General features: G+C 75.7%; 55 protein-coding genes and 2 pseudogenes (2 of these 57 only partly in view). 32 read left to right on the top strand and 25 right to left on the bottom strand.

Translation table 11 applies throughout. The features are described from left to right. From ACI79G_RS15780 to ACI79G_RS15770, 3 genes are all read left to right on the top strand, one after another. Positions 1 to 820 carry the 3' portion of an AIPR family protein gene (locus ACI79G_RS15780; protein ID WP_456882063.1) on the top strand. 848 nt of this gene lie to the left of the window's left edge, so only the last 820 of its 1,668 coding nucleotides appear in the window; its start codon lies beyond the left edge, outside the window; its stop codon occupies positions 818 to 820. A 367-nt stretch (positions 821 to 1,187) separates the two neighbouring features. Beyond that, the gene (locus tag ACI79G_RS15775) at positions 1,188 to 1,487 is read left to right on the top strand and encodes a hypothetical protein (protein WP_456882062.1); all 300 of its coding nucleotides are present in this window, start codon (positions 1,188 to 1,190) and stop codon (positions 1,485 to 1,487) included. Between the two features lie 231 nt (positions 1,488 to 1,718). Then, a complete protein-coding gene (locus ACI79G_RS15770) occupies positions 1,719 to 1,880 on the top strand; it encodes a hypothetical protein (RefSeq protein WP_456882061.1) in 162 nt (53 codons plus the stop codon). A gap of 17 nt (positions 1,881 to 1,897) precedes the next feature. On the opposite strand, the gene ACI79G_RS15765 is transcribed toward ACI79G_RS15770, so the two are convergent. Then, positions 1,898 to 3,295, bottom strand: coding sequence for a recombinase family protein (locus ACI79G_RS15765; RefSeq protein WP_456882060.1), 1,398 nt, complete (start codon positions 3,293 to 3,295; stop codon positions 1,898 to 1,900). A 27-nt stretch (positions 3,296 to 3,322) separates the two neighbouring features. Between ACI79G_RS15765 and ACI79G_RS15760 the strand changes: the two are divergent. Then, positions 3,323 to 3,481 (top strand): annotated as a pseudogene (locus tag ACI79G_RS15760) (endonuclease); the annotation flags it as partial. Positions 3,482 to 3,795: 314 nt separating this feature from the next. Here ACI79G_RS15760 and ACI79G_RS15755 read toward each other — a convergent pair. Further along, positions 3,796 to 4,563, bottom strand: coding sequence for a hypothetical protein (locus ACI79G_RS15755; protein WP_456882059.1), 768 nt, complete (start codon positions 4,561 to 4,563; stop codon positions 3,796 to 3,798). 131 nt (positions 4,564 to 4,694) lie between these two features. Further along, complete coding sequence (locus ACI79G_RS15750; RefSeq protein WP_456882058.1) at positions 4,695 to 5,129, bottom strand: hypothetical protein; 435 nt, start codon at positions 5,127 to 5,129, stop codon at positions 4,695 to 4,697. 335 nt (positions 5,130 to 5,464) lie between these two features. Between ACI79G_RS15750 and ACI79G_RS15745 the strand changes: the two genes are divergently transcribed. Beyond that, on the top strand, positions 5,465 to 6,001 hold the full coding sequence (locus ACI79G_RS15745) for an excalibur calcium-binding domain-containing protein (RefSeq protein ID WP_456882057.1): 537 nt from the start codon (positions 5,465 to 5,467) through the stop codon (positions 5,999 to 6,001). Between the two features lie 102 nt (positions 6,002 to 6,103). Here the strand turns inward: ACI79G_RS15745 and ACI79G_RS15740 are convergent, their stop codons facing one another. Beyond that, positions 6,104 to 7,141, bottom strand: coding sequence for a glutathione S-transferase family protein (locus ACI79G_RS15740; protein ID WP_456882056.1), 1,038 nt, complete (start codon positions 7,139 to 7,141; stop codon positions 6,104 to 6,106). A 36-nt stretch (positions 7,142 to 7,177) separates the two neighbouring features. Beyond that, positions 7,178 to 7,603: a DUF1810 domain-containing protein gene (locus tag ACI79G_RS15735; RefSeq protein WP_456882055.1), complete on the bottom strand. Its 426-nt coding sequence runs from the start codon at positions 7,601 to 7,603 to the stop codon at positions 7,178 to 7,180. A 125-nt stretch (positions 7,604 to 7,728) separates the two neighbouring features. Between ACI79G_RS15735 and ACI79G_RS15730 the strand changes: the two genes are divergently transcribed. Beyond that, positions 7,729 to 9,171 carry an AAA family ATPase gene (locus ACI79G_RS15730; RefSeq protein WP_456882054.1) on the top strand — a complete coding sequence of 481 codons (1,443 nt, stop codon included), beginning with the start codon at positions 7,729 to 7,731 and terminating at the stop codon, positions 9,169 to 9,171. A gap of 6 nt (positions 9,172 to 9,177) precedes the next feature. On the opposite strand, the gene ACI79G_RS15725 is transcribed toward ACI79G_RS15730, so the two are convergent. Continuing rightward, positions 9,178 to 11,058: a S9 family peptidase gene (locus ACI79G_RS15725; RefSeq protein WP_456882053.1), complete on the bottom strand. Its 1,881-nt coding sequence runs from the start codon at positions 11,056 to 11,058 to the stop codon at positions 9,178 to 9,180. Positions 11,059 to 11,423: 365 nt separating this feature from the next. Between ACI79G_RS15725 and ACI79G_RS15720 the strand changes: the two genes are divergently transcribed. Then, on the top strand, positions 11,424 to 12,638 hold the full coding sequence (locus tag ACI79G_RS15720; RefSeq protein WP_456882052.1) for a CaiB/BaiF CoA transferase family protein: 1,215 nt from the start codon (positions 11,424 to 11,426) through the stop codon (positions 12,636 to 12,638). Here ACI79G_RS15720 and ACI79G_RS15715 read toward each other — a convergent pair. From ACI79G_RS15715 to ACI79G_RS15705, 3 genes are read right to left on the bottom strand one after another with little or no spacing between them, the layout of a single operon-like run. Beyond that, positions 12,610 to 13,887 (bottom strand): MFS transporter, encoded by a 1,278-nt coding sequence (locus ACI79G_RS15715; RefSeq protein WP_456882051.1) that lies wholly within the window; start codon positions 13,885 to 13,887, stop codon positions 12,610 to 12,612. The genes ACI79G_RS15720 and ACI79G_RS15715 overlap by 29 nt on opposite strands. A 16-nt stretch (positions 13,888 to 13,903) precedes the next feature. Further along, complete coding sequence (locus ACI79G_RS15710) at positions 13,904 to 14,644, bottom strand: SDR family NAD(P)-dependent oxidoreductase (RefSeq protein ID WP_456882050.1); 741 nt, start codon at positions 14,642 to 14,644, stop codon at positions 13,904 to 13,906. 47 nt (positions 14,645 to 14,691) lie between these two features. Next, positions 14,692 to 15,453: a GntR family transcriptional regulator gene (locus tag ACI79G_RS15705; protein WP_456882049.1), complete on the bottom strand. Its 762-nt coding sequence runs from the start codon at positions 15,451 to 15,453 to the stop codon at positions 14,692 to 14,694. A gap of 175 nt (positions 15,454 to 15,628) precedes the next feature. Between ACI79G_RS15705 and ACI79G_RS15700 the strand changes: the two genes are divergently transcribed. The 10 genes from ACI79G_RS15700 to ACI79G_RS15655 all read left to right on the top strand — a co-directional run bounded on the left by ACI79G_RS15700 (position 15,629) and on the right by ACI79G_RS15655 (position 26,663). After that, a complete protein-coding gene (locus tag ACI79G_RS15700; RefSeq protein WP_456882048.1) occupies positions 15,629 to 16,633 on the top strand; it encodes a TAXI family TRAP transporter solute-binding subunit in 1,005 nt (334 codons plus the stop codon). A gap of 28 nt (positions 16,634 to 16,661) precedes the next feature. Then, a complete protein-coding gene (locus tag ACI79G_RS15695; protein WP_456882047.1) occupies positions 16,662 to 17,237 on the top strand; it encodes a hypothetical protein in 576 nt (191 codons plus the stop codon). Then, on the top strand, positions 17,234 to 19,489 hold the full coding sequence (locus ACI79G_RS15690) for a TRAP transporter permease (protein ID WP_456882046.1): 2,256 nt from the start codon (positions 17,234 to 17,236) through the stop codon (positions 19,487 to 19,489). The genes ACI79G_RS15695 and ACI79G_RS15690 overlap by 4 nt, the downstream gene beginning before the upstream one ends. Then, positions 19,486 to 20,337 carry a DUF6282 family protein gene (locus ACI79G_RS15685; RefSeq protein ID WP_456882045.1) on the top strand — a complete coding sequence of 284 codons (852 nt, stop codon included), beginning with the start codon at positions 19,486 to 19,488 and terminating at the stop codon, positions 20,335 to 20,337. The genes ACI79G_RS15690 and ACI79G_RS15685 overlap by 4 nt, the downstream gene beginning before the upstream one ends. Next, a complete protein-coding gene (locus ACI79G_RS15680) occupies positions 20,334 to 22,508 on the top strand; it encodes an Ldh family oxidoreductase (RefSeq protein ID WP_456882044.1) in 2,175 nt (724 codons plus the stop codon). The genes ACI79G_RS15685 and ACI79G_RS15680 overlap by 4 nt, the downstream gene beginning before the upstream one ends. Next, positions 22,501 to 23,832 carry an MFS transporter gene (locus ACI79G_RS15675; RefSeq protein WP_456882043.1) on the top strand — a complete coding sequence of 444 codons (1,332 nt, stop codon included), beginning with the start codon at positions 22,501 to 22,503 and terminating at the stop codon, positions 23,830 to 23,832. The genes ACI79G_RS15680 and ACI79G_RS15675 overlap by 8 nt, the downstream gene beginning before the upstream one ends. Beyond that, positions 23,829 to 24,512, top strand: coding sequence for an RraA family protein (locus ACI79G_RS15670; protein ID WP_456882042.1), 684 nt, complete (start codon positions 23,829 to 23,831; stop codon positions 24,510 to 24,512). The genes ACI79G_RS15675 and ACI79G_RS15670 overlap by 4 nt, the downstream gene beginning before the upstream one ends. Further along, positions 24,509 to 25,387: a DUF1932 domain-containing protein gene (locus ACI79G_RS15665; RefSeq protein ID WP_456882041.1), complete on the top strand. Its 879-nt coding sequence runs from the start codon at positions 24,509 to 24,511 to the stop codon at positions 25,385 to 25,387. Before ACI79G_RS15670 ends, ACI79G_RS15665 begins: the two co-directional genes overlap by 4 nt. Positions 25,388 to 25,455: 68 nt before the next feature. Continuing rightward, the gene (locus ACI79G_RS15660) at positions 25,456 to 25,893 is read left to right on the top strand and encodes a hypothetical protein (RefSeq protein ID WP_456882040.1); all 438 of its coding nucleotides are present in this window, start codon (positions 25,456 to 25,458) and stop codon (positions 25,891 to 25,893) included. A gap of 74 nt (positions 25,894 to 25,967) precedes the next feature. Beyond that, entirely contained in the window at positions 25,968 to 26,663 is a 696-nt protein-coding gene (locus ACI79G_RS15655; protein ID WP_456882039.1) for an MBL fold metallo-hydrolase, read from the top strand. A gap of 22 nt (positions 26,664 to 26,685) precedes the next feature. Here ACI79G_RS15655 and ACI79G_RS15650 read toward each other — a convergent pair whose 3' ends face one another. Then, positions 26,686 to 27,912 (bottom strand): MFS transporter, encoded by a 1,227-nt coding sequence (locus ACI79G_RS15650; RefSeq protein WP_456882038.1) that lies wholly within the window; start codon positions 27,910 to 27,912, stop codon positions 26,686 to 26,688. 38 nt (positions 27,913 to 27,950) lie between these two features. Next, on the bottom strand, positions 27,951 to 29,162 hold the full coding sequence (gene lhgO / locus ACI79G_RS15645; RefSeq protein WP_456882037.1) for an L-2-hydroxyglutarate oxidase: 1,212 nt from the start codon (positions 29,160 to 29,162) through the stop codon (positions 27,951 to 27,953). 142 nt (positions 29,163 to 29,304) lie between these two features. Between lhgO and ACI79G_RS15640 the strand changes: the two genes are divergently transcribed. The 4 genes from ACI79G_RS15640 (at position 29,305) to ACI79G_RS15625 (ending at position 32,710) form a co-directional block, all read left to right on the top strand. Beyond that, positions 29,305 to 30,192 carry a dihydrodipicolinate synthase family protein gene (locus ACI79G_RS15640; RefSeq protein ID WP_456882036.1) on the top strand — a complete coding sequence of 296 codons (888 nt, stop codon included), beginning with the start codon at positions 29,305 to 29,307 and terminating at the stop codon, positions 30,190 to 30,192. Positions 30,193 to 30,264: 72 nt separating this feature from the next. Beyond that, positions 30,265 to 31,119: a fumarylacetoacetate hydrolase family protein gene (locus ACI79G_RS15635; RefSeq protein ID WP_456882035.1), complete on the top strand. Its 855-nt coding sequence runs from the start codon at positions 30,265 to 30,267 to the stop codon at positions 31,117 to 31,119. Between the two features lie 29 nt (positions 31,120 to 31,148). Then, complete coding sequence (locus tag ACI79G_RS15630) at positions 31,149 to 31,937, top strand: SDR family oxidoreductase (protein ID WP_456882034.1); 789 nt, start codon at positions 31,149 to 31,151, stop codon at positions 31,935 to 31,937. Beyond that, positions 31,937 to 32,710: a fumarylacetoacetate hydrolase family protein gene (locus ACI79G_RS15625; protein ID WP_456882033.1), complete on the top strand. Its 774-nt coding sequence runs from the start codon at positions 31,937 to 31,939 to the stop codon at positions 32,708 to 32,710. The genes ACI79G_RS15630 and ACI79G_RS15625 overlap by 1 nt, the downstream gene beginning before the upstream one ends. Positions 32,711 to 32,992: 282 nt before the next feature. Here ACI79G_RS15625 and ACI79G_RS15620 read toward each other — a convergent pair whose 3' ends face one another. Then, positions 32,993 to 33,676 carry a TetR/AcrR family transcriptional regulator gene (locus tag ACI79G_RS15620; RefSeq protein ID WP_456882032.1) on the bottom strand — a complete coding sequence of 228 codons (684 nt, stop codon included), beginning with the start codon at positions 33,674 to 33,676 and terminating at the stop codon, positions 32,993 to 32,995. Between the two features lie 94 nt (positions 33,677 to 33,770). Between ACI79G_RS15620 and ACI79G_RS15615 the strand changes: the two genes are divergently transcribed. The 7 genes and pseudogenes from ACI79G_RS15615 (at position 33,771) to ACI79G_RS15585 (ending at position 42,408) form a co-directional block, all read left to right on the top strand. Continuing rightward, positions 33,771 to 35,915 carry an acetate--CoA ligase family protein gene (locus ACI79G_RS15615; RefSeq protein ID WP_456882031.1) on the top strand — a complete coding sequence of 715 codons (2,145 nt, stop codon included), beginning with the start codon at positions 33,771 to 33,773 and terminating at the stop codon, positions 35,913 to 35,915. 51 nt (positions 35,916 to 35,966) lie between these two features. Continuing rightward, positions 35,967 to 36,704 carry an enoyl-CoA hydratase/isomerase family protein gene (locus ACI79G_RS15610; RefSeq protein WP_456882030.1) on the top strand — a complete coding sequence of 246 codons (738 nt, stop codon included), beginning with the start codon at positions 35,967 to 35,969 and terminating at the stop codon, positions 36,702 to 36,704. 63 nt (positions 36,705 to 36,767) lie between these two features. After that, positions 36,768 to 37,901 (top strand): acyl-CoA dehydrogenase family protein, encoded by a 1,134-nt coding sequence (locus ACI79G_RS15605; RefSeq protein WP_456882029.1) that lies wholly within the window; start codon positions 36,768 to 36,770, stop codon positions 37,899 to 37,901. Continuing rightward, the gene (locus ACI79G_RS15600) at positions 37,898 to 38,962 is read left to right on the top strand and encodes an acyl-CoA dehydrogenase family protein (RefSeq protein ID WP_456882028.1); all 1,065 of its coding nucleotides are present in this window, start codon (positions 37,898 to 37,900) and stop codon (positions 38,960 to 38,962) included. Before ACI79G_RS15605 ends, ACI79G_RS15600 begins: the two co-directional genes overlap by 4 nt. Next, positions 38,848 to 40,374 (top strand): annotated as a pseudogene (locus ACI79G_RS15595) (UGSC family (seleno)protein). The gene ACI79G_RS15600 and the pseudogene ACI79G_RS15595 overlap by 115 nt, the downstream one beginning before the upstream one ends. After that, positions 40,371 to 41,411 carry a hypothetical protein gene (locus tag ACI79G_RS15590; RefSeq protein WP_456882027.1) on the top strand — a complete coding sequence of 347 codons (1,041 nt, stop codon included), beginning with the start codon at positions 40,371 to 40,373 and terminating at the stop codon, positions 41,409 to 41,411. Before ACI79G_RS15595 ends, ACI79G_RS15590 begins: the two are co-directional and overlap by 4 nt. Beyond that, positions 41,404 to 42,408 (top strand): hypothetical protein, encoded by a 1,005-nt coding sequence (locus ACI79G_RS15585; protein ID WP_456882026.1) that lies wholly within the window; start codon positions 41,404 to 41,406, stop codon positions 42,406 to 42,408. The genes ACI79G_RS15590 and ACI79G_RS15585 overlap by 8 nt, the downstream gene beginning before the upstream one ends. 375 nt (positions 42,409 to 42,783) lie before the next feature. Here ACI79G_RS15585 and ACI79G_RS15580 read toward each other — a convergent pair whose 3' ends face one another. After that, positions 42,784 to 43,884 (bottom strand): transglycosylase domain-containing protein, encoded by a 1,101-nt coding sequence (locus ACI79G_RS15580; protein WP_456882025.1) that lies wholly within the window; start codon positions 43,882 to 43,884, stop codon positions 42,784 to 42,786. A gap of 178 nt (positions 43,885 to 44,062) precedes the next feature. Between ACI79G_RS15580 and ACI79G_RS15575 the strand changes: the two genes are divergently transcribed. Further along, a complete protein-coding gene (locus ACI79G_RS15575; RefSeq protein WP_456882024.1) occupies positions 44,063 to 44,656 on the top strand; it encodes a TIGR03086 family metal-binding protein in 594 nt (197 codons plus the stop codon). 32 nt (positions 44,657 to 44,688) lie between these two features. On the opposite strand, the gene ACI79G_RS15570 is transcribed toward ACI79G_RS15575, so the two are convergent. Continuing rightward, positions 44,689 to 45,117, bottom strand: coding sequence for a DUF3237 domain-containing protein (locus tag ACI79G_RS15570; protein WP_456882023.1), 429 nt, complete (start codon positions 45,115 to 45,117; stop codon positions 44,689 to 44,691). 124 nt (positions 45,118 to 45,241) lie between these two features. After that, positions 45,242 to 46,024 (bottom strand): alpha/beta fold hydrolase, encoded by a 783-nt coding sequence (locus ACI79G_RS15565; RefSeq protein ID WP_456882022.1) that lies wholly within the window; start codon positions 46,022 to 46,024, stop codon positions 45,242 to 45,244. A 105-nt stretch (positions 46,025 to 46,129) separates the two neighbouring features. Between ACI79G_RS15565 and ACI79G_RS15560 the strand changes: the two genes are divergently transcribed. After that, positions 46,130 to 46,510: a hypothetical protein gene (locus tag ACI79G_RS15560; protein WP_456882021.1), complete on the top strand. Its 381-nt coding sequence runs from the start codon at positions 46,130 to 46,132 to the stop codon at positions 46,508 to 46,510. A 9-nt stretch (positions 46,511 to 46,519) separates the two neighbouring features. Here the strand turns inward: ACI79G_RS15560 and ACI79G_RS15555 are convergent, their stop codons facing one another. Beyond that, entirely contained in the window at positions 46,520 to 47,635 is a 1,116-nt protein-coding gene (locus ACI79G_RS15555) for a hypothetical protein (protein ID WP_456882020.1), read from the bottom strand. A gap of 184 nt (positions 47,636 to 47,819) precedes the next feature. Here ACI79G_RS15555 and ACI79G_RS15550 point away from each other — a divergent pair, with 184 nt between their 5' ends. Further along, on the top strand, positions 47,820 to 49,226 hold the full coding sequence (locus tag ACI79G_RS15550) for a DUF4407 domain-containing protein (RefSeq protein WP_456882019.1): 1,407 nt from the start codon (positions 47,820 to 47,822) through the stop codon (positions 49,224 to 49,226). Positions 49,227 to 49,275: 49 nt separating this feature from the next. Here the strand turns inward: ACI79G_RS15550 and ACI79G_RS15545 are convergent, their stop codons facing one another. Beyond that, positions 49,276 to 49,599, bottom strand: coding sequence for a PIN domain-containing protein (locus ACI79G_RS15545; RefSeq protein WP_456882066.1), 324 nt, complete (start codon positions 49,597 to 49,599; stop codon positions 49,276 to 49,278). Between the two features lie 310 nt (positions 49,600 to 49,909). Here ACI79G_RS15545 and ACI79G_RS15540 point away from each other — a divergent pair, with 310 nt between their 5' ends. After that, positions 49,910 to 50,356 carry a hypothetical protein gene (locus ACI79G_RS15540; RefSeq protein WP_456882018.1) on the top strand — a complete coding sequence of 149 codons (447 nt, stop codon included), beginning with the start codon at positions 49,910 to 49,912 and terminating at the stop codon, positions 50,354 to 50,356. An 8-nt stretch (positions 50,357 to 50,364) separates the two neighbouring features. On the opposite strand, the gene ACI79G_RS15535 is transcribed toward ACI79G_RS15540, so the two are convergent. The 8 genes from ACI79G_RS15535 to ACI79G_RS15500 all read right to left on the bottom strand — a co-directional run. Continuing rightward, positions 50,365 to 50,661: a hypothetical protein gene (locus tag ACI79G_RS15535; RefSeq protein ID WP_456882017.1), complete on the bottom strand. Its 297-nt coding sequence runs from the start codon at positions 50,659 to 50,661 to the stop codon at positions 50,365 to 50,367. 8 nt (positions 50,662 to 50,669) lie between these two features. Then, positions 50,670 to 51,503 carry an ATP-binding protein gene (locus tag ACI79G_RS15530; protein WP_139177087.1) on the bottom strand — a complete coding sequence of 278 codons (834 nt, stop codon included), beginning with the start codon at positions 51,501 to 51,503 and terminating at the stop codon, positions 50,670 to 50,672. A 112-nt stretch (positions 51,504 to 51,615) separates the two neighbouring features. After that, the gene (locus ACI79G_RS15525) at positions 51,616 to 52,959 is read right to left on the bottom strand and encodes an ABC1 kinase family protein (protein ID WP_456882016.1); all 1,344 of its coding nucleotides are present in this window, start codon (positions 52,957 to 52,959) and stop codon (positions 51,616 to 51,618) included. A gap of 83 nt (positions 52,960 to 53,042) precedes the next feature. Next, positions 53,043 to 53,483 carry a VOC family protein gene (locus ACI79G_RS15520; RefSeq protein WP_456882015.1) on the bottom strand — a complete coding sequence of 147 codons (441 nt, stop codon included), beginning with the start codon at positions 53,481 to 53,483 and terminating at the stop codon, positions 53,043 to 53,045. A 250-nt stretch (positions 53,484 to 53,733) separates the two neighbouring features. Further along, entirely contained in the window at positions 53,734 to 53,922 is a 189-nt protein-coding gene (locus ACI79G_RS15515) for a type II toxin-antitoxin system Phd/YefM family antitoxin (protein WP_456882014.1), read from the bottom strand. A gap of 160 nt (positions 53,923 to 54,082) precedes the next feature. Next, positions 54,083 to 54,511 (bottom strand): nucleotidyltransferase family protein, encoded by a 429-nt coding sequence (locus ACI79G_RS15510; protein WP_456882013.1) that lies wholly within the window; start codon positions 54,509 to 54,511, stop codon positions 54,083 to 54,085. Between the two features lie 180 nt (positions 54,512 to 54,691). Further along, the gene (locus tag ACI79G_RS15505; RefSeq protein ID WP_456882012.1) at positions 54,692 to 55,153 is read right to left on the bottom strand and encodes an ester cyclase; all 462 of its coding nucleotides are present in this window, start codon (positions 55,151 to 55,153) and stop codon (positions 54,692 to 54,694) included. A 119-nt stretch (positions 55,154 to 55,272) separates the two neighbouring features. Then, positions 55,273 to 55,657, bottom strand: the end of a protein-coding gene (locus tag ACI79G_RS15500) for an acyl-CoA synthetase (RefSeq protein WP_456882011.1). It continues 1,160 nt past the right edge of the window; the window shows 385 of its 1,545 coding nt (coding positions 1,161-1,545); its start codon lies beyond the right edge, outside the window; it ends in the stop codon at positions 55,273 to 55,275.

Raw genomic sequence — 55,657 nt, 5'->3', positions numbered from 1 at the left:
CGCTCCCGGTGGACAGTTGAATAAGGCCGTTGGCCGGATGCGCTTGGTGCGCGCTTCAATTGTGAATGGTGCTCAAACGGTATCAACGCTCGGGTCCGTGTTGGGTACGACTGCTGAGCCGAACCTCGCAGACACGTTCGTCATGACGCGCTGCATTGAGGTCCCGGCGGCGGACGACGAACTGGGTCGAGGGATTACCCGATACGCGAACACTCAGAACGAGGTCTCAAGTCAGGACTTCGCCTTCCTCGACGAGGAGCAGCACCGACTGGCGAAAGAGCTTCGAGTCATCGGCGTGGACTATGTGATTCGTCAAGCGGAGAAGCCCTCGCTGAAGGACGCCAAGATGGTCATTCACGTCCGCGAGGCGGCCGTGGCATTGGCCTGTGCTGCCAAGGACATCGGGCCCGCCGTAATCGCCAAGCGGGAGGTCTCGCGGCTGTTTGCTTCAAGTGGCGGGGAATATGCGCGACTTTTCAACGCCGCGACGGATCCGCTGACCCTAAGTCGATCCGTCAAGGTCCTGAGGTACGTGGATAGTCTCCTAGACATCGCTCGTGCCTCGGCTAGCGGCGTTGAACTGGGGGTCGTGGTTCACGGCCGCTTGGTCATCACACATCTGGTACTCAAGTCGATCGGTGCTCAGAGCCTCCGGGATCCGGCATTCGATGTCGACGAGTTCTTAGAGCAGCAGATTAGGCCGATCCGACTGATGGTGGCGGCGTTGGTCGATTCGTTCCCCGAGAACAGCTATCCCGGCAACGTCTTCAAGAACCGCACTCGCTGTGCGGAACTCGTCAAGGATGCCGGACTGGCCTGACCCGGCACGCGCGGGTCGCGACCGCTGGGGCGTGGGGGCCGGGGCGTTCTTCCCCCGGCCCGCAACTGCCTGTTGCGGTCGCTGCGCTTCGCCGACCGCAGCGTCCGACGGCTGTCAAGGGGGCCGGAGGCACCGCGTAGCGGCGCGGAGCGCCCTTGACGGCCGCGTACGCGAGTCGGGGACGGATAGGGCGCCGCAGGCGCCCCTTGGTAACCCTGCGAATAACTCCCGCGCCTTGGTAACTACGGTTGCGCTATCGTCGCGTATGCCCAAGTCAGCGCGGCGAAAGCCGAAGCAACCGCAGAGGCGTCCCCTGCTCGTAGCGGCGCGCGAAGCGCGTCCGCCGGTTCCCCCGCCGGTGGTGGCGGTGGAGGACAGTCCCGAGCCGGACGAGTGGGACGAGAACGCGCTGGTCGAAGACGAGGACGACGGTCAGGGGGACAGCGACGATCCGCCGCCGCGTGGCTCGGTCCGAACCGCCACGTGGCGGCGCGGCCGGGTGCCCTATCTGCTGCAGGACGTGATCGAGGCACGAATGTCCCTCACGCGCGCCGAACGCGACCTCACGAAGAAGGTCAAGTCCGCGCGGTCGCACGGAGCCAGCTGGGAGGAGATCGGGCTGGCCTTGGGCATGTCGCGGCAGGGGGCGGCGAAGCGGTTCGGCTGAGCTACTGTGCTAGCGGCGCGGAAGAGTCGTCGGGTCACCCACTCGGGCCCAGCGGCGGGTAGGACCCCAATCCCCGTGCCCATCGACTCAACGACGCCGAGTGGGCGGCACCCTGCTGATGCCTGAGCAGGAACGCACCGAGGGCGTAGGCGCCGGGGTCGATCCCTACTGGATCGACGCCCGGGAGCGCGCCGTGCATCACCATTCTGTCCTGTCGCCTGGTGGGTCGCTGTGGCGACGCTGAGCCGGGAGCAGGTGGCCGCCTGGTTGGCCGCCTCCTGTGCGGAGCAGGGCGTGCCGGTACGGGTGACCGACCCGCAGACGCTGGCGAAAGTGGCGGCGCTGCTGGCGCCCGGCGGTGGCGGACCCCGACCCCGCGCGAAGCGCGGGTAGGGGCCGCCCCGGCGGCGTCACAGCCGCCAGATCGCCCGCACTCGGCCCGGGTCCAGGGTGCGGGCGCCGGGCTGGCCGGGAGCGATGACGGCGTGATCGAGCACCGCGCCGACGATCGCCGCCTGCCGGGTCAGGCTCAGCTCATCCCATCGGGCGCGCAGCTCGCCGCCGTGGCCGGGCAACCCCGCGAGCGCGTCGGTGCCGGTGGCGGTAGTGAGTTGCCGCTGGCGGTCGCGCATCCGCTGCTCGATCGGCTCCCGGGCGGCGCGCCACTCGCGGGCGCTGATCTCCTGCTTGCCGAACATCACCGCCAGCTCGTCGAGCTGGTCGGAGTCGGCGGCCAGGCCCTCGCTGAGCTCGGCGGCCAGCGCGTCGCCGCCCCGGCCGGTGAGCACCTCGGCCAGCTCGGGGCTGTCCAGCCGCTGGATGACCGCCTCGACCAGCAGGTGCTCGAGCGGCTCGGCGACCACGGTGAGCCGTCCGCAGCCGCCGTGGTCGGGCCCGGACAGGCACACGTAGCGGCGGCTGTTCTCGCGGGGCGAGGCGTACAGCTTGCCGCCGCAGCGGCCGCAGCGCAGCAGCCCGGACAGCACGTAGCGGCGCGGCGTCCGGCGCCCGGTGATGGTCTGCTCGGCCATCCGGGCCAGCACCCGGTCCCGCTCGGCGCCGGTGATGATCGGCTGCCACGCGGCCGGGCCGATCACCTCGCCGCGGTGCTCGCGCAGCCCGGCGATCCGCCCCGAGCGCAGCAGGCCGCGCAGGGTGGGGCTGCGCCACTCGCCGCCGTTGACGGTGCGGATGCCCTCGGCGTCCAGCCAGGTGCACAGCGACCGCAGGCTCTCCCCGGCCACGTAGCGGGCGACCAGCTGGCGGATGACGGCGGCCTCGTCGGGGCGGATGGTCACCTTGTCCGGGTCGTAGCCGAACGGGCGTTGCGCGCCGCCGTGTGGCCGGCCCTCGGCGGCCAGCTGGTCGAGCTTGCGGCGCACCCGCCGGCTCTTGGCCGCTGACTCGTTCGCCGCCACCGCCGCCATGATCCTCCCAATCAACAGGCCGTCCCCGGTGCCCAGGTCCATGTCTCCGGCCACGAACCGCACTTGCCGGACCCCGGCGGCGTCCACCGTGGCCACGAAGCTCTCCAGCTCCACCGGGCGGCGGGTCAGCCGGTCCACGTGATAGCAGATCACCGCGTCTCGCAGGCCGTCTCGCAGATCGGCCAGCAGCTGCTCATAGGCCGGGCGGGTCTTGCCGGAGTAGGCCGACAGGTCGTTGTCGATGTACTCCTGCGCCACCGGCCAGCCCAGCTGGTCGGCCAGGCGTCGGTAGTCCTCCACTTGGCGGGCCACGCCCAGCGCGCGCCCTTCGGGGTCGCTGCTGATCCGGGCGTAGAGGGCGGCTGCCCTGACGGTGGTCACGAGGGGGCAGACTAGCGATGCGTCAACAACGCCGCGCTGCTGTGCGAACGGCACCACACGAAGGTCCACCACGGGTTCCGCGTCGACCGCCGGGCGGATGGCCGATGGCGCACCTGGCGACCCGACGGCACCGAGATCCGCACCGGCCCCCAGCGCACCGGCCCACCCCTGGCCACCGCCGCCTGACCGACCGACGACATCCGCCGCAGCCGGCAGTCGACCGACACCCACCCCCGGGCACCGGTCGGCTGCCGGTTGCCCGCGTGCAGGCGACCGCGGTCAGCGCCCGTCGAGGTCGCGCCGGGGGCCGTCCTCACGGAGGGGCTGGCTGGCCTCGTGTGGCTGCCCCTCGCCCTCGTGCCCGGACCGCCTCCGGAGCTCCGCGAGAGCAGCCCGCCGCCGCGGTCGACCCGGGTGCCGGACGTCCCGAGCCACCCCGTTCGCCGCCTCCGTCGGGGCCGCAGGCACCCGTGGGCCGGTCCGGGGCCTCGACGCACGGGTCAGGCCGAGAGCGCCGTCCACTCCGCGGTCTGCCGGCCGAGGGCGACGGCGTGCGCCAGCCGGAGGCTCCCGCCGAGCCACACCAGGACGTCGTGCAGCCGCAGCCGGGTGAGCGGGACGCCCCCGGTCGCGGTCAGCAGTCCGGACGCCGCGGCCTCGAGCGCACCGAAGGCCTCGGCGTTGGCCAGCAGTTCCCGGTGCACGACCGCCTCCAGCCCGCTGTCGCCCTCCTCGACGTGGGGCAGCAACTGGCGGCGGGTGGTGCTGCCGACCAGCGGCACGAGATCCGGACGCCGGTGGTGCAGCGCCGCGGAGAGGTGGTCGCGGTGCCGCCCGGGACCGTCCCGGCCGATGCTCCGCAGACCGGCACCGACCGTGCCCGGCTCCTCCAGCACCGACAGCTCCCCGGGCGGGAGCTCCCAGAACGCCCGCCCGTCCGCCCGCACGGCCACGGCGTCGGCGAGCGGGCCGGCCTCGTCGAGCGCGGAGCGGACCGCGGCCCAGCCCGCCGGGTCGAGGCGGCCGTGCAGCCCCTCGGCGACGAGGACGTCGTCGTCGCCCAGCGGTCCGGCGACCTGCGGGCGGCAGTCGAAGCGCTCGTAGCCGAAGGCCGGGACCCGCACCCACCGACCCTCCGGATGGCCCGGGGAGCGGAACCACAGCGCCCGCCGTCCCCGCGCGTACCCCAGCACCGCCGCGAGCGCGGTGTCCCAGGGCACCGCGTCGGGTCCGACGCTGGGCAGGGACAGGGGCGGACCGTCAGCCACCTCCCCAGCCTGCTCGACGCGAAGCCCGGCCGCGGTGTCGAGGGAGCCACGCGCCGGCGTTGCGCGCGGCGCGGTCGTGTGGACGACCCGGCGGTCGGGTCGACCGTGCACCGGCGGCCCCGACCTGCGCCTCACCCGGTCGGCGGCCGCCACGCCGATCGCTCGACGACCGGGACGACCCGGCCACCGGCGGCCAGGTGCAGGCTCCAGCTGCTCCCGATGGCGTCGTCGAGGGCGGTGTGCAGCCCCTCGGCCCACCCGTCGTCCTCCGCGGTGACCACGACGTGCCCGGGGCGGCACAGCGCCATCGCCAGGTGGGTGGTGTCGGGGGAGCCCTCGGCAACGGCCTCGTGCAGGTGGACCAGCCCGCGCAGCGTGATCAGGTCCGGTACCCGTGGCACGTCGTCCACGGGCACGACCACCGGCAGCGTGGTGCCGTCCTCGTGCAGCCACGACAGCCAGAGGCTGCGGGCGGCGAAGACCGGCGGGTCGAGCAGGTCGGCCCAGCGCTGCGTGAGCTCGGCGGCCGAACGGACGGGGACCTGGGCGAGCGGGGGAGTCGTCATGCCCGGGACCCTCGCCGCGGCCACCGTCGGTGCGGCCCGCCGTCCACAGGAGGGCGCCCGTCCACACGGCCGTCGACCCCGTACGCCCGGTTCTGCCAGCGGCTCACGCAGCTCACTGGCACCAGCCGTCGCAGCTCCGATCAGCAGGCACACCGAGGGGCGGGCGCGCACGTACGGTGCCGCTGCACGTCCGATGACGGGGGACAGCGATGATGCCGACCGACCCGAACCACCAGAGCCCGATGCCGCCCTGGCAGGCCACGCAGACCATGCAGCTACCGCTCCAGCCGCCCGCCGAGGGACCAGCCGGCACGCGGCGGAGGTGGCTGCGGTGGGTGGTCCCTCTGGTGGCCTTCCTGCTCGGCATCGGCGTCGGTGGGGCGAGCAACGGGACCGACGTGACCACCACGCCGCAGTACCAGTCGCTGCGGGCAGAGCTGGACACCGCGCAGGACGAGGCCGGGGAGCTCAGCGACGAGGTGGCCGACGCCCAGGAGCAGGGGCGGCAGGCGGCCGCGGCGGCGCAGGCGCAGGTCGAGCAGCAGGCCGCGGCGCTCAGCGAGCGCACCACGGCGCTCGACCGGCGCGAGCAGGAACTCGCCGCGCGGGAGAGCGCCCTGCGGGCGGCCGAGCAGGCGACCGGCAGCAGTGGCGGCCGCAGCTCGTCGTCCTCCGGCTCGTCGTCCTCGTCCGGATCCGGCTCGTCCGGTGCGGGCAGCGCGGTGGTCGAGCCGGAGCCGCAGGTCTCGACCAGCGTCTCGTACAGCAACTGTTCCGAGGCGCGCGCCGCCGGCGCCGCCCCGGTTCGCGTCGGCGACCCCGGCTACAGCCGGCGCCTCGACCGCGACGGCGACGGGGTCGGCTGCGAGTGACCGCACGGGGCGGCCCTCGTCGGGGAGGACCTCCCCTCGGCCGTGGACGTCGTCGCCGTGGCGTCGGTGAGGTCGCGGTCGCGCGTCAGCCCTGAACAGGGGTCACCGGTGGCCGAGGCCGCCGGGGCCGTGGTCGCCGGGCACGCGCTCGTCCTCGGGCGGCGGCCCGGGCGGCGTCCCGTCGCCGAACGGCCGGCCGCCCAGCTCCTCGCGGCCGTGCGGGGTCAGCCAGTTCGACGTGTCCGGGCCCTGCGGGGTGACCTGCGTCGGGTTGATGTCGGCGTGGACGACGTAGTAGTGCTCCTTGATCTGCGGGAAGTCGATCGTGTCGCCGAACCCCGGGGTCTGGAACAGGTCGCGCGCGTAGGCCCACAGCGCCGGCAGCTCGGTCAGCTTCTGCCGGTTGGCCTTGAAGTGGCCGTGGTAGACGGGGTCGAAGCGGGCCAGCGTGGTGAACAGCCGGATGTCGGCCTCGGTGATCGACCCGCCCATCAGGTACCGCTGCCCCGACAGCCGCTCCTCGAGCCAGTCCAGCGCCGTCCACAGCCGCTCGTACGCCCTGTCGTAGGCCCGCTGCGAGCCGGCGAAGCCGCACCGGTACACGCCGTTGTTGACCTCGGTGTAGACGCGCTGCATGACCTCGTCCATCTCGTCGCGCAGCGCCTCCGGGTAGAGGTCGGGCGCGCCGTCGCGGTGGAACGCCGTCCACTGGGTGGAGAGGTCCAGGGTCATCTGCAGGAAGTCGTTGGTGACCACCTGCTTGGTGGGGACGTCGACCAGCGCCGGCACCGTGATGCCGCGGTCGTAGTCGGGGAAGCGGGCGAGGAAGGCCTCCTGCAGCCGCTCGTAGCCCAGCACCGGGTCGCGGCCGCCGGGGTCGAGGTCGAAGGTCCAGGACCGCTCGTCGTGGGTCGGCCCGCACATGCCCATGGAGATCGCGTCCTCCAGGCCGAGCAGCCGGCGCACGATGACCGCGCGGTTCGCCCACGGGCAGGCCCGCGCGACGACGAGCCGGTAGCGGCCGGCCTCCACCGGCCACTCGCCGGCACCGTCAGCGGTGATCCGGTCGGGGATGTAGTTGGTGTCCCGGTTGAACTCCCCGGAGGTGACGTAGCCCGAGCCGCTGTTCTCTTCGCTCACCCGAACAGGGTGATCGACCCCGCGCGGGTCCGCTCGTCAGAGCCGAGTGGTCGTCGCCTCGTCCCGCCGGCCGCCGTAGTAGCGCTCCAGCACCTCGCCGAACACCGGCTCGTCGGGCGCGGCCGCCTCGAACAGCGTCATCGACGAGCGCAGCTTGAGCGCGTCCACCGACCCGAGCACCTGCTCCGGGTCGTCCCCGGGCAGCTCCAGCAGCGCCCGCGCGCTCTCGACCAGCCGCGGGCCCAGCACCGGGTGCGCCAGGTACGCCCGGGCCTCGTCCAGGCCGCTGACGGCGTACCGCTGCGCCATCGGGCTGTGCCCGAGCCCGGTCACCTGCGGGAACACGAACCACATCCAGTGCCCACGCTTGGCGCCGGCCCGCAGCTCGCGCAGCGCCTGCCCGTACACGCCGCCGTCCTGGGCCCGGACGAACCGCTCCAGGTCGAACGGGTCCTCGCTCACCCGGGCAGGCTCCGCCGCGCCGCCGTCCCGGGCAAGTCCGACTCGCTGGTCCGCCGGGAGTCGAGCTGCCAGGCTGCGGCCGACCACGTGGGTGGAGGGGGAGGTCCGGGGTGCGGAGCTGGTACGTGGCGAGCGGGCCGGGGGTCGACGTGCCGGCGCCGGACGACGACCGCGGTCTCGAGCTGGCCGACCTCGGCAAGCTCGCCCGCCGCGGCCTGCGCGCGGTGACCAGGGCGGCCCGGGCCGACGAGCAGGTCACCTTCTCCTCGCTCCTGCGCGGGCACCTCGGGGCGGCCGCGGGCAGCGACGTCGTGGAGGAGACCTGGCCCGGCTACGAGCACGTCAACGTGCAGGCCGGCCTCGACGCGTGGCTGACCGTGGGCGGACGCCGCAGCGAGACGGTCGGCGTCCTCAACTTCCGCCACCAGCACTTCGGCCTGGCCGAGCTGCTCACCGCGGGCGGCCAACCGCACCCGTTCGGTCTGCGGCCGGGCAACGCCGCGACGATCAACCTGCCCAGCGGCCCGGACGGTGCCACCCGCGCCTGCCTGCGGTGCGCCCTGGTGCTGACGACCGACGGGGACGTGCGGACGGCGCTGCTGGTGCGCGGCGCCGAGCCGGAGTCCGGGTTGACGCGGGTCTCGGTGCAGGCCCTGTCCACCGACCCCGGGGCTGCGCGCGCCACGGTCCGCGACATCCGCGCCGCCGCCGACCGGGAGAACGTCTTCCGCGGCCAGGTCCTCTCCTTCGACCAGGAGGTGTTCGGCCACGGGCAGACGCTGCTGCAGTTCCACCGGCGGCCGCTGCTGCAGGCCGGTCAGCTGGTCCTCCCCGCGGGGACGCTCGCCGAGATCGAGCGCCAGGTCGTGGACGTCGCCCGGCACAAGGAGCGGCTGCTGGCCGCCGGGCAGCACCTCAAGCGGGGGCTGCTGCTGTACGGGCCGCCCGGGGCGGGCAAGACGCACACGGTGCGCTTCCTGGTGGGCCGGCTGCCCGGCACCACCGTCGTCCAGCTGACCGGCGGGGCGCTGCACCTGATCGCCGAGGCGTGCTCGGTGGCCCGGGCGCTGCAGCCGGCGATGGTCGTGGTCGAGGACGTCGACCTCATCGCCGAGGACCGCGGCATGCACCCCGGCCGGCACCCGCTGCTGTTCCAGCTGCTCAACGAGATGGACGGGCTGGCCGAGGACGCCGACGTCGTCTTCCTGCTGACCACGAACCGCGCCGACCTGCTCGAGCCGGCGCTGGCCGCGCGGCCCGGCCGGGTGGACCAGGCCGTCGAGCTGACGCTGCCCGACCGCGACGCCCGCCGGGCGCTGTTCGACCTCTACCGGGGCGACCTCGCGATGGACCTCTCCGCGCTGGACGAGGTGCTCGACCGGACCGACGGGGTCACCGCGTCGTTCCTCAAGGAGCTCATCCGCCGGGCGGCGCTGTTCGCCGCCGAGCGCACCGCCGACGGTGCTCTCGACGTCTCGGCCGCCGACCTGACCGCGGCGCTGGACGAGCTGCTCGACACCCGCAACGCGATGACCCGCACCCTGCTGGGCGCCGCGGACCGCGGCTGACCCGGGCTACGACCGGCGGGCGCCGTCCAGGGCGGCGGTGAGGAACCCCAGGATCGTGCGGATCAGCCGCTTGCGGGAGTGCGCCCGGCGGTAGTCGTGGCCCTCACCGGGCAGCTCCAGGTACTCGACCGGCCGGTCGAGCGCCCGCAGCGCGGCCACGATCTGGTGCGCCTCGCCGATCGGCACGTTGGTGTCGTGCTCGCCGTGCACCACCAGCAGCGGGACGTCGATGAGGTTGGCCGAGGCCAGCGGGGAGATGTCCTCGAGCAGCGCGCGGTCGCGCTCGGGGTGGCCGTACTTGGACACCGCCGCCGCGGCGATCCACGGCTCGCTGTCCCGGTAGAAGGTCACCAGGTCCGACATGCCGCAGACGTCCACGCCGGCGGCGAACACCCCCGGCGAGAAGGCCAGGGAGGCCAGCGTCAGGTAACCGCCGTAGGAGCGGCCGGTCACCGCGATCCGGTCCGGGTCGGCGACCCCCGAGGTGACGAGGTGGTCGGCCGCGGCGAGGACGTCGGCGAACGCCGCGTAGCGCCCGGTGAGGTCGTCGGCGTGCACGAACTCCCGCCCGAAGCCGGACGAGCCGCGGATGTTCGGGGCGAACACCGTGATGCCGGCGGCGGCCAGGGCCTGGTGCTGCGGCGCGAAGACGGGTCGCTCCTGCGCCTCCGGGCCGCCGTGCAGGTAGATCGCCACCGGCCCGGGCTCCTTGAGGTGGCCCGGCGCCCGGTACAGCCAGCCGGTCAGCGGCAGCCCGTCACGCCCGGGGAAGGTCTCCAGCCGGGGGACGACGAGCCGCTGCCGGGGGAGGGGCGGCGCGGAGGTGACCCGGGTCCAGGCGTGCGTCGTGGTGTCCAGGTGCCACAGCTCCCGCGGGCGGGTGGGCCCCTGCACGCCGAGCACCACGCTGGAGCCGTCGCGGCTGAGGACCGGGTCGGCGGCGACCAGCCCGGGCAGCCCGGTGATCGGGGTGCGCCCGCCCGTGGCGGTGTCCATCAGCTCCAGCTCGCTGCGGCCGGCGACGTTCCACACCAGCAGCAGCAGCCGGCCGGCGTCGTCGGCGTCGACGAACTCCAGCTCGGCGTCGTCGCGGGCGGCGAGGGTCCGCGGCTCGCCGCGCCAGCCGTTGGGGCCGAACGGGACGCCGATCAGCTGCCGGCGGGGCAGCCCCACGTCGGAGGCGAGGTACACGTAGACCGGCCCGGAGTGGTCCTCGGGCGCCGGCCGGATCAGCGCGACGTCGGTGGAGCCGGTCGCGCCGTGCGGCAGCACGCTGAGGGCCTCGTCGGTGAGCCGGTCGACGACGACGACGAACTGCTGCCCGCGCGAGCCGTCGCGGACGACGATGAAGCGCTCCTCCAGCGACACGTCCAGCACGTGGATCAGCTCGCCCTCGGCCAGCGGGTCGAGCCGGCCGGTCGCCGGGTCGGCCAGGTAGGAGCACGTCGGCGCGCCCTCCGTCGCGCCGGGGAAGCTGACGACGAAGCGGTGCCCGCTGCGCGTCCAGGGCCCCAGCTCGGCGTGGGTCTCGGCGTCGCCGGCGACCCGGCGGGCGTCGGAACCGTCCGGTCGCACCACCCACACCGCGGTCCGGACGCCGCCGTCGGTGGCCACCTCGACGGTCAGCCAGCCGCTGTCGGCGGCCCACCGCACCTTGGTCACCGGGTCGTCGGAGAGCTTGATGTGCCGTGCCGCGGGCTGCTGCCCGTCGAGCACGATGTCCTGGATGTAGACCTGCGGGACGCCGGAGCGGTCGCTGATGAACGCGGACCGCGCGGCGTCGGGGGTCATGTTGGGGCCCCAGCTGCCCCAGGCGTCGACGAGCGCGTCGCCCAGCGCGGCCGCCGTCTCCACCTGTGCCGGGGCCGCGGCCAGCTCCGTCGTCACCGTGACAGGTCCTCCACCTTCTGCAGCCACGTCTCCAGCAGCGCCGGCTGCAACAGCGCGCCACCCCGAGCGTCGTGCGGATGGCGTCCGGCTCGCGCAGCATGCCCTGCACCGTCTCGGGCCGGGACGGGTTCAGTCCTCCGGCCGCCGGATCGCTCCCCGCTCCCGTTGCCGCCCACGGTACGGCGCGCTCCGCTCCAGGCCGGCGTCGGCGGATCCCGGGCGTCACTCCCGGCACGCTCTTCCCTCGCTCCCGTCTGCGAGCAGGGGGTCGCGCGGCCCACGAGGAAGCTGCCCGGGTGCGACCGGTGTCCCAGCGCTCTGGCAGGCTGCGACTCCCGTCGCCGACCCGGGGAGGACACGCCGTGCCGCCGTCGCCGGGCCCGCTCGCGGGGCTGACCGTCGTGGAGCTGACGTCGACGTTCCTCGGCCCGTACTGCGCGGTGCTCATGGCGCAGATGGGGGCGAGGGTGGTCAAGGTCGAGCCGCCCGGGGGCGACATCATCCGCGGCGTCGGCGACGAGAACGGCTCCGGGCTGGGTCCCGCGTTCCTGACGTTCAACCGCGGCAAGGAGTCCGTCGTCCTCGACCTGACGACGCCGGCCGGGCGGGCGGCCCTCGACCGGCTGGTCGACGAGGCCGACGTCGTCCTGCACAACATGCGGCCGCGGGCCGCCGCCCGGCTCGGCGTCGACGCCGAGACGGTCCTGGCCCGCAACCCCCGGGTCGTCCACTGCGCCGCCGTGGGCTACGGCTCCGCCGGCCCGTACCGCGACGAGCCGGCCTACGACGACGTCGTCCAGGGCGTCTCGGGCCTGGCCGCCGTCCAGGGCGGCACCGGGGAGCCGCAGTACGTGCGCACCCAGGTGGTCGACAAGACCGTCGGGGTCATGGCCCTGGCCGCCGTCCTCGCCGCCCTCCACGAGCGGTCGGTCTCCGGCCGCGGTCAGGCCGTCGAGGTGCCGATGTTCGAGTCCATGGCGGGCTTCCTGCTCATGGAGCAGCAGGGCGCCCGGGTGTACGCCGGCCGCACCGACGGCACCGGCTACGCCCGCACGGCCTCGCCCTACCGCCGGCCGCACCGCACCGCCGACGGCGTGATCGCGGTGCTGCTCTACACCGACGCGCACTGGCGCGACTTCTTCCGGCTGGTCGACCGGCCCGACCTCGCCGAGGACCCGGAGCTGGCCACCATCCGCGGGCGCACCCGCCGCATCGACGAGCTGTACCGGCTGGTCGACGAGGAGCTCGCCCGCCGTCCCACCGCGCACTGGCTGCGGGTGCTGCGCGAGCGGCACGTCCCGGCGATGCCGGTGAACACCGTCGACGACCTCTTCGACGACGAGCACCTGGCCGCGGTCGGCTTCTTCGAGCAGGTCGAGCACCCGACCGAGGGGACGCTCGTGCACGTCCGGTTGCCGTGGACCTTCGGGCGCAGCGGCGCCCCCGTGCTGCCGGGCGCACCCGCGCTGGGCCAGCACACGGAGGAGACGCTGCGCCGGCTCGGCCTCGACGACGACGCCGTGCGCGCCGCCGGGACCGCCCGGCCGGTCAGCGGGGAGCGGCCCGCTCCGGGGTGAGGGCGGCCCGCTCGGCCGACAGGATCAGCGCGGCCGCGGCGAGCGTGCAGGCCGCGACCGCCCCGAACGCCACGCCGTACCCGGCCACCTCGATCAGCGCGCCCGCCGCGACCGGGGCGACCACCCGGCCCAGCTGCCCGGCCAGGGCCTGGCCGCCGGAGACCGACGCGAAGACGGCGGCGGGCACGTAGCTGCCCAGCAGTGCCGGCCGGGCGATGTGGATGACGCCGAACCCGGCTCCGAACAGCAGCACGAACAGCACCGTCGACACCGGCTGGGGCAGGGCGAACAGCAGCCCGACGCCGACCGCCTGACCGGCGATCAGCGACGCGCTGACCGGACCGGTGCCCAGCCGGCCGGCCAGCGCGGTGAAGGCCACCCGCCCGGCCACCGACATCGCGCCGAGGGCACCGGCCGCCGTCGCGGCCAACGCAGGGGGCGCCCCCCGCTCGAGTAGGTGGGCGACCAGGTGCACGGCGACGGCGGTGATGGCCAGCATCTCCAGCGCCGTGGCCAGGGTCAGCCGGCGCACCGCGGGGTCCCTCCAGGGAGCGGCCGGGGCGGCGGGCGGGTGCGCCGCCGACGGGCCGGGACCGGGCTCCGCGGCGGGCCGGGGGGATGCCGCGTCGCCGTCCGGGGCGAGGCCGAGGTCGGCCGGCGAGCGCCGCAGCACCAGCGCCTGCGGCACCGCGCAGAGCGCGACCAGGCCGGCCAGCACCAGCAGGGCGCCGCGCCACCCGAGCGCGTCGATGAGCGCCTGCGACGTCGGCAGGAAGACGGTGGAGGCGAAGCCGGCGACCACGGTGAGGGTGAGCAGCGCGGCCCGCCGGTCGCGGCGGAACCACGTGTTGATGACCGCGTACGCCGGCTCGTAGAGGACGGCCGCGCAGGCCAGCCCGATGCCGGTGAACACCAGGTACAGCTGCGGCAGGCTGCGCACCTGCGACCAGCCGACGACGCACGCCGCGCCGAGCAGGCTGCCCGCGGTCATCAGCCAGCGGGCCCCGTACCGGTCCAGCCAGCGGCCCACGCCGACGGCCGCCGCCCCGGTGACGGCCATGGCCAGGGTCAGCGCACCGGACAGCTGCGCGGTGCTGGCGTCCAGGTCGCGCCGCATCGGCACGAGGAAGACCGCGAAGGAGTAGAAGAGCACCCCGTAGGCGACCGTCTCGGTGACCGCCAGCGCCCACACCATCCGCCAGCCGGGGAAGTCCCGGCGCCGCCGGGCGGGCACCTCCTCCGTCGACATCGCGGTCAGCGGGGCCTCACGAGCCGCGGCGGGCGACCCTGCCGGAGCCGGCCTGGTCGACCGGGTAGACGAGGACGTCGGCGACGACGACGTGCGGCGGCCGGTCGGCGATCCAGGTGACGACGTCGGCGACGTCCTCGGGCGCCAGCGGCGTCATCCCCTCGTAGACGGCCCTCGCCGGCGCCTCGTCACCGGCGAAGCGGACGAGCGAGAACTCGGTCTCCACCATGCCGGGGTCGACCTGGCTGACCCGCACCCCGCTGCCGAGGACGTCCATCCGCATGCCGCGGGTGATCCGCTCGACCGCGGCCTTGGTGGCGCAGTACACCGCCCCGCCGGGGTAGACCTCGCGCCCGGCGTTGGAGCCGATGTTGACGACGTGCCCGGCGCCGCGCTCGACCATCCCGGGCAGCACGCAGGCCGAGACGTTGAGCAGGCCGCGGACGTTGGTGTCCAGCATCCGGTCCCAGTCGGCCGGGTCGTCGGTGTGGATCGGTCCGCGGCCGGCGGCCAGCCCGGCGTTGTTGACCAGCACGTCGATCGGCGTCCACTCCGCGGGCAGCGAGGTCAGGGCGGCCGACACCTGGGCGCGGTCCCGGACGTCGAGCGTCAGCGGCAGGACGGCGTCCCCGTGCCGGGCGCGCAGGTCCGCCAGCCGCTCGGTGCGGCGGGCGGCGGCGACCACCCGGTCGCCGCCGGCCAGGAAGGCCTCGGCGCAGGCCCGGCCGATTCCGCTCGAGGCTCCGGTCACCAGCACGACGCGTCCAGGGCTCACAGGATCTCCGATGCTCGGGGGATGGGGACTCAGGTGCGGGCCCGCGGACGGCGGGCCGGAGTGCCGGCCCGGGAGCCCGACGGCGCCCGGGTGCGGCGGAAGGCGACCGGCTCGGTGCCGGCGTCGCCGACGAGCTGGGTGTCGAGGTAGGAGTCGCGGGACCGCTCGACGTGCACCCGCATGGCCGTGGCGGCCTCCGCGGCCCGGCCGGCCGCGATCAGCTCGGCGACCTCCCGGTGCTCGGCCCACGCGCGCGGCGCGATCGTGCCGACCAGCGGCGCGAAGAACCAGCGGCTGCGCTGGGAGAGCTGCTCGCCGAACTCCAGCAGCAGGTGGTTGCGCGCGCAGAGCAGCACCGTGCGGTGGAACCGCGCGGTGTGCCCGGCCATCTGCTGGGTGGGGACGCCGCGCGCCCAGTCGGCGTCGGCCTCGTCGCAGATGGCGAGCAGCGCCTCGGCGTCCTCGGGGGTGCACCGCTGGGCGGCGAGCTCCGCGGCGGAGCGCTCCACCAGCTCCCGGGCCTCGAAGAACTCCTCGACCTGCTGCCGGGTGGGCTGGTTGACGAAGGCCCCGTGGCGCGGCCGCAGGGTGATCCAGCCGTCGCGGTGCAGCCGCTGCAGGGCCTCGCGCACCGGGCCGCGGCTCACCCCGAGCTCGGCGGCGAGGCGCTCCTCGACGAGGTGGTCGCCGGGCGCGAGCGTGCGGGAGATGAGCATCTCCTGCAGCCGTCCGTACACGTGCTCGCGCAGCGGGACGGCGTGGATGTGGTCGGCGCCGGACACCTGCGTCATCCACCTCCCGCCTCGGTGTGCACCCGGAGCGTGGCACAAATCGTAAACAGTAGACAAGCTTGTCTGTGAGCTGCTTCACTCGGCGACCGACCGCACGGCTCCGCCCCGAGCCCGTCCGGACGAGGAGGAGCCCGACCCGGGGAGCCGACGACCGCACCCACCAGGAAGGCCAACGATGACCTCCACCCCGATCCCCGCCCGGCCGGTCCGCCGGCTGCTCGGCACGGCCCTGGCCGCGACCCTCCTGCTCACCGCCTGCGGCGGAGGCGACTCCGGCGGCGGCGGGACGGGCGGCGAGGGCGCGCAGGCCGGCGGCACCCTGACCTTCGCCACGGGCGGCACCGGCGGCGTCTACTACCCATACGGCGGCGGCATCGCGAACCTGCTCAGCTCGCAGCTGGACGGCACGGTCGTGACGGTCCAGGAGACCAACGCGTCGGTCGACAACATGCAGCTGCTGGCCTCCGGGCAGGCGCAGCTGGCCTTCGGCCTCGGCGACGTCGTCTCCGACGCGGCCAACGGCGAGAACACCTTCTCCGAGCCGCTGCCGATCTGCTCGCTCGGGAACATCTACAACAACTTCACCCACGTCTTCACGACCGCCGACACCGGCATCACCTCGATCGAGGACGTGCGCGGCAAGCGGGTGTCGGTCGGTGCCGTCGGCTCGGCCTCCGAGGTCACCGCCGACCGCATCCTGCAGGCGGCCGGCATCGACCCGCAGGCCGACATCGAGCGCGCCCAGCTCGGCGTCGCCGAGACCGTCGCGGCCATCCAGGACGGCACCGTCGACGTCGGCTTTTGGTCCGGCGGCCTGCCCACCGGCGCGATCGTCGACCTGGCCAGCACCGACGAGCTGGTGCTCCTCCCGACCGCGGACTACGTCGACGAGATGGCCCAGCAGTACGGCGACTACTACTTCGCCGACGAGATCCCGGCCGACACCTACGAGGGCCAGACCGAGCCCTCCCCGCAGGTGGTGTCCCCGAACATCCTGGTCGTCCGGGAGGACATGGACCAGCAGCTGCAGCAGGACATCACCCGCACGATCTTCGAGAACAAGCAGCAGCTGCTCACGGTCCACCCGGCGGCCGAGGAGCTCGACCCCGCCACGGCCGGCGACGTCGCCTTCATCGAGACCTGCCCCGGCGCCCAGGCCTACTTCGACTCGGTGGGCTGATCGGGCAGCGGACGCAGGAGGAGCCGTCGTGGGAGCGTCGCCGGGGGCCGGGGCTCGCGCCGCGGGCCCCGGCGGCGCGCCCGCCCGCCGCCGGACGCTGCGGTGGCTCGCCGCCCTCGTGCTGGTGGGTGCCGCCGTGCTGGTCGGGGCGGGGGCCGCCGCGACGACGGCGGCGCCGGCCGGCGGGGAGGGCCGCGCGGTCGTCGTCCGGACGCCGGACGGCGCGGTGGTCGCCAGGGTCCCGCTGGCCGGGGACCGGTTCGCCGTCAGCTACCGCAACAGCGTCTACACCACCCTGGCCGAGGAGCGGTACCGCGTCCTCCCGGACGGCCGCTTCGCCCTCGTCGAGATCGCCGCCGACCAGGTGGCGGTGCTCGAGGAGTACTACGCCCTCCCCGCCGCCCCCCGGCCGGCACCGCCCGGCGACCGCCGCGGGCACGTGGCCGAGCCCGACCCCGGCCGGCCCGCCGTCTTCGACGTCCTGAACATCGCCGCCACCGACCTGGGCGAGCGCACCCTGCACGTCCCGGGCGCCGCCCCCGTCCCGATCTGGCGGCTCGTGACGGGGGAGGACCCCACCGTGCTACTGGAGATCGAGCGATGAAGATGAAGCTGCCGGGCCGCGCCCGGACGCACACGGCCGAGGACGAGCAGGCCCGCGCCGAGCACCTGCGGCACGACGGCGTCCACAAGGCCGCGCACCACGCCGCGCACCGGCAGGGCGGCATCGTGGACGTCGCCACCCTGGACAAGACCCCCGGCGCCGAGCCCCTCGACGATCCCGACCGGATCGACGAGGAGGCGCTGATCGCCGAGTTCGAGGCCGAGAAGCCCGCGCGCCACCTCACCGGCTGGCCCAGCTGGGTCACCTCGGTGGTCGGTGTCGGGCTGTCCCTCTTCGCCCTCTACTGGGTCTTCAACCCCATGCCGCGGCAGGTGTACCTGCCGGTGTTCCTCTCCGTCGGCCTGTTCCTGACCTTCCTGACCTACCGCGGCTGGCCGCGGTCGGCCAAGGTCAGGGAGGCCGGCAAGCGGGACTCCCCGAACGTCCTCGACTGGCTGCTGGCGCTCGTCTCGCTCGTGCCCGGCCTCTACATGGTGTCGGACTGGCAGGGCTTCTTCCGGCGGGCGATCCTGCCGACCGACACCGACCTGATCATCGGCACGCTGCTGATCCTGCTGTGCCTGGAGGCCGCCCGGCGCACCGTCGGCGTCCTGGTCCCGGTCGTCGTCCTGCTGTTCATCGCCTCGGCGTACTGGGGCTCGTTCCTGCCCGCGCCGTTCACCACGGCCAACTTCGGCTGGCCGCGGCTGGTCGGGCACAACGTCATGGGCACGCAGGGCATCTTCGGCACGCCGCTGGAGGTCGCCGCCACCTACATCATCCTGTTCACCATCTACGGCGCCGTCCTGGCCGCGTCCGGCGCCACCCGGTTCTTCATCGACCTGTCGTTCGCCGCGTTCGGGCAGTCCCCGGCCGGACCCGGCCGCACGGTGACCCTCTCGGGCTTCCTGCTGGGCACGGTGTCCGGCTCCGGTGTGGCGACCACCGTCACCCTCGGTGGCATCTCCTGGCCGCTGCTGCGGCGGGCCGGCTACCCCGCCGAGGCCGGCGGCGGCGTGCTGGCGGCGGCCGGCATCGGCGCGATCATGTCGCCGCCGACCCTGGGCGCGGCGGCGTTCATCATCGCCGAGCTGCTGCAGGTGTCCTACCTCGAGGTGCTGATCTGGGCGACGATCCCGACCGTCCTGTACTACCTCGGGATCGTCCTGGCGATCGAGATGGACGCCCGGCGGCACAAGACGCACACCGTCGCCATCGAGACGCAGTCGCCGTGGAAGCTGCTGCTCCGCTTCGGCTACCACTTCTCGTCGCTGGCCGCGATCGTCGTCTTCCTGGTGCTCGGCTACACGCCGTTCCGCGCGGTCGTCTACGCCACCGTGCTGGCCTTCCTGCTCAGCTTCCTCGAGCGGCGGTCGTGGATGACGCCCCGGCGGATCTGGTCGGCGCTGGCGCAGGGCGCGACCGGTGCGCTCTCGGTCATCCCGGTCATGGCCGTCGCCGGCATCATCGTCGGCGTCATGACCCTGACCGGGCTGGCCCTGCGGCTGGCCGGGATCATCGTCGACTTCTCGAACGGCAACGTCGTCCTCACCGCGCTGTTCTCCGCGGCGGTCGTCGTCCTGCTGGGGCTGGCGGTTCCGGTGACGGCGAGCTTCATCATCTCGTTCGTCGTCATCTCGCCGGCGCTGCAGCAGGTGGGCGTCGAGCCGTTCGCCGCGGCGATGTTCATCTTCTACTACGCGGTGCTCAGCGAGGTCTCCCCGCCGACGGCGCTCTCCCCGTTCGCCGCCGCGGCGATCACCGGCGGCAAGCCGGTGAAGACCATGTGGCTGACGTGGAAGTACACGCTGCCGGCGTTCCTCGTGCCGTTCATCTTCGTGCTCTCCCCGCGCGGCGTCGGGCTGCTCTTCGAGGGCGGCACGGAGACGGTGGCGATCGCCTTCGTCACCTCCGTGTTCGCCGTCGCCTCGCTGGCCGTGGTCACCGGCGCCTGGCTGTTCGGGCCGGCACGGGTCCCCGAGCGGCTGCTGTTCCTGGTCGCCGCCATCGCGCTGCTGGTCATGACGCCGACGTTCATCGCCGTCGGCGCGGCCTCCCTCGTCGCCGGCGTGCTCGTGCACCTGCTCACCCGCCGCCGGAACCGGGCGGACGACGCGGGCGGCGACCGGGACGTCGCCCCGACGACCGGGCAGGAGGTGGCCGACGGAGCGGCGACGGGAGCCCCGCAGCCGGCGTCGTCCCCCGTCGCCGGCACCCCGGCGCCGGCGGACCGGCCGCGGACGGAGCGGTGAGCCCCCGGCTCGTCAGCGGCGTCGCCGACCTGCACGTGCACGGGGCCCCGAGCCTCGTGCCGCGGCACGGCCTCGACCACGAGGTCGTCGGCGCGCACGCGCAGGTCGGGGTCGACCTCGCCGTCCTCAAGGCGCACGAGGGGTCGACGGCGGAGCGGGCGGCGCTGGCCCGCGAGCGGGCGGGGACCGACGGCGTCCAGGTCCTGGGCGGCATCGTGCTCAACTCGCCGGTCGGCGGGGCCAACCCCGACGCGGTGGAGGTGGCCGCCCGGCTCGGCGGTCGCGTGGTGTGGATGCCGACGGTCTCGGCTCCCGCGCACGTCGCGTCGGCGGCCCGCCCCGAGCTGTCGGTGCACCGGACGCTGTCCTTCCGGCAGGTCGACGTCCTGGGCGCGGACGGCGCGCTGCTGCCCGCGTGGCAGGAGGTGCTCGACGTGGTCGCAGCAGCCGACCTGGTCCTGGCCTCGGGCCACCTCACCTGCGCGGAGGCGCTGGTGCTCTTCCGCGCCGCCCGCACCGCCGGGGTGCGCCGGATGCTGCTCAACCACCCGCGCATGCCGTTCCTGCAGTGGGACGACGCCGCCGCGCCGGAGCTCGCCCGGCTCGGCGTGGTGCTGGAGCTGGGCATCCTGCCTGATCTCCTGACCCCCGACGGGCCGCGGTCGACCACGCTCGGCGAGGTCTACCCGCACGACCAGCTGGCCTTCGGCGGCGACCTCGGCCACGCCGACCACCCCACGATGGCCGAGGCGCTGCCCGGCTGGCTGGCCGAGCTGGAGGCCTGCCTGGGCGAGGCGGGCACCGAGCGGGCGCTCACCACCGTCGGTCGCGAGCTGGTGCTGCGGTGATCCGGGTCGCGCTCCTGCCGGGGGACGGCGTCGGTGCGGAGGTGCTCGACGGGCCGTCGCGGCTGCTGCACCGGCTGGCCGCCGACGGCGCGGTCGAGGTGACCGGGCCGTGGCCGGTCGGCGCCCGGGCCGCGGCGGCGTCCGGCGACGTCCTGCCCGAGGAGACGCTGGCCGCCTGCGACGCCGCCGACGCGCTGCTGCTCGGCGCGGTGGGGGAGGACCCGCGCGTGCCGACCGAGGTGTGCCCGCGCCCGGAGGTCGCCCTGCACCGGCTCCGGGAGCGCTACGACCTGCGCGTGTCGGTGCGCGGCATCCCGTTCCCCGACGGCCGGGAGCTCACCGTCGTCCGCAACCTCGCCGGCGGTTCCTACGGCGGCGCCGACGACCGCCTGTTCCGGCCCGACGGCAGCGAGGCCGCCGACGTGCTCCGGCTGACCCGGGAGCGGGTGGCCGAGGTCGTGCACCTGGCCTGCGACGAGCTCGAGCGGCGGGGCGGGGGACGGCTGGTGTCGGTGGACAAGGCCAACCTCTACGCCACCGGCCGGCTGTGGCGGCAGGTCGCCACCGAGGTCACCGGCGAGCGCGGCGTGGCCGTCGAGCACCGCTACGTCGACCGGGCGGCCTACGAGCTGGGCGCCGGGACCGAGGTCCCCGACGTCCTGGTGACCGAGGGGCTGCTCGGCGACGTCCTGTCCGACCTCGCCGCGGGCCGGGCCGGCTCCCCGGCGCTGTGCGGCTCGGCCTCGGTCCACCCGGGGGAGCCGGTGCGCGGCCGGTGCGTCGGGCTGTTCGAGCCGGCGCACGGCTCGGCGCCGCGGCGGGCGCTGCGCGACCAGGTCGACCCGCTCGGGGGCTTCCTCGCGCTGGCCGCCCTGCTCCGGCACTTCCCGGCCACCCGGGAGGTCGGCGAGCGGGTGCGGGCGGCGGTCGACACCGTGCTGCGGTCGGGCCCGTGGACCTACGACCTGGCCCCGGAGGGGATCCCGCCGGCGTCGACCACCGCGGTCGCCGACGCGGTGCTGGCCGCCTTCGACGCCGGTGGCGCGGCGACCGCCCCCGCCGCCGCCCCCGGAGCCGTCGTCGAGGAGCCCGACGTCCGCGTGCCGGCCGACGTCCTCGAGACGTGGACGGTCGACGTGCTCGAGGTCGTCGGCGTCCGGCCGGCCCACGCCCGCGACGTCGCCCACGTGCTCGGCTACGCCGACCTGTCGGGCATCGACTCGCACGGCATCGCCCGGCTGCCCGCCTACGTCGGCGCGATCGGCAACGGCGTCATCGCGGTCGACGGGGAGCCGAGCGTGCACTCCGACGGCGGCGCGGTGGCGCTGGTCGACGGCCACGACCTGCTCGGCCACCCGGTCACCACGCTGGCGTTCGACGAGGCGGTCCAGCGGGCGCGGCGGTACGGCGTCGGCTGGGTCGACGTGCGCAGGAGCAGCCACCACGGCGCCAGCGGCTCCTACGTGTACGACGCGGCGAGGCTCGGGCTGGTCGGGCTGGCCGCGACCAACACCGGGCCGATCGTCGCGCCCACCGGGGCCGCCCGCCCGTACCTGGGCACCAACCCGCTGGCGCTCGGGATGCCGGTGGCCGGCGAGGAGCCGATGGTCTTCGACATGGCGACCTCCGCGGTCGCCGGCGGCAAGTTCGAGATCGCCCTGCGCCTGGGCAAGCCGGTGCCGCTCGGCTGGGGCGTGGACGCCGAGGGCCGGCCGACGACCGACCCGGCCGCGGTCTACCCGGGCAGGGGCGCGCTGCTGCCGCTGGGCAGCGACCGCGAGCGGTCCAGCCACAAGGGCTACGGGCTGGGTCTGCTGGTCGAGCTCCTCACCGCGGTCCTGGCCGGTGGGCCGACGGGGCCCGGGGTGGGCAACCTGACGTTCCGGTCCGGCGCCCGGCCGCCGGAGACCAGCCACCTGGTCGTGGTGCTCGACCCCGCGCGGCTGGGCGACCCGGCGGCCATCAGCAGCGGGGCCGCCCGGCTGCTCGCCGGGCTGCGGGCGCTGGCCCCGGTGGACCCCGACCTCCCCGTGCGGACGCCGGGACAGCGGGCCGCCGCCGAGCGGGCGCTGCGCCGGGCGCACGGGATCCCGCTGGACGCCGAGACGCACCGGGCGCTGCTGGCGCTGGCCGGGCAGCTGGGCCGCCCGCTGGGAGCCGCGCGTGGCTGACCCCGCCGGGGAGGCCGACGGCGACCCGGTCGAACCCGGCCGGCGCCGCGCGGCCGGGGTCCGGCGCGCCCGGTCCCCGGCCGCGGTGGGCGCCGTGCTCCGGGCGGTGGCCGTCTCGGTGCTCGGCGTCCTGCCGGCCTTCCTGGTCGGCGCGCTGGCGGTGCAGATCCGCGCCGACCTCGACGTCGGCCTCGGCCTGTTCGGCCTGGCCGCGGCGACGCTGTTCACCGTCTCCGGCAGCCTGGCCCGCCCGGGTGGCCGGCTGGTGCAGCGGCTCGGGTCACGCCGGGGCGCCGCCCTGGCCGCGGCGCTGGCCACGACCTCGCTCACCGTCATCGCCCTCGCCGACTCCCCGGCCGCGCTGGTGGCCGGGCTGGCCATCGGCGGCCTGGGCAACGCCGTCGCCCAGCCGTCGGCCAACGCGGGGGTCTCCGAGCTGGTCACCGAGCACCGGCTCGGCGTCGCCTTCGGCATCAAGCAGTCCTCGATCCCCGCGGCGACGCTGCTCGGCGGTCTGGCCGTCCCCGGGGTGGCACTGGTCTTCGGCTGGCGGTGGGCGGTCGCCGGTGCCGTCGGTCTCGCCGTCGTCCTGCTGCTGGCCTCGCTGGCCGGCGGCCGGGACGCCGGGCGGAGGGCCGGCCCGGCGCGCGCCCCCGTCGCCCGGGCGCCGGACAAGGGGCTGCCCCGCGGCGGCCTGGTGGTGCTCACCGTCGGCGGGTTCCTCGGCTCGGCCGCGGCCACCCCGACCGGGGTCTTCCTCGTCGACTCCGCGGTCGCCGCGGGGATGGGCGCGGGCGCGGCCGGGCTGCTGTTCGCGGCCTGCTCGGTGCTGGGGCTCGTCGTCCGGATCGGCTTCGGGTGGTGGGCCGACCGGCACCCCGGGCGCAGCGCCTACCTGTTCATCGCCAACCTGCTCGCGCTCGGCACCCTCGGCTACGCCCTGCTGGCCTCGGGCTCGGTGCCGGCCTCCGTGGCCGGCGGGGTGCTGGCCTACGGCGCCGGCTGGGCGTGGACCGGCCTGTTCCACTTCACGGTCATCCGCGACAACCGGGGCGCCGCCGCCTCGGTCACCGGCTTCGTGCAGACCGGGCTGTCGCTGGGGGCCGCCACCGGGCCGCTGCTGTTCGGCTTCGTCGCCCAGGCCTCCTACTCGGCCGCCTGGCTCACGACCGCCGCCCTCAGCCTCGCCGGTGCCGTCACGGTGCGGGTCAGCCGCCGGATGGTGCGCCGCTCGCGCGGGCTGCCGGTGAGCGGGCGCCGGCCGCTCCGCCCCGCCCGCACGCACCCGCCCGCCCCGTCCCCCGAGGAGGAGATGCACCGATGAGCACCTGCCGGCTGCACCCGCGCGGCCCGAGCCCCGACCCGGCCCTGCTGGACCGGTGCCGGGCACTGCCGACGAGCACCCTGTCCGACAGCATGGAGCGCACCGGCGGCGTCTGCGGCGTGCACCCGGTGCCCGGCGGGCGGTGGCCGCGGGTCGCCGGCCCCGCGCTGACCGTGCGCACCCGCCCCGGCGACAACCTCGTCGTCCACCGGGCCCTCGACCTCGCCGAGCCCGGCGACGTGCTCGTCGTCGACGCCGGCGGCGCCCTCGACCGGGCCGTGCTCGGCGAGCTCATGGCCCGCTGGGCCACCGCCCGGGGGCTGGCCGCGCTGGTCGTCGACGGCGCCGTCCGCGACGTCGAGGGGCTGGCCGCGGGCCCGCTGCCCGTCCTCGCCCGCGGAATCAACCACCTCGGCCCCTACAAGGTCGGTCCCGGGGAGATCGGCGGCCCGGTGCACGCCGGCGGCACGGTCGTCCGCTCCGGCGACGTGGTGGTCGCCGACGCCGACGGGGTCGTGGTGGTGCCGCGCGAGCGCCTGGCCGAGGTGGTCGCGGCGGGCGAGCGGCAGCTGCGCGCCGAGGAGGCCGTGTCCGCCGACATCGCGGCCGGCACCTGGGACCGGTCGTGGGTGCTCGCCGCCCTGACCGAGGTGCCGGTCGGCGGGGAGGTGCGCCCGTGACCCGGTGGGGGCTGGTCGGCTTCGGCGAGGCCGGCCGGGTCATCGGCGGCGCGCTGGCCGCCTCCGGGGCCGACCTGGCGGTGCACGACCGCCTGCTCGCCGACCCGGACCGCGGCCCGGAGCTGGCCGGGGCGGTCCGCGCGGCCGGGGCGCGGCCCGTCGCCGACCTCGCGGGGCTCGCCGACCGCGACGTGGTCCTGTCGCTGGTCACCCCGGCCACCGCGCTGGCCGCGGCCGAGGGGTTCGCGGCCTCGGCCCGTGACGGCGTCCTCTACGTCGACCTGAACTCCACCGCGCCGCGGGTCAAGGAGGCGGTGGCCGCCGCGCTGCCCGCCGCCCGCGTCGTCGACGGGGTGATGACCGGCGGCGGCATCCGGCTCGACGGCCGCCGCATCCCGATCTCCCTGTCCGGGCCGGACGCCGGCGAGGCGGGCCGGCTGCTGTCCGGCGCCGGCCTCAGCGCGGCCGTCGTCGGCGAGCGGGTGGGCGCCGCCGCGGCGCTGAAGATGCTGCGCAGCGTCGTGGTCAAGGGCCTCGAGGGGCTGTGGACCGAGGCGCTCCTGGCGGCGGCGGAGCTCGACGTCGTGGAGCCGCTGCTCGCCATGGTCGAGGAGACGCTGGACCGCTGGCCGACCCGCGACTTCGCCACGATGCTCGTCACCACCCACGTCGGGCACGCCGGCCGCCGGCAGGTCGAGGCGCGGATGGTGCGCGACACCGTGGCCGGCACCGGGGTGGAGCCGCTCATGTCGGCCGCGCTGGTGGCCCGCCAGGAGCGCACCGCGCGCGGGCTGGAGCAGGCCGGACGGCGGCCGGGGGAGGTGCCGCCGACCCTGACCGAGGCCTTGGACGTGCTGCGCTCCCTGCCCGGCTGAACCGAACTGTCAGACCCTCCGGGCAAGGTGGCGGTGGCATGCCACACGCACTCCGGGGAGGGAATGCCGTGAAACTCGAGCCCCGGGCCGCCGACCTCGACCTCGCCGACCTGGAGACCGCCCTGCTGCGCGCGGCGGTCGGCGACTACTCCGCCGAGGCGGCGGTCCTCCTGCTGGCCAATGCCGGCCACTGGCTTCCGCAGCTGCAGGCCGCGGGCCTGGTGTGCCTGCTCGACGACGTCGACGGCGAGGGGTTGTGGGCGCAGGTCGCCTGGCCCGAGGTCGACGCCGCGCTGCGCGCCGGCACCATCGGCGGCAGCGGGAGCCAGCTGCGCCTGCTGCGCGCCGCCGCCTCGCTCGCCGACGGGCAGCCGGTCGACCTGAGCGACCTCGCCGCCGGCCTCGACCGCGCCGCCCTCGCGCTGCTGCTGGCCGCCGTCGCCCACGCCGGGGGCAGCCACGGCGACGACCAGCCGCCGCTGGCCGCGTGGCCCGTGCGCGGCTGACCCTGCCGCGCCCGCCCGTCTCCCCAGAGCGAACACGGGCGCGGGACACCCGTGCGCCGGTCCAGGATCGGCCCGTGGACGTCGTCGAGGTGGTCCCGGGCCTGCACCTGCTGCGGCTGCCCGTCGCCAACGCCTGGCTGTGGCGCGACGCCGACGACGCCACGCTGGTCGACACCGGGCCGCCCGGCAGCGGCCCGGCGGTCGCCGCCGCGCTGCGGTCCCTCGGTCTGGGCCGGGGGGACGTGCGCCGCGTCGTGCTGACCCACTCCCACGACGACCACGCCGGGTCCGCTGCGGAGATCGCGTCCTGGGCCGGCGCCGAGGTCGTCGTGGGGCGCGCGGACGCCCCGGTCGTGCGCGGCGACGTCCCCGAATCGCCCCCGTCGTTCACCGAGGCCGAGCGGGCGCTGCACGCCGTCGTCGCCGCCGGACTGCAGCCCGCGCCGGCCTGCCGGGTGGACCGGGAGGTCGACGACGGGGACGTCCTGGACCTCGCCAGCGGTGCGGTGGTGCTCGGCCTGCCGGGCCACACCCCGGGCAGCATCGCCCTGCACCTGCCGCGGCACGGGGTGCTCATCACCGGCGACACCGTCGCCGAGCACCAGGGGCAGGCCATCCTCGGCCCCTTCAGCACCGACCGCGCCCAGGCGTGGGCGGACCTGCAGCGGCTCGCCGCGCTGGACGTCGCGGTCGCCTGCCCCGGCCACGGCGACCCCATCCGGCCCGACGCCGCCGCGGCACTCCGCCGGGCCAGCGACCCCTTCGGCTGACACGCCGGCCGGGACCGCGCCCTCAGGCCCGCGCGGCCGCCCGGCGCTGCCGGTGCGCGGCCACCAGCGCGGGGCGCTCGCGCAGCAGCAGGTGCCGGCCGAGCACGACGACCAGCCCCGCGACGACCGCGAGGGCGGCGGTCGCGGTCCAGGCGACGGCGTAGGAGCTCACCGAGAGCAGCCCGCCGAAGGCCAGCGGCCCGGCCGCTGCGCCCAGGCCCATGCCGCCCTGGGTGATCGACGTCGCCTGGGCGGCCATGCCGTGGTGCATGCGGGTGACGGCGTAGGTCGACAGCCCGGCCCACGCCCAGCCGGTGCAGTAGCCGACCACCGCGCCGACGGCGATGAGCGCCTCGACCCCGGTGCCGAGCAGCGCGTAGGACAGCCCGCCCACCGACATCTGCGCGGCGACGACGAGCAGCCAGCGGGTGCGCACGCGGTCGGCCAACCACCCGACGAGCACCCGGGCCAGCGCGCCCACCCCGCTGGCCACCGCGGCGAGCACGCCGGCGGTCGCGGGGGCGATGCCGCCGGCGACGGCGGTGCTGACGGCGAAGGAGCCCAGCGCGTTGCCGGTTCCGGCACCGAGCGCCAGCCCGGCGGCGAGCACGTACAGCGGCGCGCGGCGGAACGGCCCGGCCGCCTCCGACGGCGGTGACGACGACCCGGCCGACCCCAGCCGCCGCGGACCCGGCACGGACAGGACCACGAGCAGCGCCAGCACCGCACCCAGGCCGAACGCCGTCCGCCAGCCCAGCGGGATGGCGACCAGCGGGACCGCCACGCCGGCCAGCAGCGTCGACAGCGGGATCGCCGCCTGCTTGAGGCCGTAGGCCAGGCCCTGCCGGCCGGCGGAGACCGAGCGCGCGATGAGGTCGTTGCTCGCCGGCTGCCCGATGCCGTTGCCCCACCCGGCGACGACCAGCGCAGCGACGAGGACGGCGGGATCGCGAGCGGCCAGCGCGACGACGAGCATCGTCAGCGCCGCGGTGAGCCCGGACAGCCGCACGACCCGGACGGTGCCGAGCTTCCGCACCAGCGTCCCGGCGGAGAGGGCCGACACCGCCGAGGTGGCGAAGAACGCGGCGACCAGCACGCCGAGCAGGGACGGGCCGACGTCCAGGTCGGCGCGCACCTGCACCCAGAGCACGCCGACGAGGTAGGCCGGGAGCACGCCCGCGGTGGTCACCGTGACCGCCGCGGTCGCCGCGCGGGCCGGACCCGCGGGCCGCCCCCGGCCGCTGCTCACCAGGCCCTGCTCACGAGGCGCTGCTCACGAGGCGCTGCTCACGGCCGGTCGTCCTCGGCGAGCAGCACGCCGACGAGGTGCTCGGCGATCGCCAGCGACGACGTGGCGGCGGGGGAGGGCGCGTTGCGCACGGCCACCACGGCGCCCCGCCGGGTGATGCGGAAGTCGTCGACCAGGCTGCCGTCGGCCTCCAGCGCCTGGGCCCGGATCCCCGCGGTCGCCGGCACCATGTCCTCGGCGGTCAGCTCGGGCACGTAGCGGCGGGCGGCGGCGGTGTAGGCCTTCTTGGACAGCGACCCGCGCATCTCGGCCAGGCCGGTGCGCCAGTGCTGCCGGGCGAAGCGCCGGAAGCCGGGGAAGCGGGCGATCGCGGCCAGCTCGGCGGGGGAGACGTCGCGCCACCGGTAGCCCTCGCGGGCCAGCGCCAGGACGGCGTTGGGGCCGACCAGCACCTCGCCGTCGAACCGCGGGGTCAGGTGCACCCCGAGGAACGGGTACCGCGGGTCGGGCACCGGGTAGACCAGGCCGTTGACCAGCGCCCGCTTCTCCGGCGTGAGCGCGTAGTACTCGCCGCGGAAGGGGACGATCCGCGGGGCGTCGTCGTCCCCGGCCAGGCGGGCCAGCCGGTCGACCTGCAGGCCCGCGCACAGCACCACCCGGTCGGCGACGACCTCCTCGCCCGACGTGCCTGCGACGACGACCCCACCGTCGGCGGACCGGAACCCGGCCACCTCGAACCCGGTCCGGACCGTCGCGCCCGCGGCGCGGGCGTCGGCCGCGAGCCGCTCGGTGACCGACACGTAGTCGACGATCGCGGTGGTCGGCGAGTGCAGCGCGGCGATGCCGGTGACGTGCGGCTCGAGCTCGCGCAGCTCCGCCCGGTCGATCACCCGGACGCCGGGGACGCCGTTGGCGCGGGCCCGCTCGGCGATCGCGCCCAGCCGCTGCTCCTCGGCGCCGTCGAGCGCCACGAGCACCTTGCCGATCTCGTCGTAGGGCAGCCCGTGCCCGGCGCAGAACTCCTTGAGCAGGGCGACCCCGCGGCGGCACAGCGTCGCCTTGAGCGATCCGGGCTCGTAGTACAGGCCGGCGTGCACCACGCCCGAGTTGCGCCCGGTCTGGTGGGCGGCGAGCCGGTCCTCCTTCTCGAGGACCGTCACCTCGGCGTCGGGCCGTTCGGCCAGCAGTCGCCGGGCCACCGCCGTCCCGATGATCCCGCCTCCGACCACGGCGTATCGCTGGACCGGCATCGTCCTCCGTCCTCCGGGTGCCTCCGCGTCGCTGCAGGGCACGGGTGGGGCCGCACGACCGGCGGGCGGCTACGGTGACCGTTGTGATCTCCGTCGCCCTCCCGGCCGCAGGCCGCCGTCCCCGTCCGCAGGGTAGTTCCCGGTGACCGCGCTCACGGGTGTGCTACCGATCACACTGACCCCGTTCACCGACGACGGCGAGGTCGACGAGGGCAGCATCGACAGCCTGGTCGAGGACTACCTCGGCGCGGGAGCGCACGGGCTGACCATCCTCGGGATCATGGGCGAGGCCGCCAAGCTGCTCGACGAGGAGCGCGAGCGGGTGCTGCGCCGCTACCTGCGGGCCGCCGCCGGCCGGGTGCCGGTCGTCGCCGGGGTCTCGGCGCGGGCCACCAGGATGGCGCTGGACTACGCCCGCCGCACCGAGGACGCCGGCGCCGCCGCCGTCATGCTCGCCCCGCCGGACAACACGCGGAACCTCGACCTGGTCTTCGAGCACTTCCGGCTGGTCGCCGAGGCGGTGTCGGTACCGGTCGTCGTGCAGGACGAGCCGGTGAACACCGGGGTCGTCATGCCCGCGCCCTTCCTCGTCCGGCTGCTCGACGAGATCGAGGGCTGCCGCTACCTCAAGCTCGAGGAGACGCCGACGCTGCCCAAGATCACCGCGGTGAAGCAGCGGGCCAAGGAGCCGGTGGGCGTCTTCGGCGGGCTCGGCGGGCTCTACCTGTACGAGGAGCTGCTCCGCGGCGCGGACGGCATCATGACCGGCTTCGGCTTCCCGCAGGTGCTGGTCGGCACCTACGAGCGGTTCGTCGCCGGCGACCGGGCCGGTGCGCAGGAGTTCTTCTTCCGGTACCTGCCGCTGATCCGTTACGAGGCCCAGCTCGGCGTCGGCGGGGTGACCATCCGCAAGCAGGTCTTCGCCCGCCGCGGCGCGATCACCTCGCCGCACGCCCGTTTCCCGGCCCCGCCGGTCGACGAGCTGACCCTCGCCGAGCTCGACGACCTCATCGCCGCCGTCGGCCTGTAGCCCCGTAGCCCACCCACCGCTCCGGCGGCGCGCTGTCGCGCGCCCGGGGCCCGTCCGCGAGAGGACACGCCCGTGCGACTGACGACCCTGCGACTGGACGGCGCGGAGCCGGGGGCGCTGGTGCGCGCCCGCGGCGCCGTGCCGCTGCCCGCCCTCAACGAGCGCCTGCGGACCGACTGGCCGGAGACGGTGCAGGAGCTCCTCGAGCGCGGCCGGGTCGAGGAGCTGCGCGACTGGGTGGCCGGCCAGGACGCCGCCCGGCTCGACGAGCTCGCGCTGCCGCAGGAGCGGCTGGTGTACGCGCCGCTCTACCGCCGGCCGCGCAAGATCTGGGGCATCGGCCTGAACTACGTCGAGCACGCCGCGGACCTGTCGGAGAAGGCGCCCTCGACCGAGCCGGCCAGCTTCCTCAAGCCCGACACCGCGATCATCGGCCCCGGCGACCCGATCCGGATCCCGCCGCAGTCGCAGCGCACCACCGCCGAGGGCGAGCTCGGCGTGGTCATCGGCCGCGAGTGCAAGGACGTCGACGAGGCCGACGCCCCCTCGGTGGTCGCCGGCTTCACCACGATCGTCGACATGACCGCCGAGGACATCCTCGAGAAGAACCCGCGCTACCTCACCCGCTCGAAGAGCTTCGACACCTTCTTCAGCTTCGGCCCGGAGCTGGTGACCGTCGACGAGGTGGACGACGTCGACGCGCTCGAGGTCGCGACGATCCACAACGGGCAGGTGCACCGGCGCAACGTCGTCTCCAACATGACCTTCCGGCCGTGGTGGCTCGTCGCCTTCCACTCCCGGGTCATGACCCTGCTGCCCGGCGACGTCATCTCGACCGGCACGCCGGGAGCGGTGCACATCCGCTCCGGCGACACCGCCGGCGTGCAGATCACCGGTTTCCGCGAGCTCACCAACCCCGTGGCCTGACGGCCCCCGATCCGACGGAGCGCATCCCGATGGACCTCGAACTGACCGGGCGGGTCGCCCTCGTCACCGCCGCCTCCAAGGGCCTGGGCCGCGCCACCGCGACCCAGCTGGCCGCCGAGGGCGCGCGCGTGATGATCTCCAGTCGCGGCGCCGACCAGCTGGCGCGGACCGCGCAGGAGATCGCCGACGCCACCGGCGCGCAGGTCGAGCACTGCCCGGCCGACGTCGCCGACGCCGCCGACCTCGACCGGCTGCTGCGTGAGACGCAGGAGCGGCTCGGCGGCATCGACGTCCTGGTGAACAACGCCGGCGGGCCGCCGCCGGGCGGCTTCGACGCCCTCGACGACGCGACGTGGCAGCAGGCCTTCGAGCTCAACCTGCTCTCCACCGTGCGGCTCTTCCGCGGCGTGCTGCCGCACATGCGCGAGCAGGGCTGGGGCCGGATCGTCACGGTGGCGTCCTCGTCGATCAAGCAGCCGATCGACAACCTCACGCTGTCCAACACCCTGCGCGTCGGCATCCTGGGGCTGGCCAAGAGCGTCGCGCTCGAGGTGGCCGGGGACGGCGTGCTGGTCAACACGATCGGCCCGGGCCGCATCGCCACCGACCGGGTCGCCTCCCTCGACGCCGGGCGTGCCGAGAAGACCGGCCAGTCGGTCGAGGAGGTCCGCGCCCAGAGCGAGGCCGGCATCCCGATGGGTCGCTACGGCACCCCCGAGGAGTTCGGCAAGGTGGCGGCCTTCCTCGCCTCGGGTGCGAACACCTACGTCACCGGCCAGGCCTTCCTGGTCGACGGCGGTCTGGTCCGGGCCATCTGATGCGCCTGGTCCGGTACACCGCGGCCGGGGGGCCGGCGTCGTACGGCCTGGTGGAGGGGGACGGCGGCGACGCCGTCGTCGTCCGCCTCGACGGGGACCCGTTCGACGGCGTCCGGACGACGGGGGAGCGCACCCCGCTCGCCGACGTGCGGCTGCTGGCCCCCGTCGAGCCGAGCAAGGTGCTGTGCCTCGGCCGCAACTACGCCGAGCACGCCAGGGAGCTGGGCAACGAGGTGCCGGAGATCCCGGTCGTGTTCGCCAAGTTCTCCACGTCGGTCGTCGGGCCGGACGCCGAGGTGCCCTACCCGCCGGACACGGAGAACCTGCACTTCGAGGGCGAGCTGGCGGTCGTCATCGGGCGGGAGTGCACCCGGGTGCCGGCCGAGGGGGTGGCCGACGTCGTCCTCGGCTACACCGTCGCCAACGACCTGACGATGCGGGACCTGCAGCGCGCCGAGAAGCAGTGGACCCGCGCGAAGGGCTTCGACCGCTCCTGCCCGCTGGGGCCGTGGGTGGAGACCGACGTCGACCCGTCGGCGCTGTCGCTGCGGACGACGGTGAACGGCGAGGTCCGCCAGGACGGCACCACCGCGGACATGCTGCTCGACGTCGCGGCGTGCGTGTCCTGGGTCAGCCAGACGATGACCCTGCTGCCCGGGGACGTCGTCCTGACCGGCACCCCGGCCGGCGTCGGGTCGCTGCAGGCCGGCGACGAGGTGACGGTGACCATCGAGGGCATCGGGTCGCTCTCCACCCGCATCATCGGGGGCTGAGCCGCCGGTCCACCCACCGCCCCCCGGAGAGTCGGCCCCTGCCCCGCATGGTGGGCAGGGGAAGAGGGGGGCCGGACCTCCTCGCCGGCATCCTCTCCCCCTGCCCCGCATGGTGGGCAGGGGGAGAGGGAGGCCGGACCTCCTCGCCGGCATCCTCTCCCCCTGCCCCGCATGGTGGGCAGGGGGAGAGGGGGGGCCGGACCTCCTCGCCGGCATCCTCAGCCCCTGCCCCGCATGGTGGGCAGGGGGCGAGCGTCGGCGGAGCAGGTCGGTGCGGCTCGGTCAGGTGCGCACCGGGAGACCCAGCGCCTGGGCCCACAGCCGGGTGAGCGTGGCGACGAGCCGCTCCTCCTCGAAGTCGCCGTCGAGCACCAGCCAGTAGTGCACCGCGCCGTTGACCATGGCGACCAGTGCGTGGGCGGCGTACTCGGCGTCGAGGTCGGCGGCGACCAGGCCGTCGCGCTGGAGCTGCTCGATGCTGTGCCGGACGCGGCCGACGTTGCGCTCCCGGGCCGCCTGCCGCTGCGCGCGGACCTCCGGGTCGAAGGTGGTCACCTGCTCGAAGAGCGCCATGAGCGCGGTGTTCTGCCGGTACATGGCGACGAACCGGCGGTTGGCCTGGTCGATGCGGTGCACCGCCACCTCGGCGGGGGAGCCGTCCGGCGGACCGGTCTCGCCGCGGGTCGCCATCGAGGCGTAGAGGTCGTCCATCGACTCGGCCACCAGCGCCCGGAAGACGGCGGTCTTGGAGCCGAAGTACGTGTAGAAGCTGCCGTGCGCGACGCCGGCCGCCGCCGAGATGTCGGTGACGCGGGCCTCCAGGAAGCCGTCGCGCTCGAACACCTCGCGCGCCGCGACGAGCAGCCGGGCCCGCATGCGCCGGCCGCGCTCGGTGGTCGGCAGCGCGGGCGGGGCGCTCGTGCCGGCGTCCCCGGGAGGCGGCCCGGCGGCGGAGGGTCGGGGCACGGTCACCTCCCCCGGCTCGTCGTTGACATTGACGTCGACGTCAACTTAGCTGCGATCGGCCCACCTGTCGTCCTCCCGAGGAGGCGTTCCGCCGATGACCGCGCCGACGCCGCACCCGCACGACGACGGGCTGCAGGCGCTGCTGCGGCCGCGCGGGATCGCGCTGCTCGGCATCTCCGGCCGACCGGAGAACATCATGTCCCGGCCCCTGCGCTACCTGGTCGAGCACGGCTACGAGGGCGGCCTCTACCCGGTCAACCCCAACCACTCCGAGCTCGTGGGCCGGCGCTGCTACCCGACGCTGGCCGACGTCCCCGGCCCGGTCGACCTGGTGCTCGTGCTCGTCGCCGCCGACCGGGTCGAGGACGCGATCCGGCAGGCCGCCGCGGTCGGCGCGAAGGCGGCGGTCGTGTACGCCTCCGGGTTCGCCGAGGTCGGCCCCGAGGGGGTGGCGCTGCAGCAGCGGCTGGCCGCGGTGGCGCGGGAGACCGGCGTCCGCGTCGTCGGGCCGAACTGCCAGGGCTTCCTCTACGCGCCCACCGGCGTGGTGGCCACCTTCACCGCCGCCGCCGACCGGCCGCTGACCTCCGGCAGCGGCGTCGCCTACGTCGGGCAGAGCGGTGCGGTCGGCGGCTCGGTGCTCGACCTCGCCACCGACATGGGGCTGGGCCTGGCGGCGTGGTTCAGCACCGGCAACCAGGCCGACCTCGACCTGACCGAGGTCTCGCTGCACCTGCTGGCCGACCCGACGGTGCGGGTGCTGATGCTCTACGTCGAGGCCACCGGTGACGGCGCGGCCTACGCCGAGCTGGCGCGCCGCGCGCAGGAGGCCGGCAAGCACCTGGTCGTGCTGCGCTCGGGGCGCTCCAGCGCCGGGCGCCGCGCGGTGGCCAGCCACACCGGCTCGATGCTCGGTGACGACGTCGCCTTCGTGCTCACCTCGCGGCGGTACGGCGTGGTGCTGGTCGACGACATCGACGAGCTGCTCGCCGTCGCCGCGGTGCTGGCCGCCGGGAAGCCGGCGGAGGGGTCGCGGGTCGCCGTCGTCACCACCTCCGGCGGGGCCGGCAGCCTGGCCGCCGACCAGTGCGCGGACGTCGGCCTGCAGCTGCCCGAGCTCTCCGCAGCGACCCAGGCGCGGCTGCGCCCGTTGATCCCGCCCTTCGGCGCGCTGGCCAACCCGGTCGACGTCACCGCGCAGCTGTTCAACCGGGGCGCGCACGCCTTCGGCGACGTCTGCCGGATCATCGCCGAGGACGACGCGGTCGACGTCGTGGCGGTCCTCGTGACCATGGTCGTCGGCGACGCCGGCGCCCGGCTGGCCGAGGACCTCGTCGCCACGGCCGCCAAGCTGTCCTGCCCGCTGCTGGTCGGCTGGATCGCCGGGCAGGAGCTGACCGTCGAGGGCCGCCGGGTGTTCCGCGAGGCCGGCGTCCCGGTGTTCGGCTCGGTCGGCGACCTCGCCCGGGTCGCCGCGCGGCTGGCCCCGCCGCGGCACCGCGGCACCCCGCCGCCGTTGCCGCCGGTGCCCGAGGTCCCGGCCGCGGAGGTGCGCGCGCTCCTCGAGGCCGCGGTGGTGGACGGCGCCGCGCTGCTGCGGGCGATCGGCATCGCGCAGCCGGCGTCCACGCTGGTGACCACGCCGGAGGCGGCCCGCGCGGCGGTCGCGGCGCTGCCGGGGCCGGGCGTGCTCAAGCTGGCCGCCGCCGACCTGGCGCACAAGAGCGAGGTCGGCGGCGTGCGGGTGGGCGTCGGTCCCGACGAGGCCACCGCCGTCTTCACCGAGCTGCTCGACGCCGCGCGGGCGCACCACGTCCCCGGGGTCGAGGGCGTGCTCGTGCAGGAGCTGGTCCCGCCGGGCACCGAGCTGGTCCTCGCGGCGACCGCCGGGCGCGACGGGTTCCCGCCCGTGGTGACCGTCGGCCTCGGCGGGGTGACCACCGAGCTCTACCGCGACCTCGCCTCGGCGCTGGCGCCGGTGACACCGGAGGAGGCGTGGGCGATGCTGCGCAGCCTGCGCGCCTGGCCGCTGCTGGCCGGCTTCCGCGGTGCCGAGCCCGCCGACCTGCCGGCCGCGGTCGACGCCGTCGTCCGGCTGTCGCAGGCCGCGCTGGCCGCGGGCGACCGGCTGGCCGAGTTCGAGGTCAACCCGCTCATCGTCGCGCCGCGCGGGCGGGGCGCCACCGCCGTCGACGTGCTGGTGCGCACCACCGGCTCGCGGGAACCCGTGGGCGAGTAGGCATCCTCGGCGGCACACCCCGGACCCCAGCAGAGAGGCAGGACACCCCCCGTGGGACAGATCCAGTTGGAGCGGCACGGCGGCGTCGCCGTGTTCACGGTCGACTCGCCCGAGGTCAAGAACGGGCTCACCCCGGAGATGGGGCTGCAGCTGTCGGAGCTGTGCGACGAGGTGGACGCCGACCCGGCGATCGGCGCGGCCGTCGTCCGCGGGGCCGGCGGCACGTTCTGCTCGGGCGCCGACCGCCGGCGCTGGACGCCGGGCAGCGACCAGGCCGAGGACAAGACCTACAAGGAGCTCGGCGCGGTCTACACCGCCTTCCGCCGCGTGGGCACGCTGCAGGTGCCGACGATCGCCGCCGTCCGCGGCGCCGCGGTCGGCGCGGGGATCAACCTGGCGCTCTCCACCGACCTGCGCATCGTGTCCGAGAGCGCCCGGCTGCTGGCCGGTTTCCTGCGCATCGGCCTGCACCCCGGCGGCGGCTACTTCACGATCAGCAGCCGGACGGCGGGCCGCGAGGCCACCGCCGCGATGGGGTTGTTCAGTGAGGAGATCGACGGCGTGCGCGCCGCGGAGATCGGCCTGGCCTGGAAGGCGGTGCCCGACGACCAGGTCGAGGACCTCGCCCTCGAGCTCGCCGGCCGCGCGGCCAAAGACCCGGAGCTGGCCCGGGAGGCGGCCCGCTCGTTCCGCACCGAGGCCGGCCCGCCCGGGATCGGCTGGGAGGCCGCCCTGCACTTCGAGCGGGCCACCCAGATGTGGTCCCAGCGGCGGCGCGAGACCGCCTGACCCGACCCCCCGCCGGGCCGGCGACGGCGCCGGCCCGGCGGGGCCCACCCCAGGAGGGATGCCGTGCAGTTCGCCCCCACCGCGCTCAGCCCCGCCGAGGAGGCGCTGCGCGCCGAGGTCCGCGAGTTCCTGGCCGCCGAGCTGCCACCCGACCACCGCCCGGCGCTCGGCTTCGCCGGCCGGCACGACCCGGAGTTCTCCCGCACCCTGGCCAAGCGCGGCTGGGTCGGCATGGCGATCCCGCCGGAGTACGGAGGGCACGGGCGCAGCGCCGTCGACCGCTTCGTCGTCGCCGAGGAGCTGCTGGCCGCCGGGGCGCCCATCGGGGCGCACTTCGTCGCCGACCGGCAGACCGCGCCGGCGCTGCTGCACTGCGGCACCGAGGAGCAGCGGCAGCGGTTCCTGCCCGGCATCGCGGCGGGGGAGGTCTACTTCTCCCTGGGCATGAGCGAGCCCGACTCCGGGTCCGACCTCGCCTCGGTGCGCACCCGCGCCACCCGGGTCGAGGGCGGCTGGACGGTCACCGGCACCAAGGTGTGGACCAGCGAGGCGCACCGGAACCACTTCTTCGCCGTCCTGTGCCGGACCTCGCCGATGGAGGAGGGCCGCAAGCACGCCGGCCTGTCCCAGCTGGTCGTCGACCTGTCCGCGCCGGGCGTGCGCATCTCTCCGATCCCGTACCTCGACGGCAGCCACCACTTCAACGAGGTTGCGCTGGAGGACGTGTTCGTCCCCGACGACATGGTGCTCGGCGAGCTCGGCAGCGGCTGGCAGCAGGTGACCAGCGAGCTGGCCTACGAGCGCAGCGGCCCCGACCGCTGGCTGTCGACCTTCCCCGTGCTGCGCGAGTGGCTGCGCGAGCGTCCCGGGGTGACCGACGACGAGGCCGCGGTCCTCGGCCGGCTGGCCGCCCGCGCCCGCGCCATCCGGCACCTGTCGCTGTCGGTCGCCCGCCTGCTCGACGCCGGGGCGGCGCCGGCGGTCGAGGCCGCGCTGGTCAAGGAGGTCGGCACCCGCTTCGAGCAGGACCTCGTCGAGGCGCTGCGGGACGCCGCCGAGACCGAGCTCGACCAGGGCTCCGGCTCGCTGTTCTCCTCGCTGCTCGCCGAGGCGGTGCTGACCTCGCCGTCGTACACGCTGCGCGGCGGCACCACCGAGGTCCTCCGCTCCGTCGCCGCGAAGGGACTGGCTGCATGAGCGACGACCGCACGATGCTCACCGAGGTCGCGACCGGCCTGTTCCGCGACCTGTGCACGCCCGAGGACGTCGTCGCCGCGGAGGCGACCGGCTGGAGCGAGCGGCTCTGGGACGCGTTGGCCGAGTCCGGCTTCCCCGCGGTCTCGGTGCCCGAGGAGGCCGGCGGCTCCGGCGGGGACGTCGCCGACGCCTGCGCGCTGCTGACCGTCGCCGGCCGGTTCGCCGCCCCGGTGCCGCTGGCCGAGACCGGGCTGCTCGCCGGCTGGGCGCTGGCCGCGGCCGGCCTCGAGCTGCCCGAGGGCCCGCTGTCGGTGGCGGTCGGCCGGCCCGAGGACACCGTCCGGCTCACCGGCCGGCGCCTCACCGCGCGGCTGTCCCGGGTGCCGTGGGGCGGGCGCAGCACCCGGGTGGTCGCCGTCGCCGAGAGCGGCGGGCAGCGGTTCGTCGTCTCTGCGCCCACCGCCGCGGCCGGCGTCACGCCCGGCCGCAACCTCGCCGCCGAGCCGCGCGACACCCTCGTGTGGGACGACGTCGAGCTGCCCGACGACGCGGTGGCGCCCGCGCCGGACGGCGTGGACCCCGCGGCGCTGCGGCTGCGCGGGGCGCTGGCCCGCTCGGCGCAGATCGCCGGCGCGCTGGCCCGCGTGACCGAGCTGAGCGTGCGCTACACCGGCGAGCGCCAGCAGTTCGGCCGACCGATCGCCCGCTTCCAGGCGGTGCAGGCGCACCTGGTGACGATCGCGGAGGAGGCCCAGCTGGCCGGGCTGGCCGCGCAGGTCGCCGCGCTGAACGCCCGGCCGGACCCCTCGTTCGACGACGTGGCCGCGGCCAAGGCGGCGGCAGGCGAGGCGGCGACGGTCGCCGCCCGGGCCGCCCACCAGGCGCACGGGGCGATCGGCATGACCAAGGAGTACGAGCTCGGGCAGCTCACCCGGCGGCTGTGGTCGTGGCGCGACGAGTTCGGCGGCGAGCGGTACTGGAGCCGGGAGCTGGGCCACCGGCTGGCCGCCGAGGGCGCCGACGCGCTGTGGCCGAGCATCTCGACGGGGCTGCGGGCGTGAGCACCGACTGGGACGTCGCCGTCGTCGGGGCCGGCACCGCGGGCCTGGTCGCCGCCCGGGTCGTCGCCGAGCACGGGCTGCGCGTCGTCGCCTACGAGCGGATAAGCCCCGGTGGTCAGCTGGTCGACCTGACCGCGCTGCACGACCACCCCGGCGGGACCGGTCCCGAGCTGACGGCGGCGCTGACCGCCGCGGCCGAGGACGCCGGTGTCCGTCTGGCGTACGCGGAGGTCACCCGCGTGCACACCGGTGCACCGGCTCGGCTGGAGACCGCCGACGGCGAGGTGACCGCCGGCGCGGTCGTGGTTGCGACCGGGCTGTCCGCCGGGCGGCTCGGGCTGCCGGAGGAGGAGGCGCTCGTCGGCCGGGGGATCTCGACCTGCGCCGGCTGCGACGGGCCGCTGTTCCGCGGCCGCCCGGTCGCCGTGGTCGGTGACGACGAGTGGACGGCGGAGGAGGCGCTCGAGCTGGCCGGCTACGCGTCGGCGGTGACCGTGCTGGTGCCGGGGGAGCCGCGGTGGTCGGCGGCTCGCGCGGCGCGGCTGGCGGCCGACGAGCGGGTCGAGGTGGTGACCGGCGCGGCGGTGACCGCGCTGCGCGGTGAGGGCGTGCTGTCGGGGGTCGTCGTCCGCACCGCCGACGGCGAGCGCGAGCTGGCGGTCGCGGGGGTGTTCCCGTTCGTCGGGCGCCGCGGTCCGGAGGGCCTGGTGGCGGGGCTGGCCGCCGACGCGGAGGGCCGGCTGGTCCCGGGGGACGGCGTCCTCGTGGCCGGCGACGCGCGCGCCGGGGCGGAGCAGTCGCTGGCCGCCGCCGAGGCCGACGGTCGGGCCGCCGGCGAGACCGCGGTCGCGGCACTGGCGGCGGGCGCGGGGTCGCTGCGCGTCGTGGACCCGACGTACGGCGTGCTGCCGGAGGACGACGCCGGGCCGGTGGAGGCCACCGGCAGCACGGCGACGTGGCGCGACGTCGCGCTGTTCACCAACTCCAAGCCGAACGCGACCGAGCTGCTGCGCGGGCTCGGCGCGCGGCTGCAGGCGCACTGGGAGCTGCCGGAGCTGGGCTTCGCGGCCAAGGACAGCGCCTCGGTCCCGGCCGACCCGGACCAGATCGACTGGCTGTCGCAGCGTTTCAAGATGGTGCTGGTGGCGGTCGGCGACTAGGGCTCGTGCTCGTCGTGGAGTCTCCACGACTCGGTGGAACTGGAGCGGCGCGGCGTCGTGGCACCCCTGGTGGTGACCGAGACGTTCCTGCCGCTGGTGCAGGCGCAGGCCCAGGCGCGCCGGGTGCAGCCGCGCCTCCTGGTGGTGCCGCACCCGGTGGGCGGGCTGAACGAGGCGGAGCTGGCCGGGCGGATCGAGGGCGCGGCGGCCGAGCTGCTGCGGATGGCCGACGAGGTGAGGGGTCCGTCGTGAGCGCCGTGCTGGAGCTGCCCGGGGTGACCGAGGAGAGCTGGCAGGAGGAGGCGTACCGCCGCGGCTGGGGCGACGGCCTGCCGCTGGTGGCCCCGACGCCGGCCCGGGTGGCGGCGGCCCTCACCGCGCTCGACGGCATCGACCTGGAGCTGGGGCCGCTGCCGCCGGCCGGGCTGGTGCCGACCCGCGAGAGCTTCGCCGCCAACGCGGTGATGGCCGGCTGCCGGCCGGCGGACCTGCCGGTGGTGCTCGCCGCCGTCCGCGCGCTGCAGGCACCCGAGTACAACCTGCACGGCGTGCTGGCCACGACGCACCCGTGCGCGCCGATGGTCGTCGTGAGCGGCCCGGTGCGCGCGGAGCTGGGCATCAACTCCGGCGGCAACTGCCTGGGCCAGGGCACCCGGGCCAACGCGGTCATCGGCCGTGCGGTGCAGCTGGTCACCACGCACGTCGGCGGGGCGCGGCCGGGCGTCATGGACCGGGCGACGCAGGGCGGGCCGGCGAAGTACACCTTCTGCTTCGGCGAGAACGAGGAGGAGAGCCCCTTCCCGCCGTACTCGGTGCGCCGCGGCTTCGCGCCGGAGGAGTCGGTGGTGACGGTCGCGGCGACGGAGGGGCCGCACAACGTCAACGACCACGGGGGGACGACGGCCGAGGACCTGCTGCTCACCATCGCCGGGACCATGGCCCAGCCGGGGTCGAACAACGTGTACGTGAAGGGCCCGCACTTCCTGGTGCTGGGTCCGGAGCACGCGGCGACCCTCGCCCGCGACGGGTGGACGGCGGAGGCGGTCCGCGACGCGCTGTGGGAGCGGGCGCGGATCCCGGTGTCGAGGGTGTCGGAGGCCAACCAGCGGCAGTTCGAGGACTGGGGCGTGGTGCCCGACGGCGACGCGTACACGGTGAGCACCGGCCCCGAGATGCTGCACGTGCTCGTGGCCGGGGGAGCGGGGAAGCACTCGGCGTGGATCCCGTCGTTCGGGGCGACGGCGGCGGTGTCGCGCCAGGTGCCCTCCCGCCCCGTGGGCCGTGCCTGACCGGCCGCTGGTCGAGCCGGACGCCGACCCCGCCGCGGTGGCGGCCGAGCTGCTCGCCGCCGGGCACGGCGACGGGCTGCCGGTGGTGCCGCCCACCGCCGACCGGCTCGCGGCGATGGTGGACGGCGTCGCCACGCCGGACGCCGTCCTCGGGCAGGTACCGCCGCTGTTCGGCGAGCTGACCGTGCGGGCGGTCGCCTGGTACGCGGTGCTGGCCGGGTGCCGGCCGGCCGAGCTGCCGGTCGTGGTGGCCGCGGTGCGGGCGGCGCTGGAGCCGCGGTTCAACCTGCTGGGCATCGCGACGACGACCGGGTCGCCCGCGGTGGTGGTGCTGGTGCACGGCCCGGTCGCGGCGGCCCTCGGGCTGACGTCGACGGGCGGGCTGGGCCCGGGGTCGCGGGCGAACGCCTGCGTCGGGCGGGCGGTGTCGCTGGCGCTGGCCGGCATCGGCGGTGCGCGGGCCGGGCTGACCGACATGGCGACGATCGGCTGGCCGGGCAAGTACACGTGCTGCACCGCGTCGCTGCCGGGGCCCTTCCCGCCTCCGGCGGACGGCGACGCGGTGACCGTCGTCGGGGCGAGCGGGGTGCTCGAGGTGCTGCCGGCGTCGGGCTACCGGACGCCGGCCGAGGTCCTCGCGCCGGCCGCCGCGGCCCTGGCGGGGGTCGCGCTGGCCGCCGGCGACCCGGGCTGCTCCCGCGACGGCGAGCAGTTCGTGCTGCTGCCACCGGAGCCGGCCGGGTTCCTGCACGGCCACGGGTGGGGCCCGGAGGAGGTGTCGGGGTTCCTGTTCGCGGAGGGCAACGCGGTGCTCGCCGCTGGGGCCGCGCGGCTGGCCGGGGTGTCGTCCGCCTACGGGGCCGGCGACGTGCGGGTGGCGGCCTCGGCCGACGACGTCCGGGTCGTGGTCACCGGCGGGCCCGGGGTGAAGGCAGCGGTGCTGCCGACGTGGATGGGCGGGACCCGCTCGGTCACCGCCGCCGTCCGCCCGCTCTGACCGCCGTCCGCCGCTCGGGCCGCCGCTCGGGCCGCGAGCCGTCGGGCGAGCCGCTCCCGGCCCGGCCCGGTCAGCTCGTCGGCGACGGTGTGCCGCCCGGCGACGGCCATGGGCCCGACCTCGCGACGCCACCGGCGACCCGGACGACGACGCAGGTCGAGCCCGCAGCAGGTGCACCTCGGCAACCTCCGCCCCTGCTCCCACCTGTGAGCAGGGGCGGAGGTTCGCGGGGACGGTGTTCCTCCGAGAACCTCTCCCCCTGCCCCGCATCGTGGGCAGGGGGAGAGGTTGGGTCAGCCCCTGCCCCGCACTGTGGGCAGGGGGAGAGGTTGCGTCAGCCCCTGCCCCGCACCGTGGGCAGGGGGAGAGGTTGCGTCAGGCAGTGCCCTCGGCGGCGATGAGGTCGGCGACCGCCTGCGGCCGGGTCGAGCAGTCGTCGCCGGAGGGGGGCTGGTCGCTGGCCAGGCCGGTCACCCCGGCGTCCTCGACCGGCTGGAACCCGAGGCGCTCGATGTGCCGCGGCACCCGCTTCTGCGCGTTGATCACGTGCGAACGGGAGAGCCAGCCCTGACCGTCGGCGACGTCGAAGTCCAGGCCGCCGCCGGGCGCGCGTTGCACGTGGCCGGGGGAGGGCAGGAGCCCGACGATCTGCACGGCCTGCTCGACCGGGAGGTCCTGCGGCGGGCGGTCGAAGTAGTACCAGCTGGCCGCGCAGACCCCGTACAGCGACGGTCCGAACTGGGCGTAGTTGACGTAGAGCTCGAGCATCCGCCGGTCGTCGAGGGCCAGGGCCAGCTCCGCGGACAGCCCGGCCTCGACCGCCTTGCGCCAGGCGCTCATCTCCTGGTTCAGGAAGAGGTTCTTGGCGACCTGCTGCGGGATGGTCGAGCCCGACGGGTCCTCCCCGCCGGAGAGGTGCGCCTGGGCGCGGGCGACCATCTCGCCCCAGGTGAAGGCGCCGGCGCGGTAGGGCAGCTTGGCGTCCTCGTGCGCGATGACCGCGGCGAGGAAGTTGCGCGAGACGTGCTCGACCGGCACCGACTGCTGGATCGCGCCGTCCGGGTTGGCCGCCATGAACGCCGTCGTCGGCGGGTCGACCCAGCGCAGCGACACCATCACCAGCGCCTGGACGGCGAAGCCGACCGCGAGCACCTTCGCGATCCGCCCGGCGAGCAGCCGGCGGGAGCGGGAGCGGGGCCGGTCGGGCCGCTCGTCGCGGTCCCGTCGTCCGCCGGCGGGGCGCGGCTCGTCCCGGCTGCGGCGGCGCCACCGGCGCGCGGGCTGCTCGTCCGGCGCCGGGCCGTAGCCGTCGTACCCGTACCGGTCGGCGACGTCGTCCCACGACGAGCGCGGCGGGACCGGGGCCGAGCCGTCGTCGTACCCGGACCAGTCGTCCGCGGGCCGGTCGGCGGTCGTGGTGCCACGGGTCCGGCGGCGGCGGACGGCGGGCCAGCGATCCGGTGAGCCGTACGGCATGGGGTGGTGTTCTCCCTGGGGGCGCGAACCGTCATGGTAAGACGGCGCAGCGTGAGGACCGGGGAGCTCAGCCTGTGAGGTGCGCGAAGACGACGACGTCGTCCGCGTAGTCACCGGTGTTCTCGTCGAAGGCGCCGCCGCGCGGTGACTTCCGGGGCGCCGGCCGGTCTGACCTCCCATGGAGACGACACGGCTGGACCTCGCCCCGCAGGCGGCCGAGCTGGCCCGGGTGGTGACCGGCATCCGCGACGACCAGCTCGGCCGCCCGACCCCGTGCGACGGCACCCCGGTCGCGGGGCTGCTCGCGCACGTGGTGGGCCTGACCACGGCCTTCCGCATGGCCGCGGAGAAGACGCCGGTGTCCGGCGGGCCGTCCGCGTCGCCCGACGACCTCCCGCCCGACTGGCGCACCCGGATCCCCGCCCAGCTCGACGCACTGGTGGAGGCGTGGCAGCGGCCCTCGGCGTGGGAGGGGACCGCGGAGGCTGGAGGCGTGGTCATGCCCGCGCCGGTCGCAGCGGTCGTGACGCTGGACGAGGTGCTTGTGCACGGCTGGGACCTCGCTGTCGCCACCGGGCAGGACGACACGGCCGACCCGGCATCGGTGGCGGCGTGCACCGAGTTCGCCGCCCAGGCCGCCGCCCAGGGGCCCACGCCCGGGCTCTTCGGCCCGGCGGTGCCCGTGCCCGACGACGCCCCGCCGCTGGACCGGCTGCTCGGCCTCACCGGCCGCGACCCCGCCTGGCACCCGCCGGCAGGGACGACGTCCTGACGACGGCTGCGCCGGACGTCAGCTCCGGACCACTAGCGCAGCTCGTACCACTCGTAGTCGATCGTGAGGTCCTCGTGGACGACGCCCTTGCCGACCGCCTGGACCCGGTTGAGCCACGTGTAGCGCTCATCGCCCGTCTCGAAGCGCGGGGTGACGTAGATCGTCATCGGTGGCTCCAGACCCTTCGAGGCGTCCAGTCTGCCGTGGTACTGGCCGAAGACGATCGCACCGTCGTGGGTGCGGAACGTCGCCCGGACGTCGAGCGTCCCCGTGCCCTCGGGTCCGACGAGCAGCCAGTCCCCGGACGCGGACCCCACCATCTCCCCGCTGAAGCGGTCCCCGTCGAACTTGAAACTCTCGGCCTCGAAGATTAGCCGAGTTCCCCCCGGCCCCGATCCGACCTCGATCGGCGGCTTCAGCTGCACCCGCATCGTGCACAGCGGCACCAGCTCGATCGCCATCGCGCCTCCCTGACCCTCGTACCCGCCGTCCCACCGTGTCCCCGGCGCGTTCCGCGCGGCCAGAGGCGGACGACCCTGGGCCGGGGGTCGCCTCCCCGAGGTGCCGTCGATGCAGGCGGCTCGGTCAGGGCAGCTCGCGGGCCAGGCGCTCGATCGGGGCGGACCAGGCGCCCGGCGCCGTCCACACGAAGCTGTGCGCGCCGGGCACGGCGCAGAACCGGCCGTCCGGCGCCAGGGCGGCGAGCTCGCGTGCCCACGCTTGCGTGCACAGGCGGTCCTGGTCCCCGCGCAGGACGAGCACCGGCGCCTGCACCTGCGGGACGACGTCCTCGAGGGCGTCGGCGAGGTGCGCCGAGAGCGCGTGCCGGACCCGGCGCAGTCCGGCGCGCTGCCGCTCCGAGGTGTGCTGCGCGTCGAGGCTCGGCGGCTCCAGCGCGTGGTTGCGGCGCCAGGCCAGCAGCACCCGGCGCAGGCTGCGGTAGCGCGGGTCGATCGTGGGGCTGGCCAGGACCAGGGCCCGCACGTCCCGGGGACGGCGGACCGCCACCCGCGCCGCCACCTGCGTGCCGCTGGAGTGCCCGGCGAGCACGACGCCGCCGAGGCCGCCGGCGTCGAGCCACTGCACCACGGCGTCGGTGAACTGGGCGACGTCCAGCGGGTGCGGCGGCTCGCCGCTGCCGGAGAAGCCGGGCAGCTCGACCAGGTGGGCGCGGGTCCAGGCGCCGAGCTCGCGGAGCGCCGGCTCGAGGTAGTCGGCCACGGCCAGGCCGGGGACGACGACCACCTCGGGGACGCCCGCGCGCGGCGTGCCCACCGTGCGGCTGCGCATGACGCCCCAGCTGGTGCGGCGGTGGGCGAGCGCGACGTCGGGCGGCGGGTGTGGACCCGCACCGGGGTCGGCAGCCATGGCGCGACGGTAGCCACCAGCGTCGGCTGCGCGGGGACGGCGTTGCTGGTTGACTCCCGGCAGACGGTGAGCCGAGCCGTCGGGTCGGCCTCCAGGAGGTGCGCCATGGCGACGACGGTCGCGGGGATGTCGAAGCAGCAGCTGGCGAGAGCGCTGGGCGCCACGGGGGCGGCCTTCGGGCTCACCAGCGTCGTCGCGCCGAGGGTGGTCGCCGGGACCTACGGCGTCCCGGTCACCCCGGCGGGCCTGCAGCTGCAGCGGCTGTTCGGCAGCCGGGCGCTGGCGATCTCGGTCCTGGCGCTGACCGCGCGCACCGACGAGGAGGTCGACCGCGGGCTGGCCGTGGTGGCCGGCATGAACGCGATCGACGCGCTGACCGCGCTCGCGGCGGCTGCGCAGGCCGGACGGGCGACCACGCTGCGGGCGGTCGCCAGCTCGCTCGCCTACGGCGCAGCCGCGCTGGTCGTCCGGTCGATGAAGGGCTGAGCCCGCCGCTCACCCGACGAGGAAGGCGGTGGCCTGCGGGCCGTCGCCGTCCACGCACGAGCCGGTGGCCACGAGTCCGGCGTTCCCGTCGAGCGGGGCGACGTCGCCCAGCACGGCCGCACCCGTGCACAGCGGCACCGCCGACACCCGCTTCCCGCTGGCCAGGTCGACCATGACCAGCTCGGCGGGGAAGGAGAGGTCGGCCTGCGGCACCCACGCCGTGCCGCCGTCGGGGGAGACGACGACGGCGAGCGCGGAGTCGCCCACGCCGTCCAGCTCCACCGAGGTCGCGACCGCGCCGTCCACCACGGTGACCAGCCGGCCGAGCTCGCGGCCGTCGCTGACGTGGGCGGTGGCGACCACGGTGCCGTCGGCGGTCACGTCGACGTCGGCCGGGACGCCGACCGGGGCGTCGGGCGCGAGGTCGACCGGTTCACCCACCGGGCGCAGGTCGGCGCCGTAGCTGGTGAGCAGGGCGCGTCCCCCGCTGTCGACGAGCGCGGCCAGACCGCCGTCCGGGCGGGCCGCGAGCGCGGTGACCGTGCCCTCGGGGACGACGGGCGCGGTGCGGGACACGACGCCTGCGGCGAGGTCGACGGCGAGCAGTTGCGCGGGGCCGGCGTCGGGCAGGGTGAGCGCGGCGTAGAGCGTGCGGTCGTCGGGGGAGAGGGCGGTGGGCGCCCGCTCGGGACGCACGCCGAGGGCGGTGACGGTGGCCTGCCCGTCGGGCCGGACGGTGAGCAGCTGGTACCCGGTGGTCGGGCTGGTGTTGGCGACGAGGAACGAGCCGTCGGCCAGGACGGTGAGCTCGGCGTCGTCCCCGACCGCGGGCAGCTCGAGCAGCGTCGTGGCCATCGGGCCGTCCCCACCCGAGCCGACCCGCACCAGCCAGCCGCGCGTGCCGCCGTCGCCCAGCAGGGCGACCGGGTCGCCGCCGGGGGGAGCGGCGAGGTCGAGCAGCCGGGCGTCGCCGCCGACGGCCGCGTCGAGGTCGACGGTGCCGAGCAGGGCGGGGCCGCCGTCGGTGCCGGTGCGCCGGGAGGGGCCCGCGTCGCCGTCGCTGGTGCAGGCGGCGGCCGCCAGGACGACGGCGAGGACCGCGGCGGTGCGGCGGACGCGGGGCATGACGGCTCCGGGGTCGGGAGACGCGAGCCTCCGCCGAGGTCGGGAGCGCGGCAACTCGGGCGGGCGGTCGTGTCGCAGCTGGGGCGGGTGTGACTGGCTCGTCCGGACACGCCGGACGGGTGCCGATGAGCCGGGGGAGACGACGGACCGATCTCTACCCCCGTCGTCGCGGGAGTGGCTCGGTATGGCGGCATGGCAGCGACGACTCGGTGACGGCCTGGCGGTGCTCGGAGGCGCCCGCCCCGACGTGCTGGAGGCCGCGCCCGGTGCGCGACCGCGGTTCGTGGCGCTCGGCGGCGTCCTCCTGAGCACCGGTGGGCTGGCCGTCGTCTCGATGGCGTTCGCCGTGGCGATGGCGCTGGGCGTGTGGTGGCCGCTGGCGCTGCTGGTCGGCCTGGGCTGGGGCGCGGTCGTGGTCAACCTCGACCGGATGCTGCTGGTCGGGATGGCGCACGACGCCTCGCTGAAGCGGAACCTGGTGCTCGCCGTCCCCCGGGTGGGGCTGGCGCTGATCCTGGGCGCGGTGATCGCGACCCCGCTGACGCTGCAGGTGTTCTCCTCGGAGATCGACACCGAGGTCAAGGCGATGCAGGCCGAGGCGGCCGACGCCTACCGGGAGTCGCTGGAGACCGACGCGCGCTTCGCCGGGCTCCCCGAGCTGCGGGAGCAGGTGGCGCTGCAGGAGTCGATCGTGGCCTCCGGCGGCGTCGCGGACCCGCAGCTGGCGGTCGTGCACGGCGACGCGACGGCCGCCCAGCAGGCCTACGACGCGGCGCTGGCCACCCAGCGCGAGCTGGAGGCCAAGGCGCAGTGCGAGCTGGACGGCACCTGCGGCACCGGGGACGCCGGGACCGGTCAGGCGTACGTCGAGGCGCGGGCGGCGGCGGACGCCCAGGCCGCGGTGGTGGAGTCGGCGCGGTCGGCGCTGGACGCGGCGACGACGGCCGCCTCGGCGGCGGAGGGGCGGGCCGCGGAGCTGGCGTCGGCCTCGCTGGAGTCCGACCGGGCCGAGCTCCAGCGGCTGACCGCGGAGCAGACCCGGCTGCAGACGGCGTTCGACGCGACCAACGAGGAGTCGGCGGGGATCCTCGCGCGGCTGGAGGCGCTCGACCGGCTGGGTGACCGCAACGCCACCCTGGCCGCCGCGCAGGTGATGCTGTCGCTGCTGTTCATGAGCATCGAGATCCTGCCGGTGCTGATGAAGCTGCTGCTGAACTTCGGCCCGCCCTCGGCCTACGACAAGCTCGCGGCGCTGCGCGACTCCGGCGACGTGGAGATCGAGGAGCTGCAGAAGGAGTCGCGGCTGACCGTGGCCGCGGCCCGCGAGGAGATGCTCGTGATGGCCGAGCGGGAGCGGATCGACCGGCAGAAGCAGGCGATCATCGCCCGGCGCGAGGCCGCCGAGGCGGCCGCCGCGGCCGAGCGGGCGGCCGCTGTCCGCGCGGCCGAGCGGGCCGCCGCGGCGGCCGAGGCGCCTGCGCCGTCCGCGGTGGAGACGCTGCGGCCCTGGGACACCGGCCCGATGCGCCTGGCCCGCACCGTGCTCGGTGCCCGCCGCCGTCCGTCCGATCGCGTGCCTGCCGGCGTGTGAGCACGGACCCCCGGGACCGACGGCCCGCCGCAGGCGCGCACGCGCGGGGTCAGACGGGGATGACGCGCAGGTCGCTGATCCCTGCGAGTGCCGCGTGGTCGGTGTCCTGGGTGACCACCGGGACGTCGTGCGCGAGCGCGGTGGCGGCGATCCAGGTGTCGTTCACGTCGACCCGTCGTCCAGCCGTGGCCAGGAGGAGCCGCAGCCGGGCCCACTCGTCGGCGACGGCCGTGTCGACGGGGAGAGGGTGGAGCTCGGCCACGGTCTGCAGGGTGGACGGTCTGCGGGACCGCACCGAGACGTCGGCGGCGGCGAGGACGCCGGCGCGCAGCTCGCCGTAGGTGACCACGGAGACGACGACCTCGTCAGGCAGGGCTGAGACGTCCCGCCCCGGCCCTCCGGTCGATGAGGACGCCGGTGTCCAGGAGGCCGCGACTCACCTGATGGGCCCGAGCTCGTCGGTGTCCCCGGTGAGGGCACGCAGGTCCTCTCGAGGGGGATGCCGCGGGGGCTCCCCGGATGCAACGCGGAGGCCTTCGACCGTCACCCTGCGTGGGGACGCCGACCGGGCGCTCCCCGTTGGACTGAGTCGCGGTGCCCCGTTCGGGCGGCGCGGGTGAACGGCGGGGTTCTCGTCGTACCCCGGCCCTAGCCTTGACTGTGAGTGCGCGAGGGGGTGCGCAGTGAGCACAGCCGTCTGGGCCTTCATCGGGGTGGTGGCCGGCGGGCTGCTCACGGTCGCGGCCCAGGCCACCGCCGAGTCCCTCAAGGCCCGTGCCGCGGCGCGGGCACGGCACGAGCAGCGGGAGCGCGCGACGCACCAGTTCCAGCGCGACACCCTGATCGAGCTGCAGGCCGCCATGGCCGACTACCGGGCGGCGCTGGACCGGGACAGGACCCAGCTGCTGCCCCTGCGGAGCACGGAGCAGCAGCTCTCGGCCGCCCGGGCGAGGTACCAGATGCTCGTGCACCGCGTGTCGTCGTCCGCCGCACGGGAGGCCGCGCTGGCGTGGGAGGCGGCCGCACTGCCCTGGTTCCAGGGCGACGACTCCGGCACCGCCGCGGCGGAGGCGGAGGCGTGGGAGACGGCGATGCGGGTGACGGGCGAGGCCGTCCGCGCCACGGACTGACGTACCGCTCAGGCGGTCTGCAGGCGCTCCGCGACCCCGTGGTCCCGGGCCGCCTCGACGAGGTACTCGCCGAACTCCCGGGTGACGTGCTCGGCGCGCAGCAGCGCGGCGCCGCCGTCGACGAGCACGCGGGTGATGAGCTCGTCGGCGAAGGACGGGGTGCCGGCGACCATGCGGCGGAAGTCCACCACGATGGTGGCGCCGGACATGCGGTCCGCGAGGCCGTCGACGAGGGCACGGGCGCGCTCGCGGCCGCCGCTCAGCTGCGGGACCTCGATCGGTGGGAGGACAGCAGGCACGGTCATCGACCTCCTCACAGGCTCAGGCGCACGTGGGCGAGCGTACCGGGATAGGACGCGGGCAGATCGCTCAGCTCGGGGTCCAGGTGACCGCGCCGGAAGGTGCCGCTGGCCGCTCCGCTGATGAGCGTCACGCTGCCGCGGTGCTCGCCGGTGATGCCGATGACCCGGCTGATCCCGCGTCCGCGGCCCGGGCGGCCGATCGAGGTCACGTTCACCTGGGCCGCGCGCACGATCGCCGTCCGGTCGTCGGGCACGGGGAACACCGCGGCGAGTCGCTCACGCAGCCCGATGCCGCTGTCACCCACGGCGAACGAGATGTCGCCCCTGTTGTCGTACCGCTGCAGCGCCACGTAGCCGTGCGACCGCGTGCTGTGCTCCAGGACGTTCCGGGCCATCTCGTCGAGCGCCGCGTACAGCGGCTGGATCAGCTCGGGGTGGTCGTCGACGTAGGTCTGCACGAGGGCGGCGGCGACGGTGTCCAGCCCGGCCTCCCCGTCGAAGCGGCGCAGCTCGACGAGGCGGTGGCCGAGCCGGCGCTCCCGCACCTGGGGCAGGTCGTGGACCACGTCGAGCCCGGTGAGCTGCTCGCCGAGCCGCATCCGGGTGAGGTAGTTCGCGACGTCCCCGCCCTCGGGTTTGCGGAAGCGGACGGGGCGGTGCAGCAGCGTCGCCCGCTCGGCGATGACGGCGAGGCTCACCAGCCCGGCCGGGTCGATGAACTTCAGGCCGGTCAGGTCGATCTCGACGGATCCGGTGCCCGAGGGGCGCAGGTGTCCGCCGATCTCGTCGTACGTCAACACGCCGTTCGTGCAGACCGTGATGTCGACGCAATCGGTCCTGGTCATCTCCGATACATCATCGACGAGGGTCTGACACTCAGCGAGTGACGGCGTCGTCCTCGTCCGTGACCAGTGGTGGTGTCGCTCGGCCGCGCTGCGTCAGGACCGGTCGCCGCCGTCAGCGCCCGGTGCCCGCGTCCCCGGAGGTGTCGTAGCCGGGCAGCCACCGCCGGAGCTCGGCGTCGACGGCCACGGTGGCGTCCAGCGAGCAGAGGACGCCGGCCAGCCCCGCGGCCACGCGCTGGAGCAGCAGGTGGCGCGGCGGGACGGTCAGCCGGCGCTGGGTGCGGGCGGCGGCGCTGAACGGGTCGGAGGCGAGCCGGGTCCGCTCCTGCAGCCACGCCCTCGTGAAGCGGTGGGCCGGGCTGCGCAGCGGCCGCAGGTAGGGGTCGAGCAGCGCGAGCAGGGCCTGCGGGGTGACCTGGTCCGGCCGCAGCAGTCCCGCGGAGGCGGCGAGGCGGTGCAGGGCCGCGGCGTCGCCGTCCCGCCCGGCGGCGAGCAGGGGGCCGAGCCGGGCCGGCCAGCCGCGCGGCAGGGCCTCGGTCGCCCCGAAGTCGAGGACGGCGAGGCGCCCGTCGGGCAGCAGCCGGAAGTTGCCGGGGTGCGGGTCGCCGTGCAGTCGGCGGGCGCGCACCGGCGCGGAGGCGAGCAGGCGCACCAGCAGCCGGCCGGCGTGGTCCCGGTCGGCCCGGGTGCCGCCGGCGATGACCCGCGACAGGGGGGTGCCGTCGACCCAGCGGGTGACCAGGACCTGGCCTGCGACGGCCAGCACGTCGGGGACGGCGATGTCCGGGTCGTCGCGGTAGGCGTCGGCGAACGCCGTATGGGCCTCGGCCTCCCGGACGTAGTCGACCTCCTCGACGAGCCGGTCGCGCAGCTCGGCGAGCAGCTGCCGGGCGTCGAGGCCGGGCACGGCCGCCTGCAGGAGCGGCGTCAGCGTCTGCAGCACCCCGAGGTCGGCGACGAGCGCCTCACCGGCGCCGGGGTACTGGACCTTCACCGCCACCGGGCTGCCGTCGGACCAGGTGGCGCGGTGCACCTGCCCCACGCTGGCCGCCGCGACCGGCCGGTCGTCGAGGTCGCGGAACAGCCGCCGCCAGTCGGCGCCGAACGACTGCTCGAGCTGCCGGTGCACCAGGTCGGCCGGCATGGCCGGGGCCGCCTCCTGCAGTCGCGTCAGCGCCTCGCGGTAGGGGCCGACCAGCTGCTCGGGCAGCGCGGCCTCCATGGCCGACATCGCCTGGCCGACCTTCATGGCGCCGCCCTTGAGCTGGCCGAGGACGGCGAATAGCTGCTCGGCCGTGCGCTGCTGCACCTGCGCGGCGACCACCTCGGCGGGGCGGCCGCCGATCCGCTTGCCGACCCCGAGGGCGGTGCGCCCGGCGTACGCGGCCGGCAGTGCGGCGAGCCGCGCCGTCCGGGCCAGGCGGCCCCGCGGCGGCCGGCCGTCCTCCGAGGTCACCGGCGGACCGTAGCGCCCTCGACGAGGGCGTCGGCCATCACGGCGTCGTCCGCGCCGGGGGGGGGGGGCAGGCGGCCCGAGGATCAACCCGGCAGGTGGACCAGCTCCAGCTGGATGTTGTCCGGGTCCCGGAACACGAGCACCGAGTACGGCATGGGGTCCGTCGTGTCGGTGACACCGGCGTGCGCCACGCCCAGTTCGTCGAGCCAGGAGGCCCAGGTGTCGAGGTCCTCCCGCGAGGACACCGCCCACGCGAAGTGGTCCAGGCCCGTCGCCGTCTCGCTGGCCGGCGTGCCCGGGTTCGTGGCGTGGCGGTGGATCCCGATCGCCCATCCCTGACTGGGCTCGATGAGCACGACCGCGTGTCCGGACTCCTCCGAGCCGTAGTGCGGAAACGTCATCGGGAGCGGCTCGAGCCCCAGGACGCGCTGGTACCACGCGACGCTGGCGTCCTGGTCCGTGGCGGTGATCGAGAAGTGGTGGAAGCCCTTGATGGCCGGTCGTCCTCGCGTCGGAACGGTCACGTTGCCCTCCTGGCTGCTCGCACCGAGCTCCCGCGGCCGGCCTCGACGGGCGGCCTGATGGCCGGCTGACACGGTCGCGGAATAGCAGGCTCCACCGCGCAACGAACCGTCACAAGGGGCCGTCGGTCCCGGGCTCCTGGATGAGCGGCGGCACCACGGCCGACGTGCCGGAGCAGACGATCACCTGCGCTGCTCGGCCACCAGGTCGCTGACCGTTCCCGAGGCCTCGACGGGTCGGGGCACCGACCGCTCACGTTGACCGGGCCGGCTGTACGCGTACCTCCGAGATCAACCGCTCCAACGGGCCGGGCTCGTCGACCGGGACGATCCGGGCGAGGGGGCGGCCGTGGTCGGTGATGGTGACGCTGCGCCCGGCGCGCACCTCGGCCAGGTACCGGCTCAGGCCGTCGCACAGCTGTCGGATGCCGACCGACTCCACTCCCACCTCCCCTGGGGCCACGTCGTGACGGGGACCGTAGCCCGATCACGCACCTCACTGCCTGACCGTGCCCACCGTCAGCAAGGTGCCGGCGACCGCTTCGCCGGGGACACAGCGATGCCGGACCGCGACCGTCGCACTCGCGAACCGGAGCCTCCGGTCAGGGTCGCGGTGAGCGACCGGGCCCGGTCGCCATCCGCTGCAGGTCGAGGTCGCGCAGCCACGCCGTCTCGTAGAACTCGAGGGCCGCAGCCATCTGTGTTCGCGCGAAGAGGCCGGCCGATGCCTCGTACAGGGGTTGCGCGCCGACCAGTCCGGAGAACCGCGCCGTCGGGGAGGCGCCGTCGAGGACCAGCACGTCGACGTCGTCACTGGCGGTCAGGTCGGCGAGCTCCCCGACCAGTGCCAGCAGCCCGTGTGTCCCTGCGGGGAGGGACACGGCGACGTCGAGGTCCCGGGCCCGCTCCGGGGTGCGGACGGCGCTGCCGAAGACGGTGACCAGCGTGACGCCGTGCCGACGCGCCAGATCCTCGGGCCGCCCGTCGTCGGCGGCGGCGCGCAGACGGTCGAGCGGATCGGCGACGGACACGGCCCGGGAGCAGGAGACGGGTGCTCCACCGGGGAGCCGCACGGAGTGATGCCCTGCCGGCGCCGGGACGGCGGAGCCGGCCGCCTGGGCCACCGACTGCAGCACCCGCTGCGACTGCGGGGTCACTGGGCAGCGCGCTCCCGCCCGGCCGGTGGCCCGCGGCTGTCCCCAGGTGGTCCGTCAGCCGCCCGCCCCCGGCACGGGTGGCAGCACTCCGGCTCTCGTCAACCAGCCGAGCCAGTCGCCGAGGTGCCAGGCCTCGGACACCTGGTCCCCGGTCCAGTGCAGGACGTGCGCCCCCTCGGCGGACGTGTGGTTCCCGGTCGGGTCCACGCCCGGGAGCAACTGCGTCGTCCCGGAGAGGACGGCCTCGGCCGTCCAGCGGTGCACGGAGGTGGTCCCGTCGACGACGTGCTCGTGCACCTGGACGTGGATGTCGGAGAAGCCCGTCCGGAAGCTGGTGATGAACTCCCGCAGCTCGGCCCGGCCCATGTCCGGGAACGGGGGCCCGTGGTAGACGAGGTCCTCCGCGAAGACGTCGTCCACAGCGGACACGTCGCCCTGTTCCCAGGCAGCCATGAAGCGGGTCATCGCCTCACGCGCCCGGTCCTTCGAGACCGCCGAGCTCGTGGTCCGGGTCATGACACGACTCCTTCCTCGTGCGTCCGCGACGTCCCCGATGCTCCTCGGGCCGACGTGCCGGACCAGGGGCGTCGGCCCCTCCCTGGGGCGGGAGCAGCCGATCGGATCGCCGGGCGCAGTCAGTGGACGGCGCGTTCCTGCCCGGCCCAGTAGGGCTCGCGCAGTGCCCGCTTGAGCACCTTGCCGGCCGCGGAGACCGGCAGTGCGTCGACGACGTCCATCGACCGCGGCACCTTGTAGCCGGCGATCCGGTCGGCGCAGAAGGCGCGCAGCTCCTCGAGGGGCACGGCGGCGCCGGCCGCCGGGACGACGACGGCGTGCACGCGTTCGCCCCAGGTCTCGTCGGGGACGCCGATGACCGCGCAGGTGGCCACGGCCGGGTGCTGGGCGAGGACGTTCTCCACCTCGACCGAGTACACGTTCTCCCCGCCGGAGATGATCATGTCCTTGAGGCGGTCGGTGAGGTACACGTAGCCCTCGTCGTCCATCCGGCCGGCGTCGCCG

The sequence above is a fragment of the Geodermatophilus sp. SYSU D00779 genome (assembly GCF_054050595.1).
This window is presented reverse-complemented; position numbering and strand designations above follow the sequence as displayed.

Excerpts from the sequence above, each read along its gene's own strand:
- ACI79G_RS15575 (WP_456882024.1), top strand. The coding sequence starts at position 44,063 with ATGGAGACGACACGGCTGGACCTCGCCCCGCAGGCGGCCGAGCTGGCC.
- ACI79G_RS15550 (WP_456882019.1), top strand. The coding sequence starts at position 47,820 with ATGGCGGCATGGCAGCGACGACTCGGTGACGGCCTGGCGGTGCTCGGA.
- ACI79G_RS15560 (WP_456882021.1), top strand. The coding sequence starts at position 46,130 with ATGGCGACGACGGTCGCGGGGATGTCGAAGCAGCAGCTGGCGAGAGCG.
- ACI79G_RS15535 (WP_456882017.1), bottom strand. The coding sequence starts at position 50,661 with ATGACCGTGCCTGCTGTCCTCCCACCGATCGAGGTCCCGCAGCTGAGC.
- ACI79G_RS15555 (WP_456882020.1), bottom strand. The coding sequence starts at position 47,635 with ATGCCCCGCGTCCGCCGCACCGCCGCGGTCCTCGCCGTCGTCCTGGCG.
- ACI79G_RS15700 (WP_456882048.1), top strand. The coding sequence starts at position 15,629 with ATGACCTCCACCCCGATCCCCGCCCGGCCGGTCCGCCGGCTGCTCGGC.
- ACI79G_RS15600 (WP_456882028.1), top strand. The coding sequence starts at position 37,898 with ATGAGCGACGACCGCACGATGCTCACCGAGGTCGCGACCGGCCTGTTC.
- ACI79G_RS15630 (WP_456882034.1), top strand. The coding sequence starts at position 31,149 with ATGGACCTCGAACTGACCGGGCGGGTCGCCCTCGTCACCGCCGCCTCC.
- ACI79G_RS15625 (WP_456882033.1), top strand. The coding sequence starts at position 31,937 with ATGCGCCTGGTCCGGTACACCGCGGCCGGGGGGCCGGCGTCGTACGGC.
- ACI79G_RS15570 (WP_456882023.1), bottom strand. The coding sequence starts at position 45,117 with ATGGCGATCGAGCTGGTGCCGCTGTGCACGATGCGGGTGCAGCTGAAG.
- ACI79G_RS15580 (WP_456882025.1), bottom strand. The coding sequence starts at position 43,884 with ATGCCGTACGGCTCACCGGATCGCTGGCCCGCCGTCCGCCGCCGCCGG.
- ACI79G_RS15530 (WP_139177087.1), bottom strand. The coding sequence starts at position 51,503 with ATGACCAGGACCGATTGCGTCGACATCACGGTCTGCACGAACGGCGTG.
- ACI79G_RS15715 (WP_456882051.1), bottom strand. The coding sequence starts at position 13,887 with ATGTCGACGGAGGAGGTGCCCGCCCGGCGGCGCCGGGACTTCCCCGGC.
- ACI79G_RS15505 (WP_456882012.1), bottom strand. The coding sequence starts at position 55,153 with ATGACCCGGACCACGAGCTCGGCGGTCTCGAAGGACCGGGCGCGTGAG.
- lhgO (WP_456882037.1), bottom strand. The coding sequence starts at position 29,162 with ATGCCGGTCCAGCGATACGCCGTGGTCGGAGGCGGGATCATCGGGACG.
- ACI79G_RS15565 (WP_456882022.1), bottom strand. The coding sequence starts at position 46,024 with ATGGCTGCCGACCCCGGTGCGGGTCCACACCCGCCGCCCGACGTCGCG.
- ACI79G_RS15690 (WP_456882046.1), top strand. The coding sequence starts at position 17,234 with ATGAAGATGAAGCTGCCGGGCCGCGCCCGGACGCACACGGCCGAGGAC.
- ACI79G_RS15750 (WP_456882058.1), bottom strand. The coding sequence starts at position 5,129 with ATGACGACTCCCCCGCTCGCCCAGGTCCCCGTCCGTTCGGCCGCCGAG.
- ACI79G_RS15615 (WP_456882031.1), top strand. The coding sequence starts at position 33,771 with ATGACCGCGCCGACGCCGCACCCGCACGACGACGGGCTGCAGGCGCTG.
- ACI79G_RS15670 (WP_456882042.1), top strand. The coding sequence starts at position 23,829 with ATGAGCACCTGCCGGCTGCACCCGCGCGGCCCGAGCCCCGACCCGGCC.
- ACI79G_RS15705 (WP_456882049.1), bottom strand. The coding sequence starts at position 15,453 with ATGACGCAGGTGTCCGGCGCCGACCACATCCACGCCGTCCCGCTGCGC.